At 45.9% G+C, this 42205-nt stretch carries 39 protein-coding genes, 2 tRNA genes and 1 pseudogene (1 of these 42 only partly in view); 17 read left to right on the top strand and 25 right to left on the bottom strand.

The window, feature by feature from the left end; translation table 11 throughout:
- A pseudogene (locus VNQ80_RS07795) lies at positions 1-167 on the top strand (cytochrome b5); the annotation flags it as partial.
- 6 nt (positions 168-173) lie between these two features.
- Here VNQ80_RS07795 and VNQ80_RS07790 read toward each other — a convergent pair.
- Both VNQ80_RS07790 and VNQ80_RS07785 read right to left on the bottom strand, forming a co-directional pair.
- Positions 174-1094 (bottom strand): PfkB family carbohydrate kinase, encoded by a 921-nt coding sequence (locus VNQ80_RS07790; protein WP_325637169.1) that lies wholly within the window; start codon positions 1092-1094, stop codon positions 174-176.
- A 400-nt stretch (positions 1095-1494) separates the two neighbouring features.
- Positions 1495-1586 (bottom strand) — tRNA-Asn (locus VNQ80_RS07785).
- 66 nt (positions 1587-1652) lie between these two features.
- Here VNQ80_RS07785 and VNQ80_RS07780 point away from each other — a divergent pair.
- From VNQ80_RS07780 to VNQ80_RS07740, 9 genes are all read left to right on the top strand, one after another.
- Positions 1653-2738, top strand: a complete 1086-nt coding sequence (locus VNQ80_RS07780; RefSeq protein ID WP_325637167.1) for a site-specific integrase — start codon at positions 1653-1655, stop codon at positions 2736-2738.
- A 73-nt stretch (positions 2739-2811) separates the two neighbouring features.
- A complete protein-coding gene (locus VNQ80_RS07775) occupies positions 2812-3861 on the top strand; it encodes a hypothetical protein (RefSeq protein WP_325637165.1) in 1050 nt (349 codons plus the stop codon).
- A gap of 140 nt (positions 3862-4001) precedes the next feature.
- Positions 4002-4436 (top strand): hypothetical protein, encoded by a 435-nt coding sequence (locus VNQ80_RS07770; protein WP_325637163.1) that lies wholly within the window; start codon positions 4002-4004, stop codon positions 4434-4436.
- Between the two features lie 248 nt (positions 4437-4684).
- Positions 4685-6433: a hypothetical protein gene (locus VNQ80_RS07765; RefSeq protein ID WP_325637161.1), complete on the top strand. Its 1749-nt coding sequence runs from the start codon at positions 4685-4687 to the stop codon at positions 6431-6433.
- A 1024-nt stretch (positions 6434-7457) separates the two neighbouring features.
- The gene (locus tag VNQ80_RS07760) at positions 7458-8120 is read left to right on the top strand and encodes a hypothetical protein (RefSeq protein ID WP_325637159.1); all 663 of its coding nucleotides are present in this window, start codon (positions 7458-7460) and stop codon (positions 8118-8120) included.
- Positions 8121-8215: 95 nt separating this feature from the next.
- Positions 8216-8968: a DUF4595 domain-containing protein gene (locus tag VNQ80_RS07755; protein WP_325637155.1), complete on the top strand. Its 753-nt coding sequence runs from the start codon at positions 8216-8218 to the stop codon at positions 8966-8968.
- Positions 8969-8985: 17 nt separating this feature from the next.
- Positions 8986-9423: a hypothetical protein gene (locus VNQ80_RS07750; protein WP_325637153.1), complete on the top strand. Its 438-nt coding sequence runs from the start codon at positions 8986-8988 to the stop codon at positions 9421-9423.
- A 10-nt stretch (positions 9424-9433) separates the two neighbouring features.
- Positions 9434-9631: a hypothetical protein gene (locus VNQ80_RS07745; protein WP_325637151.1), complete on the top strand. Its 198-nt coding sequence runs from the start codon at positions 9434-9436 to the stop codon at positions 9629-9631.
- A 99-nt stretch (positions 9632-9730) separates the two neighbouring features.
- The gene (locus tag VNQ80_RS07740) at positions 9731-10186 is read left to right on the top strand and encodes a JAB domain-containing protein (RefSeq protein ID WP_325637149.1); all 456 of its coding nucleotides are present in this window, start codon (positions 9731-9733) and stop codon (positions 10184-10186) included.
- Positions 10187-10339: 153 nt separating this feature from the next.
- Here VNQ80_RS07740 and VNQ80_RS07735 read toward each other — a convergent pair whose 3' ends face one another.
- Entirely contained in the window at positions 10340-11269 is a 930-nt protein-coding gene (locus tag VNQ80_RS07735; RefSeq protein ID WP_325637147.1) for a hypothetical protein, read from the bottom strand.
- Positions 11270-11433: 164 nt separating this feature from the next.
- On the opposite strand from VNQ80_RS07735, the gene VNQ80_RS07730 reads away from it, so the two are divergent.
- Positions 11434-12303: a hypothetical protein gene (locus tag VNQ80_RS07730; RefSeq protein ID WP_325637145.1), complete on the top strand. Its 870-nt coding sequence runs from the start codon at positions 11434-11436 to the stop codon at positions 12301-12303.
- Positions 12304-13006: 703 nt separating this feature from the next.
- Here the strand turns inward: VNQ80_RS07730 and VNQ80_RS07725 are convergent.
- From VNQ80_RS07725 to mgtE, 4 genes are all read right to left on the bottom strand, one after another.
- Positions 13007-13080, bottom strand: a tRNA-Asn gene (locus VNQ80_RS07725).
- Positions 13081-13179: 99 nt separating this feature from the next.
- Positions 13180-14250, bottom strand: coding sequence for a sialidase family protein (locus VNQ80_RS07720; RefSeq protein WP_325637142.1), 1071 nt, complete (start codon positions 14248-14250; stop codon positions 13180-13182).
- A 23-nt stretch (positions 14251-14273) separates the two neighbouring features.
- Complete coding sequence (locus VNQ80_RS07715) at positions 14274-14924, bottom strand: hypothetical protein (protein ID WP_325637140.1); 651 nt, start codon at positions 14922-14924, stop codon at positions 14274-14276.
- Complete coding sequence (mgtE, locus tag VNQ80_RS07710; RefSeq protein ID WP_325637138.1) at positions 14921-16297, bottom strand: magnesium transporter; 1377 nt, start codon at positions 16295-16297, stop codon at positions 14921-14923. Before mgtE ends, VNQ80_RS07715 begins: the two co-directional genes overlap by 4 nt.
- Positions 16298-17093: 796 nt before the next feature.
- Between mgtE and VNQ80_RS07705 the strand changes: the two genes are divergently transcribed.
- Positions 17094-19766, top strand: a complete 2673-nt coding sequence (locus VNQ80_RS07705; protein ID WP_325637136.1) for a hypothetical protein — start codon at positions 17094-17096, stop codon at positions 19764-19766.
- Between the two features lie 57 nt (positions 19767-19823).
- Here the strand turns inward: VNQ80_RS07705 and VNQ80_RS20945 are convergent, their stop codons facing one another.
- The 7 genes from VNQ80_RS20945 to sppA all read right to left on the bottom strand — a co-directional run bounded on the left by VNQ80_RS20945 (position 19824) and on the right by sppA (position 27276).
- Positions 19824-20009, bottom strand: coding sequence for a hypothetical protein (locus VNQ80_RS20945; protein WP_414692987.1), 186 nt, complete (start codon positions 20007-20009; stop codon positions 19824-19826).
- Between the two features lie 99 nt (positions 20010-20108).
- The gene (locus VNQ80_RS07700; protein ID WP_325637134.1) at positions 20109-20423 is read right to left on the bottom strand and encodes a hypothetical protein; all 315 of its coding nucleotides are present in this window, start codon (positions 20421-20423) and stop codon (positions 20109-20111) included.
- 25 nt (positions 20424-20448) lie between these two features.
- On the bottom strand, positions 20449-21978 hold the full coding sequence (locus tag VNQ80_RS07695; RefSeq protein ID WP_325637132.1) for a TlpA family protein disulfide reductase: 1530 nt from the start codon (positions 21976-21978) through the stop codon (positions 20449-20451).
- A gap of 385 nt (positions 21979-22363) precedes the next feature.
- The gene (locus VNQ80_RS07690; protein WP_325637130.1) at positions 22364-23092 is read right to left on the bottom strand and encodes a hypothetical protein; all 729 of its coding nucleotides are present in this window, start codon (positions 23090-23092) and stop codon (positions 22364-22366) included.
- A gap of 259 nt (positions 23093-23351) precedes the next feature.
- A complete protein-coding gene (locus VNQ80_RS07685) occupies positions 23352-24542 on the bottom strand; it encodes a phosphoglycerate kinase (protein ID WP_325637128.1) in 1191 nt (396 codons plus the stop codon).
- Positions 24543-24596: 54 nt separating this feature from the next.
- On the bottom strand, positions 24597-25499 hold the full coding sequence (locus tag VNQ80_RS07680) for a hydroxymethylglutaryl-CoA lyase (RefSeq protein WP_325637126.1): 903 nt from the start codon (positions 25497-25499) through the stop codon (positions 24597-24599).
- 4 nt (positions 25500-25503) lie between these two features.
- A complete protein-coding gene (gene sppA / locus VNQ80_RS07675) occupies positions 25504-27276 on the bottom strand; it encodes a signal peptide peptidase SppA (RefSeq protein ID WP_325637124.1) in 1773 nt (590 codons plus the stop codon).
- Positions 27277-27447: 171 nt separating this feature from the next.
- Between sppA and folK the strand changes: the two genes are divergently transcribed.
- Both folK and VNQ80_RS07665 read left to right on the top strand, forming a co-directional pair.
- Positions 27448-27966: a 2-amino-4-hydroxy-6-hydroxymethyldihydropteridine diphosphokinase gene (gene folK / locus VNQ80_RS07670; protein WP_325637122.1), complete on the top strand. Its 519-nt coding sequence runs from the start codon at positions 27448-27450 to the stop codon at positions 27964-27966.
- Positions 27947-28309, top strand: coding sequence for an Hpt domain-containing protein (locus VNQ80_RS07665; protein WP_325637120.1), 363 nt, complete (start codon positions 27947-27949; stop codon positions 28307-28309). Before folK ends, VNQ80_RS07665 begins: the two co-directional genes overlap by 20 nt.
- Positions 28310-28323: 14 nt before the next feature.
- On the opposite strand, the gene pssA is transcribed toward VNQ80_RS07665, so the two are convergent.
- Both pssA and rho read right to left on the bottom strand, forming a co-directional pair.
- The gene (pssA, locus tag VNQ80_RS07660) at positions 28324-29001 is read right to left on the bottom strand and encodes a CDP-diacylglycerol--serine O-phosphatidyltransferase (protein ID WP_325637118.1); all 678 of its coding nucleotides are present in this window, start codon (positions 28999-29001) and stop codon (positions 28324-28326) included.
- 44 nt (positions 29002-29045) lie between these two features.
- Positions 29046-30539 (bottom strand): transcription termination factor Rho, encoded by a 1494-nt coding sequence (gene rho, locus VNQ80_RS07655; RefSeq protein WP_325637116.1) that lies wholly within the window; start codon positions 30537-30539, stop codon positions 29046-29048.
- A gap of 414 nt (positions 30540-30953) precedes the next feature.
- On the opposite strand from rho, the gene VNQ80_RS07650 reads away from it, so the two are divergent.
- Together VNQ80_RS07650 and VNQ80_RS07645 are read left to right on the top strand one after the other, a co-directional pair.
- Complete coding sequence (locus VNQ80_RS07650) at positions 30954-32576, top strand: MFS transporter (RefSeq protein WP_325637115.1); 1623 nt, start codon at positions 30954-30956, stop codon at positions 32574-32576.
- Between the two features lie 143 nt (positions 32577-32719).
- Complete coding sequence (locus tag VNQ80_RS07645) at positions 32720-33571, top strand: N-acetylglucosamine kinase (RefSeq protein ID WP_325637114.1); 852 nt, start codon at positions 32720-32722, stop codon at positions 33569-33571.
- Positions 33572-33590: 19 nt separating this feature from the next.
- On the opposite strand, the gene VNQ80_RS07640 is transcribed toward VNQ80_RS07645, so the two are convergent.
- From VNQ80_RS07640 to VNQ80_RS07630, 3 genes are all read right to left on the bottom strand, one after another.
- The gene (locus tag VNQ80_RS07640; RefSeq protein WP_325637112.1) at positions 33591-33890 is read right to left on the bottom strand and encodes a YbaB/EbfC family nucleoid-associated protein; all 300 of its coding nucleotides are present in this window, start codon (positions 33888-33890) and stop codon (positions 33591-33593) included.
- Between the two features lie 77 nt (positions 33891-33967).
- Positions 33968-34438: a DUF4199 domain-containing protein gene (locus VNQ80_RS07635; RefSeq protein ID WP_325637110.1), complete on the bottom strand. Its 471-nt coding sequence runs from the start codon at positions 34436-34438 to the stop codon at positions 33968-33970.
- A gap of 10 nt (positions 34439-34448) precedes the next feature.
- Positions 34449-35399, bottom strand: coding sequence for a hypothetical protein (locus tag VNQ80_RS07630; RefSeq protein ID WP_325637108.1), 951 nt, complete (start codon positions 35397-35399; stop codon positions 34449-34451).
- Between the two features lie 249 nt (positions 35400-35648).
- Here VNQ80_RS07630 and VNQ80_RS07625 point away from each other — a divergent pair, with 249 nt between their 5' ends.
- Positions 35649-37163, top strand: a complete 1515-nt coding sequence (locus VNQ80_RS07625; RefSeq protein ID WP_325637106.1) for a catalase — start codon at positions 35649-35651, stop codon at positions 37161-37163.
- A gap of 48 nt (positions 37164-37211) precedes the next feature.
- Here the strand turns inward: VNQ80_RS07625 and VNQ80_RS07620 are convergent, their stop codons facing one another.
- The 6 genes from VNQ80_RS07620 to VNQ80_RS07595 all read right to left on the bottom strand — a co-directional run.
- Positions 37212-38573, bottom strand: a complete 1362-nt coding sequence (locus tag VNQ80_RS07620) for a Gfo/Idh/MocA family oxidoreductase (RefSeq protein ID WP_325637104.1) — start codon at positions 38571-38573, stop codon at positions 37212-37214.
- A 26-nt stretch (positions 38574-38599) separates the two neighbouring features.
- Positions 38600-39274, bottom strand: a complete 675-nt coding sequence (locus tag VNQ80_RS07615; protein ID WP_325637102.1) for a DUF1080 domain-containing protein — start codon at positions 39272-39274, stop codon at positions 38600-38602.
- Positions 39275-39348: 74 nt separating this feature from the next.
- A complete protein-coding gene (locus VNQ80_RS07610) occupies positions 39349-40113 on the bottom strand; it encodes an SDR family oxidoreductase (protein WP_325637100.1) in 765 nt (254 codons plus the stop codon).
- A 16-nt stretch (positions 40114-40129) separates the two neighbouring features.
- Positions 40130-41047, bottom strand: a complete 918-nt coding sequence (locus VNQ80_RS07605; protein ID WP_325637098.1) for an SMP-30/gluconolactonase/LRE family protein — start codon at positions 41045-41047, stop codon at positions 40130-40132.
- A 70-nt stretch (positions 41048-41117) separates the two neighbouring features.
- Positions 41118-42152 carry a carbohydrate kinase family protein gene (locus tag VNQ80_RS07600; protein ID WP_325637096.1) on the bottom strand — a complete coding sequence of 345 codons (1035 nt, stop codon included), beginning with the start codon at positions 42150-42152 and terminating at the stop codon, positions 41118-41120.
- Between the two features lie 31 nt (positions 42153-42183).
- Positions 42184-42205, bottom strand: the 3' end of a protein-coding gene (locus VNQ80_RS07595) for a D-lyxose/D-mannose family sugar isomerase (RefSeq protein WP_325637094.1). Its footprint extends 545 nt past the window's final position; 22 of the gene's 567 nt are visible here — the last part of the coding sequence; its start codon lies beyond the right edge, outside the window; it ends in the stop codon at positions 42184-42186.

Here is a 42205-nt window from a genome sequence, read left to right as displayed (position 1 = left end):
GGATTGCTTACCGTGGATATATCTACGATGTTTCCAAAAGCAGGCTTTGGTTCCGGGGCATGCACTACGAACATTGGGCCGGACAGGATCTCACCGACGAGCTAGCAGACGCTCCGCATACGGATGAAGTGTTTTCACGGTTTGAAGTGGTCGGCGTACTGTTGTAAAACGCGTCATCCTTCAATCTCAAACTTGCTGAGTTCAGTAAATCGCGCGATACGTTCGTTGATCAGGTTACCATCCAATTCGCGGAGCCGTTCGGTACCGAATTGCTCCACACAGAACGAAGCTAGGGCCGAGCCGAAAATAACAGCGTTTTTCATATTATTGAAGTTCACCGTACCCACTTTGGCCAGATAACCTACAAAGCCGCCAGCAAATGCATCGCCTGCCCCTGTCGGGTCGTAAACCTCAGCGAGCGGCAGGGCCGGTGCAGCAAAAATCCGGTCGCCGCCGAACAGCAGCGCACCGTGTTCCCCCTTTTTTATGATTAGGTATTTCGGTCCTAGTTGCCGAATTTTCTCGGCTGCTTTCACCAACGAGTATTCTCCAGACAGTTGCCGGGCTTCCGCGTCATTGATGGTCAGCACGTCTACCCTTTTCAACACGCGGAGTAGATCGTCCAATGCGATATCCATCCAGAAATTCATGGTATCAAGCACCACAAGCTTGGGTTTGCGCTGCAACCGGTCGAGCGTCGTCAATTGTACCTGCGGTGTTAAGTTGCCCAACAGCAAGTACTCACAATCCTGGTAACTATCGGGAACGATTGGATCAAAATCGGCCAACACGTTAAGTTCGGTTACCAGCGTGTCGCGGCTATTCATGTCGTTATGGTACTTGCCCGACCAGAAAAACGATTTTTCACCCTCCTTTATCTGAACGCCATCCAGATTGATTCCTTTTGACCGCAGAATATCCAAGTTGTCGTCGCCGAAATCTTCACCCACAACACCAACCAACTTCACTCGGTCATACAAATAAGAAGCCGCCAGCCCCGCAAACGTTGCTGCCCCTCCAACGATTTTATCTGTTTTTCCGAAAGGTGTTTCAATCGCATCATAAGCGATGGTTCCGATAATGACTAAACTCATGGTAATTATTCAATTTGGGCGCAAAGGTATAGGTTTACATCCGCAAATAAAAAAACCATAAACAATAAACATATGATGATGACAAAATTGAATTAACAAAAAGTTAACACCAAAGCTTTACTTTTATTGCAACGAAGCTGGTAGTCAATGGCGACTTTACGCCCGTGATTGACCGGTATTGCTTGCTGGACCAAATCGTGGATGCCTACCGATCTGTAGAATTCGTACAAAATCGGTAATGTAGTCATTAACTTGTGCTTCGCTGCTTCAACTGGATAAATAGTAGGACAAATTATTCGAATAACTAACTACTCGTAACGAGAAATAAGGACGTAATACACCACCGATAACGTGCATAAAAAAGCCCTCTCGTTTGAAGCGAGAAGGCTTTTATTAGCTCCTGAAGCTGGGCTCGAACCAGCGACCCTCTGATTAACAGTCAGATGCGATGAGTTCCTTATACACTCATTATCAGTATGTCGCGACACAATTTTTATTCGTGAGACAAGCAATGAGACAAAAATGCTTATCTACGATATTAGAATATTTTCACCGGATTTGAACAAAAGAGCCTTCATAGCCATAACCATCGACGGAAAACGATATAAAGAATACAACGGAAATCGGATTAACATCAACATCAGACCCAACAATGCAAAGACGCTAAAAGAGCGGAGTCAGTTGCTCAAACAGTTGGAGTTTGAATATCGGAAACGATTGGAAGATGGCACATACCAACAATTAATAAACCAGTCTTCTGGTGCATCAACTAAGACAGAAGACCTTTTAAAAATAGCACTTCAGCAGAAATTGCGCTCCAACCTTAGTGTCAAATACGCTAAAGCGCTTACTCATACCTGTAATGATTTTCTCAGTTTCCTTTGTGAAAAAGAGCGGTCAAGTGACATCATTCATCTGAGCACAAAACGAGTGCAGCAGTATCTCGACAAATTCAGAGCCACACCAACTTACTATATGGGAAAACGCAGGGAATTAAGTTCACTGTTTGGCTATCTGAAAAAAACAGTCGGCTTAAAATTAAACTGTACAGATGTAACCGATAAAATCAAAACCAAAGCCACGCTTCACACCATTTACTCCCAAGAGCAACTAAACGAAGTCCTCTCCTACCTAAAGGAGTATCACGAAAACCTGTACTTGGCGTGTCTAATCAGCTACGGATGTTTCTTACGACCGCACATCGAAGTCCGCAACCTCAAAGGGAGGCATTTCAAATTCGATTGTACGGAAATCCACCTCTCCGGTGACGAGAACAAAAGCGGACGTGTGCGAACGGTATGCCTACCGGATTACGTAAGGGAAGCCATCCATGAAAGGGTATCCCAGTTGGGCAAGGATGAAAACCTGTTTTCCGGTAACGAGGCACCATTCAATGAATACTACTTCAAAACTGCGTGGTCACGCCATTTCAAAATCATGTTTGCGTCGGGCATAGTGGAGAATGATCAAACGATTTATTCATTCCGCCACACAGCTGCGGTCAACGTGTACAAGCAAACCAAAGACCTGCACCTTTTGCAGCAATTGCTTGGACACTCCAACATGATTGTAACGCTGAAATACCTACGAGGTTTAGGCGTGCATAGTGCATCCGAATTACGGCAGGTGATGCCAAGGTTGTAAATCCTTAGATAATGGCTTGTCATTTGGCAAGTCATTATTATTTTCGCTATCGATATTACCTTCTAATAATCATATGGCGGATAACTACAGTCAATATTCCACGGAGACCGTAAAACTCAACGTAGAATTCAAGAACATAGAGCAATATATAGTATGGAACGATGCTTACCCTCGGTATTTCGACGAACTATCCCTATCAAATCTCAACGAACAATATTTAAATGAAGTCCGTTTAATAAGAAAGTATGACGAGCATCGCAGGCTTGACTCAAATTTCGACTACGAAATTAAAGCAAAGACAATAGCGGTTAAAAAAGAAGACGTTAACAGCTTACTCGCTATCATACACTATATTATGGTATCCTATGACGGATATCGGTATAAGAATATAGATTATAGTGAAAAGATATATAATCACATAGTAACAAGTTTTTACAAGCAATTTGATACCCAATACTCTTTCGTACAAGAGGCACTTGGCTTCTATCAGAATCTTATCGAACTTTTCAATTTGAAAGAGGAATTGGAAGAGTATATAAAAAAACTTGAGTCATCCGCCGATGTTGACAAACAGTACGCAAATATTGCCTATGTCAAGTTACCAAAATCCAAGAAGATTCCATTGGCAATGTCTGCAAGAGACGAATTGGCCATTGTCAGCTTAGCTATAAAACGGTATTTAGATTACTATATTCACGAATTTCAATATTTGAATCCTCACATATCTCAGACACACACGCAACACCAAACATTCGACAAGGCTTATTTTCAAAGGCAGAGTTCAGAGCTTGAAAAGCAATTCACAGAACCACTACGGAGGATAAAGGATATGACGAAAAATCCCAAGACTACCAATCGAAGTGAAATCGAGCTCATTACCGATACGGTTTGCAAAAGCCTATATAGATACATTGCTTTCGAACTCAAGCCTAAAGACAGCACTAATAACCGAACCGAGAAAAGTATTACCCTACTTATCTTCTCTCTTTTAGCATGCTTCGGACTAATCAAAGAAATGAGCTTACTTGGCAAAGCAGACGGAACAAAAGTTAAGTATATAGAGTATTTGATTGGGGAAAAGAGTGATTTGAACCCTGACAATACAAAAGCGAATCGCAGATAATCTTCCGACAGAATTGCCTTTTCCTAAGTTATCGGATGTCTTTTATTGCAAAGGTGAATCCCCGACCTTTGCACATATATAATTAAAAGAAACATTGATGGCCATCAGTTTCAATTTTTTTAACTTTTAAATTTTTAGAAATGACAAAATCACTGTTATCGAAACTGACCGCCGCAAGAGAAGCTACGGTTTGGGGGAGGAAGACGAAAAGAACCAAACCAATTATCGGTTCAAAGGAATTCTTTATCGAAAATGACCCAACAAAGGGAATTGCATCCAAGCACAACTTCGGGGAATACGTCGAAGCCCTGAATGAAGAAGAGTTGGCGGAACTAGATAAATTTTTCAAGTATCTAACCGAAAAAAAGCGGTTAGATTTTGGAAGAGGTATCCGTTTTGACCAACAGGGTCGCCCATATTATTGGGTTAGTGTCCAAACCGGACGCATAACACGGGGATTTAAGCTCTTAGATTTTGATGGCTTGGATAGGCTAATCGAAGTCAATGGACAATATGAATTTGACTTGGCATTAGAGCACATATTTGACCAGTTAGAAGAGTTGCCACAAGGCTAACCCAAAACCAACAAGCAGGGGGCAATCCGCCCCTTGCTTTTACACTAATTTATTATCTAAAAAACGGCAAAGCATTGCTGTATGGCAGTGTATTGCCTCAAAAAAGCAGGATGATGAACAATCCATTCAAAAAACCCGAAACATATACTATCAGTATCAAAAGCTTCTTAGATGCCGCATTCACGGACAATAGAATCCCAAACAACGCTTTCATTGACAAAGGTCGTACAGGCATAGGTGGTACAACAATGGAACTCGAAGCATTACGCCCAAGTATCATTGTCATGAACAGGGTGACAGCCATCATTGAAAAGGGTAAAAAGATGAATACGGATGCAGGATGTATGGTCGTTTTGCCGGTCTATGAAGACCACAATAGCAAGGATTACATCAAAGCGTATCTTCAAAGCGATGTGCCAGATAAAAAAATTCTTGTCACACCCGAAAGTTTCGACAAAGTCATGGCTGCAGCGGAAGAATTGGGCATGACTAAGGAAATCACCGAAACATACTTCCTTTTGGTCGATGAACAGCACTCTTTTATTATCGAAAGCTACCGCGAGAATATTCTGAAAGTATTCGACTATTTCTGGAACTTCAAAAACAAGGCACTGATTTCGGCCACACCGATAATCCCCAGTGACCCGAGATTCCAAGAACTGGACTACCATAATATCATGTTTCATGAGCGGACATTAAATACTGTGACATTGGTGGATTCGAAAAGTCCGACGGCCACTTTGCGCTATATAATATCCAATCGTGAGTACAGTGACTGCAACCTGCACATATTCTACAACTCCGTTACGGGCATAGCCGAGACAGTAAACGCTATGGGTCTATCCGATTGCAATATATTCTGCGCAGAGAACGAAAGGAATAAGGATAAACTCGGAGAGGCAGAACGGTTTTTCAACGCTAACCTGCCGAGTAAGGATGAGAAGTATAAAAAAGTGAATTTCTATACGAGCAAGTATCTTGAAAGCTGGGATATGGAGGACAAGGAAAAGACGGTTTTCGTCATGGTAACGGACATCCATCATAAACACACCTTACTCACCGTGAGAGAACAGCTTGTGCAATGCATCGGCCGGTTACGTAATACAGAACAGCTACAACAAATTATCCACGTAACTAACCACCGCAGTGTTGCAAATATTGAGGAATACGACAAGATACACGGCCATTTCAGCCATTTATTCCAGAATGTTATCAAAGGCGTTAACGCATTTCTCGAATTAGGTATGGCGCAAACAGATTTCATCAAAAGATTTGTCGGCAGCTTTGCCGTATGGATTAATGGCGGGAGATACCGCTTCGACCCCAATAAATGTGACCAAGTTATACACGGACTATACAGTAACCAGATATACAATCACATAAGGTATATTGAAAGGGAGTGGCGGAACACCCTTTATGAGCCAATCCCTGTTTCTCATGAGATAAACGTGGGCGACTTAAACAGAGTGAATATTACAAACGGGAGGACGGCCAAAGCAAGATTTGAACAGCGGATTGCAAAAATCCATGCCGCCAAACAGGATTTCGATAAGGATATGTTTCACTTTGGCACAACCGAATGGGAAAAATATCAGGAATTATATCCCGATGAATGCCGGATATATGAGACATTGGGAATCGATAACATAAGAGTACTTGGCTATTCCCAATCGAATATCAAAAAAGCCATGATTTTAGCCTCGGCAGCACAGACCGAAGAAAAACTGATGATGCTTGTAAATGATGCCTTTTCTGTATCGCAATTTTATTCGAACATCGAGATTAAAGCGGTATTACAAAGGCTTTATGATGAGTTGGACATAAAGGATGTTGGCAGAAACCAAAGGTTAATCAAAAGGACAGCTACTGCAACCCATATTAGGAATTGGTTTGAAGTTTCTCAAACATCAAGAAAAAACGCTGCCGGAAAAAATGAAAGCGGCTTTATAATTACAGGCAAGAAACCGATGTTGACATTGATGGAAAATCAGCTTTGAGAAAGTTTGACAAAAATTGCATGAAAAATAGGGCTGTATAGTAAAGGTAAAAACATGCAGTTTTGGTAAAAAAATAAGAAGATAATTTTTTGATTGCCCTCCAAACTGGTTTTGGAGGACATTTTTTATGTCCGGCACTTGGCAGTTCACCGATTACCTGACAATCACGGCCGTTTTCAGATTTCGCACCACCCGAATTAAACGCTCCCAGTTAAGCCATATAATACGTTAAGCTATGCTATTTACGATAGGCCATAACATTATGCCAGTTACACTTACAGAGCAGGAAAACGCATTAAAATGCTAAAAAATTGAAAGTCATCAAAATAGGTCTACAGTGATGCATTGGCCTGAAAAAAAATTATTTTTTTATATATAAGTCAAGCCTCAATGGTGTAATAGCGTAATCCCCGAGCCAAACGACTGCGAGAAATGAATAATATAGAGGTTAATGCTTCCCGTGCCGATAATCAAAATAATTTTATCGCTTCTATTAGCGTATTTGACCTCGTAAAGAAAAGGGAATCGAGTTTTTTCAACCAAGCCTTATCCTATTCATTTATAAGGTGTTTTGGTTAATTGAAACTTCACATATCCTTCGGATTATTTTATTGGGTACCTTTGCAGTACACCAAACGATTAGCGTATAGGATAGATTACATAGAAATAAAAATATAAGCGTTAGCTAAAAGTTCTCTCTACGAGGAAACCTAGGAAATTTCTAAACACGAAGAGGACGGATAGAGTTAACGCCCATGCGAAAGCGTGGGCTTAACCTGTTCGTCGTGTTGGGTTCTCCTAGGTACCTCTCGAGCGGACATGGTTTAAGTTCCACGCTTTTGTATTTATAAACCTGCCGTGTCGGGACAAGCGGTAACCAAAGCCATTTTATCATGATAACGATAACGCAATCAATTACGGATTACCGTAAAGCCACGATTTATATCGAGCCTACTTTTGCAAAGCCCAGCAGTTGCAATTGACACCGGAATGAATAATACTAACCTTAATAACAATACTTAAAATGGAAAAAATACTAAGACTTTTTAGCACCCGTAAAAAACACGAGGCACCAACAGAAAGCGAAGAATTAAGCGAACTGGATGACATTGATTTCGATGACGATTGCATTCCAGCAAACAGCACTACACCTAAGCACGAAAGTGATTGGGAGGTGGAGGCGCGAATGCAAGACCTTATTGACGGCGATTACGGGGAATTGAGTAAAGATGAGAAACGCGATAGCGGATTTTGTCGATACCATAAATGCGCAGAACTCATAGATTACGTATTGAATAATGCACTTGAAGTATTCTCAAGGGATACTCTCGTTTCATTTTCGAAACAACATTTGCCTACAATAGGCGACTACATCCTGCGGGAGATTGAGAAAATGAATCCCTACAAGAATCTCCGTTTCGACTTCAATATTGATAACACGAGGTTTAAATACGATGACCGTGAAATACGTGACCCCGAGGAAGTGGATTGTTATGACCCCCGCAAACTTGGTAAAGCATATACGGAGTTGCTCGATGCCTTTTTGTTTCTGTTTACCAAGCATTATCCGGAAATCGAAGAAAGGAAATTGGCCATTCATAGGGCTATAAAATCACCGTCAGTTATCGACTATTTGGAAAACGTGTATATGAGAAAGGCTAAGGCTGATTCTTCATTTTCACTATAAAAAAGGCCAACCGAAGCATTAGTCCCGATGCTTCCTCAAATGTTAATTACTAATCTTCCGCAATGGGGCTTTGCGGTATTAAACAAAAAATGTATATGAAAAAAGTGTTTATGTTGATGACGGCAGCAGCCGTAATGTTCGGTGCATGTTCAAAAGACGGTGACGACAACCCACAAGTCGAAAAGGAATGCAGGGTAACCACGCTTGGGGCAAGTGCGATGTATGATGGCAACACTGCGTTTGAATATGACAGTCAAAGCCGTATCGTAAAAATCATTTCAAATGATGGCGGAGATGACTATGTTGCCGATTTCACCTACCAATCGAGTAAAATCACCGTAATGGAATACTACGACGGGGAATTGGATGCTGAATATGAATTTACCGTAAATGGTTCAGGATTGATTACCAGTGCAACCGGAGATTTCGGTGGAGATAAGACGTTTACCTACGATAACGGTTACCTTAAGCAATTCGAGGTTGAATATGACCACGGTACGTCCAATGTCAATATTACATACAGTAATGGCAATCTGACCGAAGTAAATATCGACAATAGCTTCGATTCGTCTGATAGCAGAACGATTGCCTATGATGCAGGGAAAGTTTATCAGCCATTCACATCCTATTTAGCAGAGCCGTTCGGTGATGTTTCGTTTTGGGGCGTTGAATATGCGCTATATGAAACCGGATATTTCGGTAAGCTGCCAACGAACAGGATTGCGTCGGCTGATAATGCTACCCTATCATATGAAACGGGAAGCGATGGAAAAGCGACAAGGATAAAGGCCGATGCTCCCGAGGGATACAGCAGCTATAATGCGGCAGTCGGTTACGAATGCGATTAACAATAGCTTCAGACATTATGAAAATTTCTAATCTGGATTTATTGGCGTTGGGCAAATATATGTTTATTGTTGTTGCACCAATATTGGCTATTAATTGTGGTAACACGATTAAAGAAAGCGAGGAAGAAAAAAAAGCTAGAATCGAAGCTGAAACTGGTCTTGAATATTATCCGGTTGAAAAAGCCATTGAAGAAAATAGAACTGCGATTTTCTTAGCCGAAGACCCGTCATTCCAAGATAATGTTGGAAGAAAGTTTTACGTCGCGACGTTTATATCAGAGGGAGATACATATGGGTTCAAAATCTTCTTTGATTATGAAGAGGGTTTGAGATATGTAAAATCCATAGACCCAAATGAAGCCGCTCGATTAGCCAAAAAAGTGAAAGACAGAGACGTTTCCTTTAGTGACCTGTATGACGCGGCATTGGTTATCCATGAATCCCGTCATAAATAAAACACCGAAAATGAAAAGTCACAATAAAAGTAAAAAGCTTTCATTAATGGTCTCCGGATTCCTACTTGTCTTACTTTTCTCTTCGTGTGAATCGATTATGACACTGGGTGTTTTCGCAGCAGGAGCCAGTGCAGCAATTGCCATTGTTTGCGGTATCGTCGTTCTTTTAGTTTTCCTGTATCACAGCATATTTGGCGACAAAAAATAGTAAGCCAAGCGCATGTTGTCAGAAGCCTTAAGCTCACCATTTCGGTGGGCTTTTTTTATGCTCTAATTTTTAATAACTCACACACTTATTTTACAAGGTATGAATTCATTATTCAAAGTTTCAGAAATCAAATTGACGTATCAGCCGCATTTTAAGCCGTCTGAACGTCCAAAAATCACAAGGTCAACCCAAGCCTACGAAATGTTAAAACAGCATTGGGATGAAGAAATAATGCAGTTTTTGGAAGAGTTCAAGGTCATCCTGTTGAACAATGCGAAACGTGTGCTTGGCATAATCGATATATCGCTGGGTGGTCTGATGGAGGTTTCAGTCGATGTTAAGGTTGTCATTGCCGCAGCACTGAAAGCAAGAGCAACGGAAATTATTCTTGCTCATAATCACCCATCCGGAGAACCTACCCCAAGCAGACAGGATATTGCTTTGACCCAAAAAATCATCGATGCTGCAAAACTGTTTGACATAGACGTGATTGACCATTTGATAGTGACGTCAGAGGGGTGTTACAGTTTTTCAGATAACGGATTGATTCCGTGATACAAAATCGCTCCAACACTTCGCGCTTGAAACTTTCGGGGTTTCTGCGCGGTGTCGGAGCGTATACTAGTACTTATATGATAAGACAGGATTCTATGGAATGATATGCTATTTTCGTACCAAATCATTTGCGTCATACTCGCTGGTATTAACTTATTCATTCAGGTATTTTAGAAATTTCCTTTGTGTAAAAAGAAACATGATAAAAGAATAAAAGTAAAATATAATAAACAGCATAAGTATACTAAAAGATACGAAAAGCGCCCATTCGAAATTCTTTCGGAAATACATAATTGTCTTAATCTCTTTCTGTTCACCGGTTTTAGAATCTTTAAATGCGATGGTCACATCGTAATTTCTGGAATTTCTAAATGGCAATAGAACTCCGTTCATATTTTTGTTTAAACTGGTAAGAATAGGGGTAAAATCTTTGGCTATGTACAAAATTTCCTTGTCTATTAGTTCGTTAGTCTTAGCGTTATATGGTATTATATTGAACTCACTAACCCGGCTTAATCCAATATATGAAAACACCAGTGGTATTATCGATATTATGACTGGTAAAAAGGAAAAGAGGTTTCTATTAATAGCTTTTTTGTATAGTTTTTTGATTTTGGGTACATTGGGTATCCGGTGGTGAAACAAAAATTTTGGATTCCTAGCATTAAAAATACCCTCGAACTTGAAATATTCGTTTCTTTTAAAAAGCCCTAAATTAATTTCAAGTAAGTCGTTGTTTATATTGTGTTGGACATCCAGTCCTTTACTGCGGGAAATGACACTAAAATCAAGCCATTTGCCACCTTCTTCAAGAGATAGACCAATACAGCTGCGTTTCTCTGTTATATCAGAGTTGCCATTACAGATAATTACCCCTCTAAGTAAATACAACTTATTATCAACAGTTATATTATCGTACTGGATAGTTAGCTTTGCAAACCGATTTGCAGCAGTATCAAAAAGATTAATGTTTTCATCTTCTAAATAGACAATTTGAGTTTTTCTTGATTTGAAATAAGCAATTAAAGAGGGTAACCCAAAAATTATGGTAAGAAGAGAGGGGATAATTAAGTTGACGTCCATATTAACTTTAGTATTGGTTACGAATATACAAATTCATAAGGCCAGGCATGCGATTTTCAAGAAGTTAAAAAAAATATTTGCATCCTAATCAATCTATTATGTATATATTACATCCTTTAATGGATGCATGCCAGATTAACCAAAGCAATTTATCATAGCCAAATATGCAAGGCAAAAGAAAAAACTTGGTAACGTTTAAAACAACTAAACGTTTTGACTCGTACAATCAACCAGATCAGAGTTTAAACAATTTTTCTATTTCAAGAATAACAAGTTTTATTCCAATTGTATCCGGTTCATTTGTGATTCTCGGAATGATAAGATCATTCGTATATTACGAGAGCTTCGGAGTTTCAATTACAAAATATATCGATTTTGGGGAGATTTTTACATTGTGGTTTTTTGAAACGATATTGAGCCTTATGCCATTTGCTTTCGGCTTGCTAATTTTTCTTCTATTTTATTTATCGACACCCAAATATGACAGCGGGTATAATTACAGACACTCTACACCTTATTTGCTATATTCCGCCACGTTGCTTTATTATATTTTTGGGATACGGAAAAACATTTTTGGAAATTATACCGAAGGGTTACAACATTTCCTTTTAAATTCAATTGGGCATTCAATAGCCTTTTTGTTTTTGCTAATCGGGTTTGTGTTTTTTCTGTTTGGAATGGTTAGTTATTTCAAAACCTTGAATAAGCGGAAAAGAGATGGACAGGAATTGTTTTCTAAAACGAACGGTTCGATGTGTATTATTATGATTACCTGTTGTCTTTATATTTACTTTATTGTCTTGCCTCAAGGCTTAGCTTTAACCTCCAAAAATCCGGATAAGTATACACTAAGATTTGCAGACCGCACTATCTCAACGGATAATAACCTTAGATACTTAAATAGAACAAAAAATTACATTCTTCTTTATGACAAGAGTAATAATCAAACCCATATTTTTAAATCAGAAGATGTACTCGAAATAACAATTGAACCTCATTCTACAATTAAACTTTTCGAAGGCAAGGATATTTGAAACAGGTAATAAGGCATTTCGAGCGCCTAAGCACCTACATAAGTCATGGCCAAATTTACGACAGCGATCCCGAATAAGCTTTTACAAAGCACATTCGGTCTTACTGTCTAACCTACGGTAAATAATTTGTCATGCCTTATGATTGGTGCAAAGTTGCTCTCCATAAAAGCTGCCTTTGTATCCATTACAAGGTTTCATGCTTCAACCACGTAATGAATCCAATCGCTTTTCATAATTTTGCTCGCCTGCGCCATCGCTCGGGCTTCGTTGCTGTCATGATTATTGCTTTAGCCATTACACATCGCCAAGGCGTTGGCAATAATCCCGCCAGCACTCGTGTTCTACGAACATATCGTTCAATCACCTTTCAGGCTTCTTTTGAACGACCGCTCGCTCAACTCGCAGCCGGCGAGCGTGTCACAGACGTATTATTGTATAGCGTTAACCCCGTAGCAAATCATTGTTTTTAGTACATTTGAGCAAGAAAAAGGAGGTAAAAATGACTTAACAAAATGAGACAAGAAATGAGACAAAACTGGAGAAATTTTGGTGTTTTAAGCACAAATCCTGTTATCTCCAAAAAAGAAGTAATTAACAGAACAAACAACTACTCACGATAAGAAAACAACGCAACACACTGATTTACTGCACAGAAACACAGGCACAAAAAAAGCCCTACATTGCTGTAAGGCTTTTTTTTAAGCTCCTGAAGCTGGGCTCGAACCAGCGACCCTCTGATTAACAGTCAGATGCTCTAACCAGCTGAGCTATTCAGGAGTATTGTAGCTGGTATACCCCGTTTTCGGGACTGCAATATTCGGAACTTTCCCCCGAATAAACAAAAAATTTTTCAAAAATAACGCAATTCCTTCGGTTTCAAATTGTACCGGTATCGTCAAGTACATAATCGTACGGATATACCAGCACATCCCAGCTTTGGCCGCCGTCGGCAGTGATGAACAAGCGGTCTGCACCATAGACGATGCCGGTTCGCTCGTCGTGGAAGTCCAATGCCGTACCGGACACCTCCACCCCATGCACAAACGCATCCAGTGTAACCCACGTACGTCCGCCATCGGCACTTTTCGCCACCCCACTTTCCAGCAGGGCGTAGACGACGTCAGCCGACACCGCTTGGCAGGCGAATATCCCGCCACCAACCGTTACCGGCTCGAAGGAGATGCCGCCATCCGCAGAGTGGAAAGCCGACCCTTCGTCATTATAGACCAACAAGCCTTCCGCCGTGATGGATGCAATAGCCAGTTGGCCGGCAACATCCAACATCGCTCCGTCTGTCCAAGTGTGGCCTCCGTTTGCCGTCCGCAACACGTACGCGCGGCTAGCGCTTTCACCCTGCAAACCGTAAAGCAGCCAGCCGTGTTCCGAATCTGCAAAACCGAAAGTCAATGCAACTGCTCCCGCTTTCTCCACCATCAATGTGCTTCCCTGCTGTTCCACGTCTATCCGGTATAGCAACACCCGCCTCTCTACCCCTACTTCCTGCTGGCACAGCACCCAAACGGAGCGGTCTGCCGCGACCAATAGCTGCACGGGGGAAACCGTGCCAGCGGCAATAAAACGTCCGTCTACGATGGCTTCGCCATATGTCGTCCATGTTTTCCCATTGTCCATTGAATACCGCAGTGCGAATGACACGCCGACGGATTGCGCGTATACTATGATACCATCCCCAAAAGCAACAAAGCCATCTGCTATTTGCCATGCGCGAGGTTCAAAATCGAACGATTGGAACCTATCGGCTGTCGAAAATACCCCTCGTTCAGCAATGCCACTGATGCGCTGCCGCCCATCGATGTCGACATGGATAATCCCATCACCTCCGATCAGCATACCTACATCGGGGTTGACGATCGGCTCCATGGGATACAGGTCCAACAATGTATCCTTTCCGTTGCAGCACCACAACAGCACAACAGCGATCAGCATAAACGTTTTTCTGCAAAGACTCATCATAAACTCAACATGGCCCCCACGGTGATGTTAACCGAATTGAAATTAAAGCGGTGGTTCCGGGGTGTGATATAGCCTGATGCCAGGTCATCGTCGATAATATCCTTCCGTACCTTCAATCGGGGGTTGAAGAATTCGTACCCCAATTTCACATACCATTCGCGTATCTGTACCCGTAGTCCCATTTCCTGTGAAAACCCCGTCCCCTTCAAATAACTGTCGGAATAAGTGATATTCGCATCGTCACCGTCGCCCTCCTGCTCTGCATCGTAATTGGCTACCCAATTGAAATCCGCGGCGAGGTACGGAAAAAAGGTAGCCTGCCCCAAATAAAACAGGTCGTAACTCACCTGTCCGCCCAACTTCACAATCAATAATTGCTCGGTTACCCACTCGTCTATCTTATTCGAAAAAAAAGTCACTCCCGCATGGGGTCGCAGCCGGAGCCGCCATTGATCGCCAAATGCAAAAACCGGACCCACCTTTAGGCCCGCGCCCACCGGAAAAATGGAATGCATGGCAGATGCCGTAAACCGCTCCGCCCCGATTTCGGCATCCAAAAAAACAGGGAATTTTTCCTGAGCGGAGAGGCCGGATACCGATAGCATCAATGCCACGCCACCGGCCAGTATGGTTCGGAGCCGTGTCATAACAGCACGCCCGCGAGGACAATGGTGGCCACGGTGAAATAAATAATCAATCCGGTCACATCCACCAAGGTGGACACGAACGGTGCCGAAGAGGAGGCAGGGTCAGCACCAAGCCTACGCAAAAGGAACGGCAGCATGGAGCCCACGAGCGAGCCCCACAGTACCACCCCAAGCAGCGATAGACTGACTACGATGGCCACCAACACCCAATGATCACCGTAGGCATGCGCGAACGCTTGCCATGTACATACACGAAGGAAGCCAAGTCCACCAAGTATCAGTCCCAGCAATAAACCTGAGAGAATCTCCCGCCGCATTACACGCCACCAGTCGGCCAGGGTCACCTCACCCAGAGCCATCGCTTGGATAATCAACGTGGACGCCTGCGACCCGCTGTTCCCGCCACTCGAGAGAATCACCGGCATAAACAGAATAAGCACCGCACTGGCCAATTGGCTTTCGTAATGCTCGAGTACGGTAGCTGTGAGCAGTTGCCCAAGAAAGAGCACGATCAGCCACCCCGCGCGCTTTTTTACCAGATGAGGAATAGATACATCGAGGTAAGGTTCATCCAACGCTTCCGTACCACCGATGCGCTGCATATCTTCCGTATACTCTTCGTTGGCCAGCCAAAGGATGTCGTCTATGGTAACGATACCCAGCATGATTCCCTGCGAATCGACCACCGGAAGTGCCACCCGATTATTCATCCGAAAAACGTTGATGGCCTCCTCCTGCGGGTCGTTCGCATTGAGCGAAATCAGCCGGCTGTCCATGATGTCCCTCACCCTGGTTTCGGGGTCCGCTAGCAGGATATTCCGTATCCGGATATCATCCATCAATTCGCCATTTTTGTCGATGACATAGAGCACATCGATCGTCTCGGAATCCCGCCCATATTTGCGGATATGCTCAAGCACGCGCGTGATGGTCCAGTGCTGTTTTACGGTGATGTAATCCGGCGTCATCAACCGGCCTACGCTATCTTCCGGATAGCCCAACAAAGCCAGTGCTTCCTTGCGCTCAGAAGGGGGCAAAAGAATGATCAATTGCTTCACCACGTCGCCCTTCAAATCACTGAAAAAAGACGTCCGATCATCGGGCGGCATTTCGTTGATCAGCTCCGTTATTTTCGGTACGGAAAGCTTGGTGAAAATCCGCTCTTGCGTGGGGAAATCGAGGATGCCGAATACATGAACGGCCCGGTTGATACTTAGCGTTTCGATAAACTTCGCACCGTACTCCGGCAGCTCATCGATGAGCGCTTCCACGTCCGATATATTGAGTTCGTCTAGATACTCCTTGAGTTGCTCCTCGCTACCTTCTGCCAATAGCATTTCGGTTTGTTCAACCAGCGTATCCAATTCGTCCATGAGCCCTCCTAACTTAAAAACAGTATCCTACATTGGGGAAAGATTTGCTTGCAAAAGTCGGCTTTTTTATGGAAAAGAACGAACAAGTCGGCATTAAAAACCATGTCGGGAAATAGGTTATTTTACCCTGGACCGACTACAAATAAAAGACAAAATGTCAGCAAAACCAAAACATAGGTATCGATCTCGCTACTCGAAAGCCACCGACAAATCTCTTGTCGTGGTAGTGGTCGATAACCGCACACTTGCAGCGAAACCATAGCATCGCGATTACACACCGCTAACCTGCCCCTTGAAAATACCAGCGGATAGGGGCAGCGATTTTCTGGCAACTCGTGCACATCACTTGTACAGCGAACGATGGGGAGTATGAGCGCACACAGAAGAAAATTTCACAACCAAACTCAAAAAGATAGTGTACTTTAGCTCATGATTTTCACCGTTTAAGAGGCGCCTACAAATTTTAAGAAAAGAGGTAATTTTCTGTGATTTTAATCATAAAATATATGGATTATCTCAATTTATTATTAAAATATTATAAATTGTAAATCAGTTATAAATAAAATTTAAGTAAACTTTTAATTCATAAAATAAAATTAAAAGATCATCGATTTACCAAATATATTAGCACCCTCAAATGAATAGCTCTATATATACACATTATAAGTTAGTAATCAGCTGTTTAATATTAATGTTATTATGTTTTAATTTACATTACGCTTTTTCACAGATTTTTAACGATGATCAATACCCGCCAAGTGTAAGGTGGCGGCAAATACAAACAGAAAACTTTCAGTTGATTTACCCTTCGGAATTTGAAGGAGAGGCGCAACAACTCGCCAGCAAGCTTGTGAAAATACGTGAGCGTGTAAGTGCAACCCTCGGCAAGGAACCTCGGAAAATCTCGATCATTCTTCAGAACCAAACGGTAGAATCCAACGGGAATGTGCAGCTCGCACCCCGCCGATCCGAGTTCTATACCACCCCGCCCCAGCAAGGTGATTTTCAAAAATGGCTGGATAATCTTGCCATCCACGAGCTCCGCCACGTTGTACAGTTTGACAAATTGGCAGGATACTTACGTGCTCCTTTTTTTGAACAATTGGCCCTAGCCATTTACGGAGTCACCTTGCCCGCATGGTTTTTTGAGGGTGATGCGGTCATGGCGGAAACCGAATTATCAGCGGCCGGGCGCGGGCGCCTACCCTCGTGGGAGATGCCTTTCCGGGCAAACTTGATTAGCGGCAAAAAATATGGTTACCAGAAAGATTATTTGGGGTCGCTCAGAGATGTCACGCCGGGGTTTTACGAACTCGGTTATTTCATGACCTCCGCCCTCAAAGCGGACTATGGTTCGGGTATCCTCGACAGCCTGATGACCCGCATGGCCAAGGTTCCGATACGCCCTTATAATTTCACCGGTTCGCTTCATAAATTCACCGGCTATGGTACGCGGAAATGGCATGGAAAAGTAACCGGAAATCTCCTCGAGAAATGGCGGGAACAATTGCGGGAAAACGACCCAATTGACTATCCAATTTTACCCCGAAAACAAGCTGGAAAACCGGCTAGCTGGCTGCTGCCGCAAGTGCTGCCGGATGGGCAGATAATTGCCCTATATAGGGGCGTACGCGAGGTGCCAAAAATCGTTATCCTAGACACGTCCGGCAGGCACACAGATGTGGTGAAAACCGGTCGCCAAACCGAACCCCATTTCCACTACGCCGCTGGTAAAATGGTGTGGGATGAGGTGCGGCGACATAGCCGATATGGCAAGCGCACGTACAGCGTCATCAACCTATACGACTTGCATAAAAAGACCTATCGGCAGCTCACGCGGAAGAGCAGATACTTCTCCCCCTCGCTGAGCCCGGACGGCTCACAGGTGGCCGCCGTAGCTGTCGATGAAAGCAATGCGGTGAGCTTGGTGTTGATAGATGCGGAGACTGGAGCGTCGCTCGCACACTTTCCCGCCCCCGGAAACATTCTGCTTCAGACCCCGGCATTCGACCTTATAGGCACCAAGATAGTTGCAACCGGCATATCCGAAAAAGGTGCTGCTATCATTGAATTGGACATCCCAACCGCCATGTATCGCTACCTACTCGGCTGGCAAGCCCAGCAGATTGAGCGGCCGATATATGCCGACGGCCGCATCGTTTTCAAAGCCCATTTCAACGACATCGACAACTTGTATGCGCTGGACCAACAGGGCTTGGTGCACCAGCTGACGAATGCCCGTTTCGGCGCATTCAACCCTTCCGTAGACACCGCGGGCAATCAGCTGTGGTTTAACAATTACCAAGTAAGCGGCTACCAAATCAGTCGACTAAAAATGAACAATTTGTCGATAAGCCATTTTAAGGCCCCTGTAAGCCAAAAACATAATTTAGGGATTATGGATACGGCAGAAACAGAAACATGGCCTTCTATAGCTTATAACGGCGTCAAAAATTTGGTAAACTTCCACAGTTTATCGATAGACAACGGTAATTTCGATAATATCGGTAACATCAAGCCCGGCATTTACTGGCTTTCCGACGACCTACTGAACACCATGCAAATCCGTCTCGGCTACCAATACGACAGCGACATCCGTTCCAGCGTATACTCAGCTTCGGTGGCTTACCAGCGGTTCTTTCCCAAGTTCTCGTTAGCGTATAGTAACCGCGGTCAGCTCGTTGCGGCCCGAATAACCACGGGCAACGCGATAGACACCGTGCAGGTCCACTGGCGGGAAAATGTCGCCACCTTACAAATGGATATCCCGCTTGTTTTTTATCGGCTCAACCATGTGTTCACCACCGGAATCAGTGCGGCAACATCTTACACCGACCGGTATGGATTGAGCGAACCGCAGCTCCAAGAGCAGTTTATCAACGGCGTCCGATTTCCGATGAGCTATCAAGTATATTTCAACCAAAATCAGCGGCAGAGTGCATTGGATCTGGCTCCCCGTTGGGGGCAGAACGTCAGCATCAGCTATCGGCATTTCCCGTTCGATGGCAACCTCAGCGGCGAACACCTCGCATTACGTACAGCGTTCTATTTCCCTGGGCTGTGGACCAACCATTCGTTGCTCGCTCGCTTCAGCTACCAGCGGAGCAGCGGTACCTATCAACTGATCAACGACATCCCGTTGGTAAGCGGCTATGATCGGCTACAGCCGGTGCCGGTAGACAATACGCTGCTGTTCAGTTATCGGTTTCCCATCGCTTACCCCGACTGGGCTATCGGGCCGCTGGCCTATATCAAACGCTTTAAAGGCGGCGTGTTTAGCGACTTCCAGAACGTAGGTACCAGCGCGCCGTTCCAGCCCCGTACGTTCGGTGTTGAGCTCAGGGCAGATATGAATTTACTGCGATTCTACTTGCCGGATTTCGACATCGGCGTTAAACTGGTGTATGCCAATGAGGCGAGCGCCCCGCAGCGGGTCTTTGCTACGTACAGCATCGGGTATCGGTATTGATGAAATAGCGAACGAGCTACTACAATCCCCTGATGGACGGACAACTTTTTTGAAACCCTAACCACAATACCTTTTTTGCAATTCTTCATAAATACAGTTGTCGCGGTAAACAGCGTTCTTATCCAGTCCATTCCTTATCCACATTTCGTTCCATAGGTGTATTGCATAAGAAGTTTCATTAATCGTATCACGCATCGATTTTGACACAAAGTGTGCATAAACCCAATAATTGACGGGACACATAACCTCAGGGGGCTAATACATAATCAAACAGCTAATGCTCAATAACAGCTTTGGTAAGTAGCTTGGGCCCTATATCCCCCCATTTTAGTTCTTCAGGCTTCATGGAAGTATATCAACGCCGATTGACTTGCATTCTGTTATTCTGTTTTTGAATTCTTCCATATTAAAGTACTGCGTAAAAATATGATCATCCTCGCAGATTAGGACGAATTTATCTCCGCGTTTGTCTGCTTCATTGATAATAGTATAGATAGTTTTCCATAAGCCATATGCTCCATTTGGATCCTCAATTGCCTTGACAATTTCCAGTTGAAAACCCTTATGATCGAGAAACTCTGAATGAATACTTTTAAAGCGGTCAATTCTTGATTTCAAATTAATTGCGAAAGCCGGAATCTTTTCGTGTGTATTCATGGGTATAATGTTGAAGAGGGATTACTCATTTTAACAGGCCGTCAATCATTTCTCTTACTATGTCATTTCCGGGAAAGCCTGTAAATTTATCAATGAGCACGCCTTCTTTATCATATAATAGATATGACGGAATACCGTCGAACCCGAAATGTTCCATCATATAAGTCCACTGACTGTCTGTCAGATAATAATGTTCGCTACCAATCCCCTGTATTTTTTCCTCCCATAGCTTTTTGGGTGAAGACCCGTTTGTGAGATACACAAATACAACATCCTCATACCGAAAACCGCCTTTTGTACCCCTGAATTGTTTCATTGCATCCAAACATGGAGCACACCACGTCGCCCAAAGGTCTATAAATACCACCTTATCCTTATAGTTGGAAACAATAGTTTCCATGACATTATCTTCCGGAACAGTCGAGACGTCATTTATAACAGTAGGTGATTTTACTTTGTCCAGTTCAACAACTTGTTGGTTTTTCCGGAGCAGTATTTTTGCGATTTCTCCATTTTCCCAATAATTGGAGATTTGCTCTTTTTGCTTTTCAGTTAGCGGCTTCCCCCGCTCGTTCAGCTGCCGACCATAGGCATTGGCCGCTAAAACATCATAATACGGCCCGTCATCGAATCCGACCAGATCAGCTAAAATAACTTTCACGCTTGCTAACCAAGAAGGAATATCGCTTTCTCCGATCACCGGTAGCCCTAATACTTCATTATGGAGAATTAAGTTCTGAAATTCAGCGAATGTGAACGTTTGTAGGTATTGCGGGTCGCTGAGATTGAAGTCTTTCAAAAAACGAAAATATGACAGATCAATCTTTTGGATCTCAGGCTTACCAACTGTATCCTGAGTTACGTGACGATAATGACGCTTCATCTCTGCTTCGTAATCGAAGACATGTCCCGTATATATGAATAAACGATAATCTTTAGCTATAAACCCTTTAAACTCTTTGGAGAATAATTTATCATTATCTACAAATAATGCCAGTCTTTCAGATACATTACTTTCAACATAACCCAAGAACTCATCCGTACTTTTATCGTAGAGCCGTGGATTTTCCCCATCTGGTCTATCCGGTCTATAATCAATCAATTTGTTTAACACCTGTATGCTCTGTCCCACATCATATAGATTCATGTCAGGCGTAACATCTGCGTATTTAATATTAAGACCTGAATCATAAGCGATATCAATGTGGATGGAGTCTCCATTTATAGATTTGATTATAAGGGACTTGCCCGCGTTTACGCTCGTGTACAAACCGACTAAAGAAGTCTCGGTTTCCACATCAAAGTCCAGTGAGAATCTGCCCGATTGGTCGGCGAGAAAGTTATATCTAACATTTTCTCCTGAAATTGGATGTGGAACAGTAATAGTTAAAACAATGCTATCCCTATTTTGATTATCAGGAGCGATGATTCTTCCTGTTATTTTGGATTTTCCCGCTACGATGGCTGTTCCTCCTGTATTTATCTCTGTCGGCAGGTTACATGACAAAAAGAAAAAAAGGCCACATACGAAAAGAAGTTTTATTTTAAGCATCATTATCTTGATTTAAACCCCGGCAAAATTTAAAAAAATCTGCAGGAGTAAAGTGACTATGTATATATAGTATCAATACAATACAACTCACTAACAAATCGGGAATCACATCGTCCGTCCTGGGGTTGGCCTTCATCATCGATCCACGAACAATCATCATACCGATTTTTCCCTATACAAGCAGTTATCTTAGGCTGAGGATCAGGCGGTTCAACGCCCTCAACACATTTTGCTTGTGGATAGGAAAAGTAATATCCATAGCATCGGGTATCGTTATTGATGAAATTGGCATCCCCCATTTCTTTATCATTGGTATACAGCGCTTCAGATTCTGCGGGTGTCAATTTTTCAGGCATTTATAACCTGTCTAGATCAAGAAATATAATCGTCAATTTTTTGGCTTCGTTGAGGGAATTTGCCCCTCGACAGCTTCAATAACATCCGGTTTTCCGACGACTTTGGTCACTGGTTCTATGCTGATGATCTTTTTTAATAGGAAGACGTTATAGTGGTCAAATTGCAGGGTATTTGGAGTTATGCCTTGTAAAAACGTTGGCTTTTCATTAACTTCAAATGCTTCCCATTCACCTTTAAGTACCCAGAATTTGCCGACATATGATCTGTTATACCAAATAAATACATCGTTTGATACCTTGAGTTCATCCATGTCGATTTGGGGTTCAGGTTCTGCTCCCGAAAATGTATGCCCTATCGAGTGATAAAACTCATTTTGTGATCCGTTCACCACTGAAGATAGGTAGACGTCATTAAACATATAGATGTATGGGTTATTGCCTACGAGGTCTCTGAAATGTAGTGCTATCGGTATCGGGTCTCCATTCCGGAGTTTTTTATCATTTGGCAGCATTTGATAGGAAAAATAATCTTCGGCAGACCCCATGGTGAAGCGCTTAATAGCTTTCCCTTGTGCATCAATGCTATCGGCCGCGGGCGGCAGGCTGGGCACTAGAATATTCTGACCACCCACCAAATATACAAGAAGAGCTTCTTTCTCCACCATCCCTTTACGCTCATATTGGAGCTGGGCGCATGCAGAATCAAGGCGTAGCGTTATCATAACAACAAATAGGTGGCAAATTTTAAAAAAAATGCTCATGTTTATTCAAATTGTTAAATAAATCCCACCAGTTCTGTCTTATCCCCTATAACCAGAATGGGTTTCACCTGCAATACCGCAGTTAACGCTACGAAATTATTTTAATCTGCGTTTAATCAAAAAAGAATCGTACTTTCTTCCCTTCTCAAACACATGCCCTTGACCATTAATCACACCACTAATATGAATATGGAACAATGAGTAGTTAATGTCACCATAATTTAATTCGATTGAAAGCGGCCGAAGCCGCTTGATCTTTTTAATCGTTGATGGCTTTCACGCCGGGCAACTCTTTGCCTTCCATGTATTCCAGTAAGGCACCACCCCCGGTACTTACGTAACTTACATGCTCGGTCATACCGAATTTGCTTACCGCCGCCGCGGAGTCACCTCCGCCGATTAGCGAAAATGCACCCCGCTCGGTCGCCGCCACTACTGCGTCGGCCACCGCCCGGGTACCTTTGGCAAATTTATCCATCTCGAATACGCCCATCGGACCATTCCACAAAATCGTGTTGGAAGCCAAGATTACCTTGGCGAAATGTTCGCCCGACTCCTTACCGATGTCCAGCCCCATCTTATCGGCCGGTATCTGGTCGTTCGGACCGTCGTAAGCCGGCGAATCAGGCGCAAACCTATCGGCAATCTGGCAATCGGTAGGCAACACGAGGTTCACCCCTTTCTTCTTTGCTTTCTTCACCAAGTCGTTTGCCAGGTCGAGCTTGTCCAGCTCTACCAACGACTGGCCGATCTCGCCACCGCGGGCCTTCACGAAAGTGTAGGCCATGCCACCGCCGATGATCAAGTTATCCACTTTATCAAGCAGTGCCTCAATCAATTCGAGTTTATCAGACACCTTCGCCCCGCCCATAATGGCGGTAAACGGGCGCTGCGGGCTGTGCAATACGCGCTCTGCGTTGCCCACCTCGGCCGCCATCAGGTAGCCGAAGTATTTTGCTTTCGGAAAAAACTGTGCAATCAATGCCGTTGAAGCGTGTGCACGATGTGCGGTACCAAATGCGTCATTGACATAAACATCGCCGAGCTTAGCCAGCTTTTCCGCGAAACCGGCATCGCCCTTTTCCTCTTCCTTGTAAAAACGGAGGTTTTCCAAAAGCAGCACTTGGCCCGGCTTGAGCGCTGCGGCCTTGGCATAGGCGTCGTCGCCGATGCAATCGTCTGCAAACTGCACATCGACGCCCAATACACCCGAAAGGTGTGCGACGATGTGTTTCAGCGAGAATTTTTCCGAAGGCCCTTCCTTGGGCCTACCCAAGTGTGACATCAGGATCACCGCACCTCCATCGTTCAGGATTTTCTTGATGGTTGGTGTCGCCCCTTGTATACGGTTATCGTCTGTGATGGCGTAATGCTCATCCAAGGGGACGTTAAAGTCTACCCGTATCAAGGCTTTTTTTCCGGAAAAATCGAAATCGTCTATCGTCTTCATATAATTATGCTAATGATGTGTAAGGGGAACAAAGCTACTATAAGTATTGGAAAATCAAAACACCTCATGGCTATACCGTTGCACTGCGGCCCATGCGTCGCGGTCGAGCCTGGTCTCGATGCCCCGCTCATCGAGCAACTGCAGCAACGTCTCGGTAGCGATGTTGCCGGTCAGCTTGTCTGCAGCCATTGGGCATCCGCCAAAACCCCGCAGGGCGGTGTCGAAACGGGTACATCCGGCGTCAAGTGCGGCAACCAATTTTTCGCGACCGGCCTCCGGCGTGCTGTGTAGGTGGAGACCTAGTTCGATGTTGGGAAACGCACTTCTCAAATACGGATACAATGAGGCAATCACGTCCGGCGTAGAACTCCCTACCGTGTCTGCCAACGCAAAATGCCGGATACCCAGCGCCACCAGCTTTTCGGTGTACTCGGCCAAGATCGTGGCACTCCATGGGTCGCCATACGGGTTTCCGAAGCCCATCGAGAGGTAGACCAGCGGTGTGCGGTTATTGGCGCGGCATATCGCAACGATTTGCTTTACCATATCAAGGGCTTGGGCGACAGTGGTGTTGGCATTGCGCCGTTGGAAGGTCTCGGACACCGAAAAAGGGAACCCCAGTATCTCCACATGGGCATGCCGAACGGCCTCTTCAGCACCACGCACATTGGCAACGATGGCAAGGAGCCCGGTCTTACTCACTTTCTCAGCTAACACGCTATCCAAGAGGTCCAGTACTGCTGCCGTATCCCGCATCTGCGGAATGGCCTTGGGCGATACAAAACTGCCGAAGTCGAGCCGATCAAACCCGACGTCAAGAAGCAGTTTGATATATGCGGCTTTGGTGGCCGTGGGGATAAAACGGTGCATACCCTGCATCGCATCGCGGGGGCATTCGGTAATCGACACCTTGCTGATACCGTAACCGCGTGCTTGTGACCGTGATGCAACCGCCATCGCGTTAATAGATCTCCATGGTAAATGGAAGCCGGGCCTGTATGCCGCGCAATTGCAGCGCCGCTTTTGCTTGCTCGTAATAGCGGTAGTGGTCGCCCAACTCACGCTTGCTGAGCCACGTACTGATACGGTCGGCAGAGCCGCCCAACAGTGCTTCGAACGGGCTTTTGATGGCCGGATAGCTCACGATCCGGTAGGTATCCAAGCCGGCTTTATCTGCAGCTGCGGCAATTGCATCCTCAATGTTGCCCAAGCGGTCTACCAGCCCGTGTTCAACGGCTTGCTGGCCACTCCATACGCGGCCCTGCCCGATGCTATCCACCTGTGCCTTGGATAAGCCGCGGCCATCGGCCACGCGTTGCAGGAATGTATCGTAGATCTGATTGACCTGCATTTGGAGAATTTGCTGTTCATCGGCCGTGAGCGGTCGGTCTACATTTGCTAAAAAATCAGCATATTTACCTGTCTTCACCTCGTCAAAAGTAATACCCAGTTTATCATTATACAGTTCCTGCATGTTCGGGATGAGGCCAAAGACACCAATAGAGCCCGTAATTGTGTTAGGCTCGGCAAAAATCGAATCGGCGGCCGCCGAGATATAATACCCTCCAGATGCAGCTACATCTCCCATGGATACGATGATTGGCTTCTCTTGGCTCAACAACTCCACCTCGCGCCAGATGACGTCGGAAGCCAGCGCGCTACCACCGGGTGAGTTAACGCGGAATACCACGGCCTTCACCTTATCATCGCGGCGCACCTTACGTAGCTCACGCGATATGCGTTCCGAACCGATCATGTCGTCACTACCTTCGCCCGATACAATACTGCCTACCGCATATACCACCGCAACACGATCACGGGCGGAGGCGCTGACCGATGATGTTGTTGGCTTATACTTCAAGATCGACACGGCATTCAGGTCTTTGTCTTGATCTACGTTGAGCGAGTCTTTCAACTCGGCTAGGAGTTCGTCCTTGTATCGTTTACCATCGGCCAGTCCATAGGTCACCGCATCGTCTGCGGTCCTTACCAGATAGCCATTCGCAATGGCGTGCAATGAATCAGCTGTCATGCCGCGACTCTCTCCGATTTGGGCAATGAAATGGTCGTAAATGCTCCCCAGGAAAGAACTGACCTGCTCCCGGTTGGCGTCGCTCATCTTGTCCAATACAAACGGTTCCACCGCACTTTTGAATGTCCCCACTTTCACTACCTGTGCTTCAATGCCCAATTTATCGAGCGTACCTTTCAAAAAAGCGGTCTGTGAGGCAAGCCCCCTAAAGTCTATTGCACCTTCAGGGTTAACGTAAACCCGATCGGCGGTGGAGGCCAAGTAATAGGCGCGTTGGGTATAACCCTCGCTGTAAGCAACAATGAACTTGCCCGAGTCTTTGAAATCGAGCAGAGCATCACGGATTTCCTGCAGGGTGGCAAAGCTGGCGGATACGGAAGAGAGGTCGAGGCATATGCCCTTGATGCGTTCGTCTTCCTTAGCCCCATCTATGCGTTTGAGTATATCATTCAACCCGAAGCTTTTAACGGTAATGAACCCGGGCAGGTCAAGCTCCTCGAACGGATCGGGGATCGTACGTTCCGTGATGTCGTGTTTAAGGTCGATCAGCAACAATGAGTTGGCTGCAACGGTGGTCTCCTTCTCGGCACTCATGGAGCTCACCAGGGCACCGATAACGATTAAACCCACCACAAACAAGAGGATGAACGATATGACGATACCCGTCACGGTAGCGAGTACGTATTTGAAAAATGACTTCATATGCGATTCTATTATAAGCTGTTCAAACTTAGAAAAACTTCACTGTATTGACAAATGGCATCTCCGGCCATGGTAGAGGTTTGACGACGACGCTGCTCATTCGTTACAGCGCTATTTATTTGGATATAAATCGCCGTTTACCTAAGTTTGCCTATCGATCGATATCGCTTTATGCTGGTTACAACGAACGCCTTTTTATTATTGGGTACAAACATGGGCGACAGGGTTGCTCAGTTAAACCGCGCACGAAGCGAAATCGCCAAGGAAATCGGAACCCTATGCAGCACCTCATCAATATACGAAACGGACGCTTGGGGCAATGAAGACCAACCCAATTACCTCAACCAAGTTGTGGAGGTTGCAACCCCATTAGAACCGCTTTTCCTGCTTAAGAAAATCAACGCCATCGAAAAACAGATGGGCCGGGTACGTGTAAACAAATGGGAGTCGCGGCTGATTGACATAGACATCCTATATTATGCCGACAAGGTCATCGACGAGGTAAACCTGCAGATACCCCATCCGCATTTGCCCGACCGCCGATTTGCATTAGCGCCGTTGCAAGAAATCGCGCCGGGATTCGTTCACCCCGTATTGGGGAAAACAACCAACGAGCTGCTGGACGAGACGACCGATCCGCTTGCCGTACGACTTTTTAATCCGGATACATATGAACAACATGAATTTTGAACAAGCCGACTTGGCTTACCTGATGGATCTTTCCAGCGGCAACACGCAGCTCATCCGAGAGATATTGGAACTTTTCATCAAACAGACCCCGCAAGACATAGAACTACTTGCCACCTATATAGCGCAGGAAGATTGGGAAGGCGCCTACAAACAAGCCCATCACATCAAGCCCACCTTAGCGTACGTAGGTGCCAACCAGATGCGCCAGGAATTGCAGGAAATCGAAGACGACGCAAAACACCGTCAGAACGTTGATGCCATTGCTGCCAAACTAGCCGCAATGTTGCCAAGGTTAGCTGTGCTATATGGAGAGCTGAATGCTTATTTGAAAACAATTGGCTAATGGGGCCGCCGTGCTCACCGTACCCGCCCGAAATGGGCGTAAGAAAACAGAAAATAAAGTACCAACACCAACGGGGCGGCAGCAAACTTCAACACGGCAACCAAGGATGCGCTTACCAGTAAGAAAGCGAATTTCCAGCCGTTTTCGCGCCACGACAGCGAGTTGAGCTTCAACGAAAAAAGCCGGACGTTGCTTACCAGCAACAAGGATGTCACAACGACGCTGCCCAACAAAAAGACCGGATGATACACAACAGCTCCGTATGTACCTGCTATGAAAGGGAGCGAAATCACATAAAACGCATTCATCGGTGTATTGAGGCCGACAAAATCGGTCGACTGCCGATCGTCAATATTGAATTTAGCCAGTCGGAGCGCCGAAAAAACGGTTACCAAAAACCCGGCGTAAGGCACGTAGGCGTTGTCAGGCCAAGCCACTCCAAGCATACTATAGAGTACAGCCCCCGGGAGTAAACCAAAACTTATTACATCGGCCAGTGAATCCAGCTCCTTGCCAATGGGCGATTTCACATCCAATGCACGCGCAGCCAATCCATCGAAGAAGTCAAAGATTCCCGATGCAAGTACACAATAAGCAGCGATATCAAGTTGGCCCGCGAAAGCAAAGGTTACCCCAATGCAACCACTGAATAGGTTCAGGCAGGTTATAAAATTGGGTATATGCGTTTTCATAAAATATGGCTGTAGCATGGCCATGCTACAGCCATTATTAATGATTAACCATTCATGCTGATGAGGAACTCTTCATTCGACTTCGTTCCGCGCATCTGTGACAACAGGAATTCCATGGCTTCCATCGAATTCATATCGGCTAGATGGTTGCGCAGTACCCATATCCGCTGTAGTGTCTCCCGATCGTTCAGTAGGTCGTCCCTACGCGTGCTCGACGCAATGAGGTCGATTGCCGGGAATACCCGTTTGTTGGAGAGCTTCCGATCGAGCTGCAGCTCCATGTTACCCGTTCCTTTGAATTCTTCGAAGATAACCTCGTCCATCTTAGAACCGGTATCAATCAGTGCCGTCGCCAATATCGTCAACGAACCGCCGTGTTCAATATTACGTGCCGCACCGAAGAAACGTTTTGGTTTATGGAGCGCGTTGGCATCCACACCGCCTGAGAGGATCTTGCCCGATGCTGGAGCCACGGTATTGTATGCCCTGGCCAATCTCGTGATTGAATCCAGCAAGATAACCACATCATGTCCGCACTCTACCATGCGTTTTGCCTTTTCCAATACGATATTTGCGATTTTCACGTGCCTATCGGCCGGCTCGTCGAAGGTAGAGGATACGACTTCGGCACGTACACTCCGAGCCATATCCGTCACCTCTTCCGGACGTTCGTCAATGAGCAGAATAATCAGATATACCTCAGGGTGGTTCTTTGCAATAGCGTTAGCCACGTCCTTAAGCAACATGGTCTTACCCGTTTTGGGTTGCGCCACGATAAGTCCACGTTGTCCCTTGCCGATGGGTGTGAAAAGATCCATGATCCGTGTGGAATAATTCCCCGGCCCGGTAAAAAGTTTCAGCCGTTCGGTTGGAAACAGCGGTGTCAGGAAATCAAATGGTACCCGGTCACGCACCTCTGCAGGGTTTTGGCCATTGATGGCTTCTACACGAACCAGCGGGAAATACTTCTCGCCTTCTTTGGGTGGCCGGATGCTCCCACGCACGGTATCACCAGTTTTGAGACCAAAAAGTTTAATTTGCGATTGGGAAACGTAGATATCATCCGGGGAAGTGAGGTAATTATAGTCTGATGACCGGAGGAAACCATACCCGTCGGGCATAATTTCCAACACCCCTTCGTTGACAATTACATTGTCGAAGTCGAGGTTTCCCGTGGGACCTTCCATCTTGCTGCCATTGGCAGGTTTCGGCGCAGGGGCCTCCGGTCGGCTCTCAACCGGTGCCGACGGCTCCCGGCTATCACCCGAAAATTCGTCACGGGTGTTGCGCACACTGATCGGCTCGGCCGATTTCACGGTACGTGTACGTTTCCGTGGGCGCTCACCAACGGCATCGCTGGTATCTTCCGGAGCCGCTTCAGCTTCCGATGCCGCATTTCTGGCTTCCTCTTCACCTGTCTCAACAATCTTGGTCACCAACTCATGCTTCCGAAGTTTTTCCACATCGGCGATACCGATCAGCTTCGCTATTTCACGCAACTCAGACACGAGTTTCGCGTTCAGTTCATTAATATTCATTCAACTAAAAAATATAAATAATATTTGGATTTGCTGTTATATAAAGACATTCATCCACCTCGTTCAGCCGTCCATTTCAAACAGTAGTGATTCAGCATTTAATCTTCAGAAATCAAAGAGTTTTCGACGAAGTATCTAGGATAAACTTTGAGAATACTGCGCAAAGTAAAGTATTCCATTTGGATTTTCAAAGAAATAATAAAAAAATAACGCGTACTCCCCCAAATCCACCAAAAGTCAAGCCTGAAATCCCCAACTTATTATTCACCGCAAAAGCAAAAATAACACACTGTATATCAATTAGGTAAAACGATTTATTACTACTACCAATGGAAAAGTCCCGAAAAAGTTTGAATAATTGGTACGAAAACCCCTAAGTTAGGCGAAATTTTCGGCAAACCTTATACAAAAAAGATGACGAATACATCAAATAAAAGCTACGCGTCAGCGCTGTATTCGCTGACCATGGTGTTTTTCTTTTGGGGATTTCTGGCGGGCGCCAACGGCGTGTTCATTCCGTTCTGCAAATCCCATTTCGACCTTACACAATTTGAATCCCAGCTCATAGACTCCGCGTTTTACGGCGCCTATTACATCGGGTCCTTATTATTATATCTCTATTCGAGCGGCGTAGGATATGACTTCCTCAATCGGATTGGTTACAAAAAAGGCATCATCTACGGATTGCTCATCTCGGTGGTGGGTGCGTTATGTATGATTCCGGCGGTGGTAAGTTCGGAATACGTATTTATACTCATGGCATTTTTCGTCATTGCGCTCGGGTTTTCTTTGCAGCAGACGGCGGCTAATCCGTTTGCCGTCGCATTGGGCGACCCCGCCACGGGCGCACACCGGCTTAGCCTCGCTGGCGGTGTCAACTCATTCGGCACTACCATTGGCCCAATCATTATCACGCTGATTTTATTCGGCACGGTCGTGGCTACTCCTGAGCAGGTTGCTAATGCGCCTATCAGTTCCATAAACATCCTATATATCATTCTGGCTGGCGTATTCTTATTGGTGGCCGGTTTCTTTGCTATTCGTAAAATGCCGCGCGTCACCTCAGACGAGGAGCCGGAACGCAGCAATAAACTCACCAAGGCACTCGTTGCCATCACGCTAGCTATATTGGCGCTCATTGTCATTGGGTTCGTCCTTCCCGAACGGTTCGGGCATGAGGGTACATTGGCATTGCTCGTCATTGCACTGCTCGCCGTGGTAACCATCTTATTCTTATCCAACAGCTCGGCCCAGAAAAATGGTGATGGCTGGGGCGCAATGAAGTATCCGCAGCTCACCTTGGGCATGCTCGCCATTTTTGTATATGTGGGGGTCGAAGTAACCATACAGAGTAATCTCGGCGCGTTATTGAAAACCCCCGAGTTCGGTGGTCACGACGAATCGCAGATCTCGCACTTTATTTCCCTGTATTGGGGGAGCCTGATGATCGGTCGTTGGATGGGGGCCGTTACGGTGTTCAAGATGAGCAAGCGCATGCGGCTCATTTTGAGCGTTTTGGTACCTTACATTGCATTCGGTGTTATCTTGCTCGTAAACTGGGTAAGTGGGCGCGATGTATCCGATCTGTATATATATGCTATTTGCATTGCCGTAATGATCGGCGCCAATTTCTGGGCCCAAGCCAAACCGGCAAAATTGCTGATGGCTTTGGGTATTCTTGGTGTCATGGCCATGCTCATCGGTCTGTACACCGAGGGCGAGGTCGGTATCTTTGCATTTATCAGCGGCGGACTGGTTTGTTCCATCATGTGGCCAAGCATCTTTGCATTGAGCATTACCGGACTCGGGAAATATACCAGCCAAGGATCTGCCCTACTGATTATGATGATCTTGGGCGGTGCTATTATCCCGCCGTTGCAGGGGAGTATAGCGGATGTATTGCATGACATCCACCTCTCGTATTGGGTTCCGGTGGCCTGCTTTGCCTACCTGGCATTTTTTGCATGGAAGGTATCAGATATCTTGAAAAAACAGGGACACGACATTGAAAGCATCAATACCGAAGGTGGACATTAGGCCGATGTGCCCCCGAGTTTTACTGTTTTTTGAAATAACAAAGTCTATAATGTTATTATTCTCGGGGAAAACCGTATTTTCGGCGCATAATTGGATGAATATCATTAAACTGAAAAAAAACCAACAAAACTAATACCCAACAAATGATTATAATTGCAGACGGAGGATCGACCAAAACCAATTGGTGCTTGCTGGACAACGCTGGGAAAAAAGTGTATTTCAACACCGAAGGTTACAACCCTTATTTCGTGGACAGCGAATACATCGTAAACTCACTTAAAAAGGGACTGCCCAAGGATTTACCATACAACGAGGTCGCCGAAGTGAATTATTATGGTGCGGGTGTGCACAATGAAGAAAAGGCTACTATCGTGATCGAAGCCCTCAGACAGGTATTTGCCAACTCGAAGGTGTTCGTAGGGCACGATTTACTAGCTGCTGCACGGGCATTGCTGGGTAACCAACCGGGCTTCGCCGCAATTCTTGGCACCGGTACCAACACGTGTATTTACGATGGCGAGGACATCGCACATAACATCGATTCTGCGGCCTATATCTTAGGCGACGAAGGCAGTGGTTGTTATATCGGCAAAAAACTACTGACCGATTATATCCGCGGCTATATGCCCGAAGACGTAAGGGAGATATTCTGGGACACCTACAAGCTGACGCCTGATGACGTGATGGACGCGGTATACACCAAACCGCTCGCCAACCGATTCTGTGCCAGTTTCAGCAAGTTCGTATACGACGTGTCTGTCAATATCAATTATTCCCGCGGCATCGTGCAAACAGCTTTCGACGACTTTTTCCGTAACCTGGTATCCCGCTATCCGGACTACCAAAATTACACGTTTAATTGCATCGGATCCGTTGGTTACAATTTCAGAAATGTGTTGGAAGAAACGGCTAGCCAGTACGGCATGAAGGTCGGCCGTATCGTCCGGTCACCAATAGACGATCTTGTACAATACCACATTAATAAATCTGCTTAGCAATAACGTGGACGGCGGCTTAAAATAGGCCGCCTAATCCGCCGAGCATGTCTTTCGCCGCTCCCTGCATTTCGGTTTGGCTCACGTTCTCGGCCTGCTTCATGGCATTGTTGACGGCCACGGCTAGCACCTCTTCCAATTCTTCCTTGTCTGCATTGGCAAGAAACACCGGATCGATACTGACATCCGTCACTTCCCTGTTGGCCGTTGCGGTTACCTTGATGGCACCGCCTTCGGCCTCTCCAGTTACCAAGATATGATCAAGCCGTTTCTTTATTTCTTCGGCCTTTTGTTGGGCCGCCATTAATTTATCAAACATAGCTCACGCACTTATTTTAATACTCGCTAATGTACGGAATCCGGCACAAAAATAGAAACGCGTTTGAGCTTGGCCAACTATCGCCGATGACCAGCCATAATAACGGCAATCACCAACGAAATAACCGATCCGATTACCGCCGTCGAAAAAGCGGATACAAACAGGTAATTGGATAACGTATACCGTTGCATGGCCAATGAAGGATTCATTCCCTTTACTTCAATGGCATGACGTGCCATGTTGCCCAAAAATGCCGGATTGACGAATGAACAGAAAAAATACCATACCACGGGACACAATAGGGTAACCACAACGGTAATGGCCATCCCTTTCAAAAATGCCGTCCGGAAACGCATACCCCGCCATGGTGTTTTTTCACCGGCACGAATGCCCCAATACATGATGGCGACCGATGGAACCGCAAAAAAATACGAAAGGTATTCGTGGTATTTGATGTGGCGGCCGTGGAGGCCCAACGCCGCCTCGGCCACGGCCCAAAGGAAGATGGCTAACGCAAAAAGTAACCCGTAGCGAATAGCGTTCCACATAACGTTGCTTTTATGGCCTATCCATCTTACCACGTACCCGCAGGTACACCACGCTGTTGTGCGGTAGTCCCAAGGTCGATGCTGGCGTAATGTCTAGCAAATTCTGAAGATATACATCCATGATACCCTCAAGCACACGGCGCCTCGATTCCACAAATTCAGGCATCACGAAAAACTTGCCCAAGCGCAATTTGCCATCCGGCCCCACCAAAACGGAAAAAGTATGGTAAAAATCCTTATAGGCCCGATGGATGGTGATGTCGTATTCCGGATAAAGATACGCGTAGGCCGACGATTGGCTTATCAGTTGAAGGGAGTCATACTGCCGCCGTTCGATTTCCAGTATCTCACTTTTACTGGCCAGCTTAGGATAGTTTTTGGACGAATAGGAACTATCCACGTTATCGAGGTTACGGTTTGCCCGCCGCACCATCTCCTGCACAAACAACGTATCCTGCCGGCGTGGCTCCCGCAGCTTTATCAACGACTGGCCCAATCCATTGAGATAATCCTTGGCATAAAAACGCATATAGACGTTCGAACGCATTTTATTCACCCGTAGCCCATCCAAGCTTAGCCGCTGCAGCATCAGGCTGTCGCGGTTAAGGTCGATAACCTTCCAACTCTCGCGTGCAAAGTGGAAAAAGGAATCATGATCATGCGTAATTTCGAAATTGAATGATGAATCACTTCCCGGCACATAAATCTGGATAGCGTCCTCGCGGGTAAACTTGACATGCCATTCGGCTTCCTGCACAAAGCCTATTGAATCATACGCTAACCCATTGTCAAACGAACGTCTTACCTCATAAAAATCAACACCTACAATCGGCTCAAAAGACGGTCGCCGCGGATCATTGGCCTCATCATTGGCCGTACGCCCGCACCCCAATAAATAACAACCGAAAACAATGAGAAGCGCACGACCCGCCTGCGCAGTGATATTACCTTTGATTCGCATGGGTTGCTAACCTAAGACAATTGCACATAAAATGCAATAAATTTTGCTGTTACATTTACAAAATATCGTATAACCTTATGCCTTTCTTTTTGTATGTTAGCAGATCACGGAGGTATCCTTAGGGTCTTCTCTATGAGGAACCCACTATTTAACGCCTCTATACGGTTATAAATACTACTTATCGCTTTTTTTAAAAACAATCGATGCAATCTATATATATTTGTGTGTACTCACTAAAACAACAACAGCATGGAAGAGAACAAGGGAAAATTAACTAGACAGACCGGAGCCCCGGTTCCGGACAACCAGAATTCGCAGACGGCAGGCCCCAGGGGACCATTACTGATGCAGGATTTTTGGTTCCTTGAAAAAATGGCCAACTTCGATCGTGAAGTCATTCCCGAACGGCGGATGCACGCGAAAGGTTCGGGTGCTTTCGGCACGTTTACCCTTACGCACGACATCACACAATATAGTAAAGCCAACATCTTCAATGAAATCGGTAAGAAAACGGATATGTTCGCGCGGTTTTCTACCGTGGCGGGTGAGCGGGGTGCTGCAGACGCCGAGCGTGACATCCGGGGCTTTGCATTGAAATTTTATACCGACGAAGGGATATGGGACCTGGTCGGAAACAACACCCCGGTGTTTTTCTTCCGTGACCCGATGAAATTCCCAGACCTAAACCACGCCGTGAAACGCGATCCAAAAACCAACCTGCGGAGCGCAAACAACAACTGGGACTTCTGGACACTGCTCCCCGAATCGCTACACCAAGTAACCATTGTAATGAGTGACCGTGGCATCCCGCGCGGCTATCGCCATATGCATGGCTTCGGCAGCCACACCTACAGTCTCATTAACAAGGACAACGTGCGGCATTGGGTAAAATTCCATTTTATCTCCCAACAAGGCATTGAAAACCTCTCCGACGAAGAGTCGGCCAAATTGATCGGCGTGGACCGCGAGTCATCACAACGCGATCTTTTCGACGCCATTGAACGCCGGGATTTCCCCAAGTGGAAAATGTTTATCCAGGTCATGACCGAAGAAGAAGCAAAAACTTACCGCTTCCATCCATTCGACTTAACGAAAGTGTGGTCCAAAAAAGATTTTCCGCTTATTCCGGTAGGTGAATTCGAATTGAACCGTAACCCCGAGAATTACTTCCAGGATGTAGAGCAAGCCGCATTCAATCCGACGAATATTGTTCCCGGCATCGGCTTCTCACCCGATAAAATGTTGCAGGGCCGCCTATTTTCCTATGGCGACGCCCAGCGCTACCGACTAGGTGTAAATCATTACCAGATTCCGGTGAACAAACCGAAATGCCCTTATCATGCATTCCACCGGGATGGCGCTATGCGTGTAGATGGAAACTACGGCGACGCTAAGCATTACGAGCCGAATAGCTATGGTGAATGGCAGGAACAGCCTGCGACGCAAGAGCCCCCGCTGGAACTTGAAGGCACGGCGTATGCGCATAACTTCCGCGACGACGACGAAGACTACTATACCCAACCCGGCAACTTATTCCGCATCATTAAAGCGGATGGTAAAGCCGACATCTTATTCCAGAACACAGCCGCACAAGTGGGTGGTGCTGATAAATTTATCCAAATCCGCCACATTCGCAATTGCTATAAAGCAGACCCCGAATATGGCGAAGGGGTAGCAAAAGCACTGGGGCTAACCATGGAAGACGTGAACAACTTTGACATGACACCGTACGATCGCTGGGCACCCAGACCGACCAACGGATAAGAAGCACAACGTACAACTACCCAACCTCCCGTGATTTGCGGGAGGTTCTTATCCCTTCACTTTCCACCCTTTTCGATACGATCGACGGAGGTATTGCTCGGCGTCGGGGTAATTGGGGAACTTCATGTGAGCGGCATCCCATTCCAATAAGGTGCCCGGCACCCGTATAGCTACTGTTCCCAGTAGAATAGCCTCAGTCATCGGACCTGTTTGGGCAAAATGCGATTCCGTTTGAGCATTGCCTAGGCAGGCATCGACAAAATGATGGTAGTGATTACGCTCTTCCAACTGCGGGTATTTGTAGTCCTTGAATTTGCTTTCGGGCAGAAGCACCGGTGTTCCTCCGTGCGGTATGAGCAATGCACCTTCGGTACCGATCAACATCGCTGCTTCTTCAGGGTATTTTCCACCTTTATACAACGCGCGGACCTCTTCTGGCGGATAGAACTCACCGTCGAACCACTCCAACGGCAAAACATCCGATGCCGTTTTCTCGTTGCCCGGAAACATCCACGTGATGTGGTTTCCCTGTGGCCAAGTGTCGCCCCTACGTTCAGGCGAATCCTTCCACGATTGCTGTACCTCGGCCACGACGGACAGCGGTGATTTCATATCCAGCCCTTTCCAAACCGCATCAAAAATATGGCAACCGATATCGCCCGACCATCCTGTACCAAAGTCTTGCCATGCCCGCCAGATAGCGGGATGGTAGATATCGGCTGCATAAGGCCGCATGGGGGCAGTACCAATCCATTTGTCCCAATCCAACGTATGCGGCACAGGCTGGCCCTGTTCCGGCCGTGGCCCGGCAAGCCGGTATGCCGCAATACCCGACCGGTTTGAGCACAGGTATGCATGCTTAACCTTTCCGATAATGCCTTGTTTAATCCATTGCACGGCCGTGCGGTCGCCAATGGATGAAGCAATCTGGGTTCCGAGCTGGGTAACTACACCAGCCTCGATAGCCGCCCGTGTGAGGATTCTCACTTCGGCCACATCGTGGCACATCGGCTTTTGGCAGTATACATGTTTACCAGCGTCGATGGCCGCCATGGCGATGATGAAGTGATTATGATCGGGCACGGTGACATTAACAGCATCTATATTGCGTTTTTCCTTTTTGAGCAATTCACGCCAATCCGAGTAGAGGCGCGCACCGGGAATAATCGCGGCGGCCTGCTTTAAATGGTTTTCATCCACATCACAAAGCGCTACAATTTCGACATTTGGATGCGATTTAAAGTTCTGTAGATCATGGGCACCCATACCGCCTACACCGATGCATGCATGCTTAAGCTTTCTTGCCGGCAGCGCGGCAAAGGCATTATCCAATATAAGCGGTGCGCCAATCGCAGCAGCCGCAGCGGTGCGAAGGAAATTTCTACGTGATGTTGAATGGGTTTCGTTCATGGTTAAAAACGTGTTGGTTAAACAAACTATTCTGGAAGTACCTTCACACGGATATTTCGAAACAACACCTTGCTTCCCGGATCATGACCCTGCAAAGCAAAAGTTCCGTCAGAAATGGTACGGCCCGTACGAGGTTCAGTGGTCGTATTGGGTTCGTTATATTCCAAGATGAGCTTCCCGTCGATTAATATCCGAACCATCTTGTCTTTCACAATAATATGTTGCGTATACCACTGGTTATCCACCACGGGTACGGTATCTACATGCACAACACCATAGATACTACCCGAACGCCGCCAATCTGTATGCGATACGTTGACCTGCACCTCATGACCAATGGATGGAAACCCCTTTTCCTGGAACTGCGTGTGGAAATAGATGCCAGAGTTCGATCCCGGGAAGGTCATCACCTCTAGCTTCAATTCAAAATTCTTGAAATTGTGGCCGTTCACATCACCCATATAAAAAAGATGCGACCGCTGACCATTCACCACAATTGCCCCATTTTCTACACTAAAAGTCTCTGGATTCTCATTTACTTTCCACCCATCCAACGTACTTCCGTCAAAAAGAGATATCCATCCCTCTTCCATCACCGTTTCAGGCAAGTCTACGGTGTCCGTCCGACTTTCATTATCAGCAATGGTGTTTATGCAGAATAGCATAAATAATACCGTCAAAAACAACTCGTTTATACGCATAATTTTATTTATTTACCGGGCACGAGCACCCATCAGTGAAAAAACGCTATACCATGTTTAATAATCATTCGCAATCAATACGGCGAAGGACTTACCACCATCCATCCTCCATCCACCACCACGGTTTGCCCGGTAACGTGCCGTGCTGCGTCACTCACCAAAAACAATGCTGTTGCTGCAATATCCTCCGGGGTAGCGGCACGGCCCATTGGCGTAATCGCAGACCACGTTTCGGCATACTCCGCATCTTCGGCCGTACGTTCCGTCAGCGTAGCACCCGGAGCAATCGCATTTACGTTGACGCCATGCGGCGAAAGTTCTAAAACGAGGTGTTTAGCGAGCATTTCCAACGCCGCTTTCGACATGCCATAGGCTGCTAAATTCTTATGGGCCTGGTGACCGGTTACTGACGAAGTAAACAGCAGTGATCCGCCACCGCCTTGGCGAATCAGCTCTTTAGCCGCAGCCTGTGCAAGGAAAAAAGTGCCGGCGAGATTCACCTCCATCACCTGATGGAAAGCCTCAGGGGTATAATTTAGAAATTCACCGAATAGCGTGATTCCCGCGTTCGCAATAACGATATCCAATCTACCGGTTTCAGCTACGGCACGTTTCACGATGCCATCGATAAACATGAGATCGCCAGAGTCGCCTGGGCATGCTAGGCATGTTCCCTGTTCGCCAATCCGCGAAGCCGCCCCTTCCGCCAATGCACTGTCAATGTCGTTCAGCAGCACCGTCGCCCCTTCCGAAACCAGCTGACGCGCAATTTCAAAGCCGATGCCCTGACCTGCCCCCGTGATAATCGCCGTCTTACCGCTAAATCTATGTGTAGTCATTCTTCTTTATTTTCATCTATTCGTTACCGCTTTTTATAATAGGCAGCCGACAATTGTAAGTCGGTAATCCCGGCACTTCCATTTTTACTACAAACGTCTGTCCACTATCCGGATAACGTGCCAGCTGCTTTTCGTCCATTTCTTTTCGGGCCGTGGTTATCAGCAAACAATCCAGCTCGGGGCCTACAAATGCACAGGATGACACGTTGGGCGCCGGTATAGGAATCCAGTGTTCCAATTGGCCTGTAAGCGCATTGTAACCACCTACACCGCTTCCGCCCCAAATAGCCACCCAAACCGTCCCCTTGGCATCCATCGCCATGCCATCGGGGAATCCAAGCGACGCTGGGATCTGTACTGCCACGCGGTCGAACGTGATGTCTCCCGTTATCGCATTGTGTTTAAATGCCTTGATTTCCCTCGTCGGACTATCGATATGATACATGGTCTCGTTGTCTGCCGACCAACACATTCCGTTGGAAATCGATACTTGCTCAATTTTCTTGGAAACACGCCAAGCATCTGAAACGCAGTATAAGTCGCCTGCTCCGGGCTCATGGTCCATATGCGTAGATCCGACCCACAGATTTCCCAAGCGATCAACCGTACCGTCGTTGCAACGATGATTTTCCCAGCTTCTATTCAGATCAGAAATTAAGGAAAGTTCATGGGACTCCAAATTGTAAAACCCGACACCACCTCGGGCTCCAGCAACAAGCAGTTCGTTATTGCCTTCGACCTGGCAAACCAGCGAAATCAGCTGGGCTCCATCATATTGCTTTACCAAGCCGTCATCCAAATTATACGCTGTGATAGTGTCTCCCAGGATATCCACCCAAAAGGCTTGCTTACGACCCGAATGCCACATTGGACTTTCGCCGAGTATACATGTCGGCGCATCTAATTTGCTTACCCGTTTTATATCCAGGATCATCCTATAGCCGATATGCTTATTCTTATCTTCATCATTTCACTGAAAAATTCCAGAGCGGTTAAGTTACGGATTAAAATGAACGATACCCATATAATTTTGAAAGTGACAAGCAATCCGTGTGGGAGTGCACGCCATCTGAGCACGTTACATGCGATAAACTAGCTGCCGCTACACAAACCCCCAAATCAAGGCATGAAGCCATATCCCAACTTTCGTGCACACCCATCAAAACGCCTGCTGCAAGCGCGTCGCCTGCTCCATTTGCACCCACTATGTTTTCTTGAGGGAGCAATAGGCTCGGCTGAAACAAGTGTTGGCCATCTCGACGTGCTGCCCATACGCCATCCGGATGGTGAATGATAACCCATTCATTGACACCCATACGGAAGATAACGTCGAAAACTTCCGCACACCGTTCGTCCATTTCCGCTCGGCCCGTTACGCCCATTAAATCAATGCCTGAGAGCCGACTCGCTTCATACTCATTGAGAAACAGGTAATCCACATAAGGCAACGCGCAAGGAATTATGGTGGTGAACCGATCGGAGTCTTCACTCACCAAATCAATGGAAGTCAAAAAACCTTCCTGTTTAGCTTTTTCAAGCAAAAGCGACGCCTTTGTCTTTCCGTTATGGAGAATTTCATCTAAGCGATCCAGCAACAGCAGGTAGCCCAGGTGAAATATCTTCGCATTTGAAATGTGAAAATCAAAATGCGCAATATCCAATAGGGAGTTGGCTCCGCGGTGATGAAAAAAAGTACGTTTCCCGGTGTGTTTTACCGACGTCACAATGGTATAAGACGTTGGTGTATCAGGTGTCATTTGCAGCTGTCGCACGTCGATACCCGCCTCGCGGCAATGGTCAACGATTCGTACCCCATTAAAATCATTACCAACCAAACCAATGGCTTCCAGTGGAAAGGGAACCTCCAGTTTGACTAAATCCATCAAAATGTTGTAGGCTGATCCGCCATTGCTCGTATACTCGTGCAGAATATTGACAAGCGATTGCTCCTCAGGAAATTTATCGATCAGCTTTACCTGATCCAGTATCCAATTACCTGCTATCAATAAGCCCGATCGATCCTTATTGTTCTTAACCATGATATTTCCTTCCTATTCAGCTAGGTGCCTGTTATTCACCCACCAGTTTAACC

This window comes from Parapedobacter sp. (assembly GCF_035556095.1).
In the GTDB taxonomy this organism is placed as follows: domain Bacteria; phylum Bacteroidota; class Bacteroidia; order Sphingobacteriales; family Sphingobacteriaceae; genus Parapedobacter.
The sequence above is the reverse complement of the archived record's forward strand: the minus strand, read 5'-3'. Positions and strand labels throughout refer to the sequence as shown.

Excerpts from the sequence above, each read along its gene's own strand:
- VNQ80_RS07790 (WP_325637169.1), bottom strand. The coding sequence starts at position 1,094 with ATGAGTTTAGTCATTATCGGAACCATCGCTTATGATGCGATTGAAACA.
- VNQ80_RS07775 (WP_325637165.1), top strand. The coding sequence starts at position 2,812 with ATGGCGGATAACTACAGTCAATATTCCACGGAGACCGTAAAACTCAAC.
- VNQ80_RS07770 (WP_325637163.1), top strand. The coding sequence starts at position 4,002 with ATGACAAAATCACTGTTATCGAAACTGACCGCCGCAAGAGAAGCTACG.
- VNQ80_RS07765 (WP_325637161.1), top strand. The coding sequence starts at position 4,685 with ATGGAACTCGAAGCATTACGCCCAAGTATCATTGTCATGAACAGGGTG.
- VNQ80_RS07760 (WP_325637159.1), top strand. The coding sequence starts at position 7,458 with ATGGAAAAAATACTAAGACTTTTTAGCACCCGTAAAAAACACGAGGCA.
- VNQ80_RS07755 (WP_325637155.1), top strand. The coding sequence starts at position 8,216 with ATGAAAAAAGTGTTTATGTTGATGACGGCAGCAGCCGTAATGTTCGGT.
- VNQ80_RS07750 (WP_325637153.1), top strand. The coding sequence starts at position 8,986 with ATGAAAATTTCTAATCTGGATTTATTGGCGTTGGGCAAATATATGTTT.
- VNQ80_RS07745 (WP_325637151.1), top strand. The coding sequence starts at position 9,434 with ATGAAAAGTCACAATAAAAGTAAAAAGCTTTCATTAATGGTCTCCGGA.
- VNQ80_RS07740 (WP_325637149.1), top strand. The coding sequence starts at position 9,731 with ATGAATTCATTATTCAAAGTTTCAGAAATCAAATTGACGTATCAGCCG.
- VNQ80_RS07735 (WP_325637147.1), bottom strand. The coding sequence starts at position 11,269 with ATGGACGTCAACTTAATTATCCCCTCTCTTCTTACCATAATTTTTGGG.
- VNQ80_RS07730 (WP_325637145.1), top strand. The coding sequence starts at position 11,434 with ATGCAAGGCAAAAGAAAAAACTTGGTAACGTTTAAAACAACTAAACGT.
- VNQ80_RS07720 (WP_325637142.1), bottom strand. The coding sequence starts at position 14,250 with ATGCTGATCGCTGTTGTGCTGTTGTGGTGCTGCAACGGAAAGGATACA.
- VNQ80_RS07715 (WP_325637140.1), bottom strand. The coding sequence starts at position 14,924 with ATGACACGGCTCCGAACCATACTGGCCGGTGGCGTGGCATTGATGCTA.
- mgtE (WP_325637138.1), bottom strand. The coding sequence starts at position 16,297 with ATGGACGAATTGGATACGCTGGTTGAACAAACCGAAATGCTATTGGCA.
- VNQ80_RS20945 (WP_414692987.1), bottom strand. The coding sequence starts at position 20,009 with ATGTGTCCCGTCAATTATTGGGTTTATGCACACTTTGTGTCAAAATCG.
- VNQ80_RS07700 (WP_325637134.1), bottom strand. The coding sequence starts at position 20,423 with ATGAATACACACGAAAAGATTCCGGCTTTCGCAATTAATTTGAAATCA.
- VNQ80_RS07695 (WP_325637132.1), bottom strand. The coding sequence starts at position 21,978 with ATGATGCTTAAAATAAAACTTCTTTTCGTATGTGGCCTTTTTTTCTTT.
- VNQ80_RS07690 (WP_325637130.1), bottom strand. The coding sequence starts at position 23,092 with ATGAGCATTTTTTTTAAAATTTGCCACCTATTTGTTGTTATGATAACG.
- VNQ80_RS07685 (WP_325637128.1), bottom strand. The coding sequence starts at position 24,542 with ATGAAGACGATAGACGATTTCGATTTTTCCGGAAAAAAAGCCTTGATA.
- VNQ80_RS07680 (WP_325637126.1), bottom strand. The coding sequence starts at position 25,499 with ATGGCGGTTGCATCACGGTCACAAGCACGCGGTTACGGTATCAGCAAG.
- sppA (WP_325637124.1), bottom strand. The coding sequence starts at position 27,276 with ATGAAGTCATTTTTCAAATACGTACTCGCTACCGTGACGGGTATCGTC.
- folK (WP_325637122.1), top strand. The coding sequence starts at position 27,448 with ATGCTGGTTACAACGAACGCCTTTTTATTATTGGGTACAAACATGGGC.
- VNQ80_RS07665 (WP_325637120.1), top strand. The coding sequence starts at position 27,947 with ATGAACAACATGAATTTTGAACAAGCCGACTTGGCTTACCTGATGGAT.
- pssA (WP_325637118.1), bottom strand. The coding sequence starts at position 29,001 with ATGAAAACGCATATACCCAATTTTATAACCTGCCTGAACCTATTCAGT.
- rho (WP_325637116.1), bottom strand. The coding sequence starts at position 30,539 with ATGAATATTAATGAACTGAACGCGAAACTCGTGTCTGAGTTGCGTGAA.
- VNQ80_RS07650 (WP_325637115.1), top strand. The coding sequence starts at position 30,954 with ATGACGAATACATCAAATAAAAGCTACGCGTCAGCGCTGTATTCGCTG.
- VNQ80_RS07645 (WP_325637114.1), top strand. The coding sequence starts at position 32,720 with ATGATTATAATTGCAGACGGAGGATCGACCAAAACCAATTGGTGCTTG.
- VNQ80_RS07640 (WP_325637112.1), bottom strand. The coding sequence starts at position 33,890 with ATGTTTGATAAATTAATGGCGGCCCAACAAAAGGCCGAAGAAATAAAG.
- VNQ80_RS07635 (WP_325637110.1), bottom strand. The coding sequence starts at position 34,438 with ATGTGGAACGCTATTCGCTACGGGTTACTTTTTGCGTTAGCCATCTTC.
- VNQ80_RS07630 (WP_325637108.1), bottom strand. The coding sequence starts at position 35,399 with ATGCGAATCAAAGGTAATATCACTGCGCAGGCGGGTCGTGCGCTTCTC.
- VNQ80_RS07625 (WP_325637106.1), top strand. The coding sequence starts at position 35,649 with ATGGAAGAGAACAAGGGAAAATTAACTAGACAGACCGGAGCCCCGGTT.
- VNQ80_RS07620 (WP_325637104.1), bottom strand. The coding sequence starts at position 38,573 with ATGAACGAAACCCATTCAACATCACGTAGAAATTTCCTTCGCACCGCT.
- VNQ80_RS07615 (WP_325637102.1), bottom strand. The coding sequence starts at position 39,274 with ATGCGTATAAACGAGTTGTTTTTGACGGTATTATTTATGCTATTCTGC.
- VNQ80_RS07610 (WP_325637100.1), bottom strand. The coding sequence starts at position 40,113 with ATGACTACACATAGATTTAGCGGTAAGACGGCGATTATCACGGGGGCA.
- VNQ80_RS07605 (WP_325637098.1), bottom strand. The coding sequence starts at position 41,047 with ATGATCCTGGATATAAAACGGGTAAGCAAATTAGATGCGCCGACATGT.
- VNQ80_RS07600 (WP_325637096.1), bottom strand. The coding sequence starts at position 42,152 with ATGGTTAAGAACAATAAGGATCGATCGGGCTTATTGATAGCAGGTAAT.